Genomic DNA, 56,746 nt, shown 5'->3' with positions numbered 1-56,746 from the left:
CGCGGTGGTGACATGAACAAGATCACGCAGGTCGTCGAGACGCGTTTCCTGCCGGTCACCAACTTCGAGCGCACCACGCGGATCGCCGTGGGCAGCGCCTGGGGGCAGGCCTCGCCGGCCCAGCAACAGGAGCTCTACAAGCAATTTCGGCTCCTGATGACGCGCACCTACGCGGCCTCGCTCGCGCAGCTGGGCGGCCAGGACGCGAAGTTCACGTTCAAGGCCGGCGGCGAGAGCGGCAGCGACGCGCTGGTGCAGTCCACCGTGACCACGCCGGGCGACACGCAGTTGGTGGGCTACCGGCTCGGCAAGGACGGTGGCGGCTGGAAGATCTACGACATCGACATGTCGGGCGCGTGGCTGATCCAGGTCTACCAGGGGCAGTTCAAGGCCCAGCTCGCGCAGGGCGGCATCGACGGCCTGATCCAGTTCCTGCAGAAGCACAACGCGCGCGTGAACTGACGGCGCCGGGCCGGGCCGCTGATTGGCCCGGTCGGCCCGGTCGGTACGCCGGCCTTCGCCGCGAAAAAGGCCCGCTGGCCGCCCGATGCGATCCGCCGTTCGGGAATGCGCATTGCTCTGCGCCAGCGCGGTGCCGATCGCCGAATCCGGCGCCGCCGCGTCTCACGGCTGGCCGCCGTCGCGCTATGCTGGCGCGTTCCTGTCCCCGTCCCCGCGACCGAGCCCGTTCCGATGCCTGCAAGCCACGCCGCCGCCGACCTGATCGAGCGTTTCGCCCTCGAGGCCCATCCCGAGGGCGGCTATTTCCGCGAAACCTACCGCGCGCCGCTCGGCGTCGCGCGCGAGTTCGACGGCGCGCGGCGCAGCGCCTCGACCGCGATCTACTACCTGCTCTGCGACGGCGCCTTTTCCACCTGGCACCGGATCCGCTCCGACGAGGTCTGGCATTTCTACGCGGGCGATCCGCTCGAAGTCCACGTACTCGACGAGCACGACGGCCTGGTGATCCACCGGCTCGGCAATCCGCTCGTGCATGAGGCGGTGGTGCCGCAGGTCGTGGTGCCGGCCGGCCGCTGGTTCGGCGCGACCTGCGCGGATCCGGCCCGGTTCGCGTTCGTCGGCTGCACGGTGGCGCCGGGCTTCGAGTTCGCCGAATTCGAGTTGGCCGAACCGGGTGCGCTCACGCTGGCGTTTCCGCAATTCAGGCAGGCGATCGCGCGGCTCGCGCGATAGCGGCCGTGTGATGATCGCGTAGCGGCCGGCTCGAGGCACGAAGCGGAGCCACGCAAGCGCCGCGATGGATGCCTTGGCAGCGCCGCAATGGCTGCAACGGCCGCGATCGGGCCGGCTGCCGTCGCCCGGCCGTGCGGAAGATCGGAGCGCGATGTCCGGAGGCGCATCCGGCTATGTCTTTTTGATATCCGGACCGGCCCGTCGTCGGCCGGGATCCGCCGATGACGCCCGCCGCCGTCATGAACCAGGGCGGCCCGCCTCCTTCTCACCCCGCGTCCGCCCCTCAGCGCCGCCGGTGCTCCACCGCGAACTTGATCAGCTCGGCCTGCCCCTCGATGCCGAGCTTGCGCTTCAGGTTGAGCCGATGGGTCTCGACGGTACGCACCGAGAGCCCGTTCTGCAGCGCGATCTGCTTGCTCGACAGCCCCTCGGCAAGCGCATCGAGGATGTCGCGCTCGCGCGGCGTGAGCCGCTCGACCGGCCCCGCGCCGGCGCTCGCCTGGATCATCCGCGCGGCCAGTCCCTCGCTGAAGAAGGTCTGCCCGGCCAGCACCGCGACGATGCCGCGAATGATCTCGCTGGCAGGAGAATCCTTCAGCAGGTAGCCGCTCGCGCCGGCGCGCACGGCCTGCGTCACGTATTCGACGTTGTCGTGCATCGACAGCATCACCACCCGGATCGCCGGAAAGCGTTCGTGGAACACGGCGGCGAGTGCGATGCCGTTCATGCCCTGCATGCCGACGTCCATCAGCGCGAGGTCCGGTTCGAGCGTTTCGGCGAGCGCGAGCGCGTCGGCGGCGTTGCCGGCCTCGCCCGCCACCACGAAGCCGGGCACGGCCTCGAGGCGCATCTTGAGGCCGTCGCGCACCAGCGGATGGTCGTCCACCAGCAGCAGGCGGGCGGCCGGCTCGGGCTGGGCCGGTTGCAGCGGGGGCGGGCTGGCGCCGGGAGAGGCAAGGGTCATCGTCAGGTTCCTGTCTGGCGGCGGGCGGGCAGCGGCACGCGCACGGAGATCGCGGTGTGGCCCGCCTGCGAGCGGATCACCAGCGTGCCGCCGAGCGCGTCGATCCGTTCGCGCATGTTGCGCAAGCCCACGCCGCCGTGCGGATCGGCCTGGATGCGCTCGACGTCGAAGCCGCGACCGTTGTCGGAGACGGCGAGCGCCACGGTGTGCGTGGCGATCTCCAGCGAGACCGCGCCGCGCGTGGCCTGCGCGTGGCGGATCAGATTGGTCAGCGCTTCCTGCGCGATGCGGAACAGCGCGGTGTTGACGGCGGCCGGCAGCGCCCGCGAACCCGAGTGGACGATCTGCGTGTAGCCGAGCTCCACGCCGGTCTCGCTGCCCAGCTCGCGGATCAGCTGGTCGAGCGCGGCGGCGAGGCCGAGGTCGTCGAGCATCGCGGGGCGCAGCGCGTGCGAAATGCGGCGCACTTCGCGCAGCACGTCGCCGAGCCGCGCGACGCTCTTGGCCAGCACGCCCTCGGCCGCCGCGTCGCGCGCCGGGCTGCGCTCGAAGCGCTCGAGCGCCGATTCGAGCATCAATTTCACCGATACCATCATCTGGCTGATGCCGTCGTGCAGCTCGCGCGACAGGCGCGCGCGCTCGTCTTCCTGCGAGGCCACCACGCGCTGCGCGAGCGCCTTCAGGCGCGCGTCGGCGTGCCGCGATTCGCTGACGTTGAGTACCAGCGCGCACAGCGCGATCGCGGCGGCGCCGGCCAGTGCGATCGCAGCGAGCCCCTTCATGGTGCCGTCGATCTCGGCCGAGGCGCGCGCATCGATGCGCGCGAGCGCGCGATCGACGTCGTCGAGATAGATGCCGGTGCCGAGCATCCAGCCCCAGCGGTCGAGCCCGACCACGTAGCCGAGCTTCGGTTCGACCTTGCCGGTGGTGGGCCGCTGCCACAGATAGCGGACGTAGCCGTGGCCGTGCGCGGCGGCGGCGAGCAGGTGCTGCATGGTGGGCGCGCCCTGCGGGTCGCGCATCGCCCAGAAGTTGCGGCCCACGCGCTCCGGCTCGCGCGGATGCATCAGCGAGTCGCCTTGCATGTCGTAGACGAAGAAATAGCCGTCGGGGCCGAAGTCCATCTTGCGCAGGATTTCGAGCGCCTGCGCGCGGCGCGCGTCGTTGCCGGGCGCGCCGTCGCGCGACGCATCGTAGAGCGGCGCGATGGCGCTGGTGGCGAGCTCGACGTAGTGCTTGAGCTCGAGCTCCTTGCTCGACAGGTAGGCGGCCTCGACCGTCTCGTGCTGCGCGCGCGCGAGCGCGGTGGCCTGCTGGCGCACGCCGAAGCCGATACCGGCGATCGCGGCCAGGAACGGCACGATCGCGAGCAGGAATATCTTCGCCTTGAGTTTCATGGTCGATCGACGCAAACACGCGGCGGCGCACCCGCCGCGCGACAGGCGCCGGTGCGCCAGGGTCAGCTATTGTCCGCGATTTCGGGCCGCCGCGACGCACCGCGCGCGGGCCGGGCCGACCGCGCTGCAAGTTTGTGACATGGCCGCGCGCCTGACTGCCGGGGTGCAGCACGCGGTGCGGCGTGCGGTGCAGCGTATCGCCGTCCGGCCGCCCATCGGGCCGTCATTGCGGTGCGCGCGGCGCGCGGCGCCGGTCACAAGCGATTTCCCAATCGCCCGGCGGGTGAGTAAGATGGGGCCATTTTCTGGATGGAGTACCCGCAATGCTGACCGCCGTGCTGGAAGACGATGCCGACCAACGCGACCTGATCATGTTGTGGCTCGAACATGGCGGGCATCGCGTACAGGGTTTTGCAACGGGCGCCGCGTTTACCGAGGCGCTGAAGAACGAGCGATTCCAGTTGCTCGTGATCGACTGGATGCTGCCCGACACCACGGGCGACGCGATGATCCAGTGGGTGCGCGACCACGTGGGCTGGAACGTGCCCGTGATCGTGCTGACCGCGCGCGACGACGAGCAGACGGTGCTGACCGCGCTGCGTGCCGGCGCCGACGACTATCTGGTGAAGCCGGCCCGCGCGGCCGAGATGCTGGCGCGGATCGCGGCGGTGGCGCGCCGCTACGGGATCGGCGGCAAGGCGCCGCTCACGCTCGGCGCCTACGAGATCGACATCCAGCGCGTGCGGATCGCCGTGAACGGCAGCTCGGTCGACCTCACGCAGAAGGAGTTCGACCTCGCCGTCTACATGTTCCAGAGCCCGGGCCAGCTGCTGTCGCGCGACCATCTGCTGAACCGCGTCTGGGGCGTGCATGCCGACGTCGACACGCGCACCGTCGACACCCACGTGAGCCGGCTGCGCAAGAAGCTCCATCTCGACGGTTCCAACGGCTGGAAGGTCATTCCGATCTACGGGTACGGCTACCGCTGCGTGCGGCTCGACGCTCCCGAATAAGGCCCGAACAACGCGCGACGGGCGCCCCGGCGCGGCGAGAGCGGGCACCGCGCTCAGCGCCACGGCCCCGGCGGCGATTCGCGGCCGCCGTCGGTGGCGCGCCAGGCGTCGCCCACCTGCGCGCGGCGCGCGAGCGCATCGCGATGGCCGCTCGCCGCGTCGCCCTCGCCGGCGTCGTCCGGCTGCAGCGCATCGCCGCAGCGATAACCCCAACCCGCCAGCGTGAGCCAGGCCGCCTCGACGCGGCTCGCGATCCAGGCGCTGGTGGAGCCCTGGTGCTTGTGGTGGTACAGCAGGCGGCTGCGGATCTGCCAGCGCTCGCGCCGGGCCTCGTCGCGGGCCGCGTGGCCGATCCCGCCGCCCACGCCCGCCGTGCCGCCGCTCACGCAGCGCGCGCGCACGTCCGGCCAGTACATCACCTCGAACCCCGCCGCGCCGGCGCGCTGGCACAGGTCGATATCCTCGCAGTACATGAAGAAGCGCGTGTCGAAGCCGTTCAGGTAGCGGAACACGTCATGGCGCACCATCGCGAACGCATCGGACACCCAGTCGACGACGCGCGCCGGCCGGCGCGGCTGCAGATCCGGGTCGAACGGCGCGCGCCGTGCCGCCGCGCGCCCGAGCGGGCCGCGCCACGCGAACGCGTCGCCGAGCGCGCTCGGGAAGCGGTGCGAGGCGGGGAGCTCGTTGCCGGCCGCGTCCACCAGCCGGCCGCCGGCGATGCCCACGTGCGGATTGACGAGCATGCGCGCGGCGGCGCGCGCGATCATCGCCGGCTGCGCGTGCGTGTCCGGATGCATCAGCAGCAGCAACGCGCCGTGCGCTTCCTGCGCGGCGAGGTTGCAGGCCGCCGCGTAGCCGATGTTGACCGGCGAGCGGATCAGCCGCGCCCACGGATGATGGGCCTCGACGAGTTCGGGCGTGCCGTCGGTGGAGGCGTTGTCGACCACGATCACCTGCCAGTCGCGATAGCGCGCGGCCACGCTCAGCAGCGCGAGCTGGCGGTCGATATGCTCGACGCAGTCGTGCGCGACGATCAGGATCGAGAGCGCGCGCCGGGCCAGCACGTGTTCGTGCGGCGACGGACGCAGCGCGCGGCCCGCGCCGTGGCCGCCCTGGTGGTAGCCGCTCACGACAGGCCGGGCCGATCGCGCCCGGCCTGCCTCGTCATCGAACCCCCCCGGGCAGATGGCGAGGTGCGCGTCGCGGACGAGCGGCGGCGGCATGACGGCGGCGGTAAGCGAGTTGGCCATAAAGAATCGGCAGTTGTTGCAGGTGCGCGTGGAGCGCATAGAGCGTCGCGAGGCGCCAGTCGCCGGCGCTCGGCCGGGCGCGCCACGCCGTGTGCAGCAGCGCCGCGCCGAACAGCGCGACGAGGCCCCAGGCGGCGGCCGGCGCGAGCGCGAGCGTCACGGCGAGCAGCAGTGCCGCGACGCCGAGCGCGCTGCCGTAGGCGCGGTTGCGTTGCGGCGCGTAGCCGTGCGGGAACGCGGCGCGGCCCGCGCAGCGTGCGTCGGCGGCCGCGTAGGCCGTGCCGATCCGCACCGCGCGGCGCCAGTAGTCGCGAAAGCCGGTGAGCACGTCGTCGTGGCGCGTCATCGGGATTGCCGGTTCGTCCACCCACCAGCGGCGCGCGGCGAGACGCCGGCACAGGTCGGCCGCCTCGCCGTCGGCGAGGTTCGCGTCGAAGCCGCCGACTTCCTCGAGCGCGGCGCGGCGAAACAGGGCGTTGCCGGCGCGGTCGAGCGCGTCGCCGGACGGCATCAGCCCGTCCAGGTCCACCACGGCCGCATACGGCGATTGATGCGGCAGCGCCTCGCGGCACTGGCCGCGCACGGCCGCGCAGCCGGCCGCTTCGAGGCGGGCCAGCGCGCGCTTCGGAAACGCGCGGTCGAGCAGGGTGTCGGCGCCGAGGAACAGCACGGCGCCGGCGCCGCTCGCGCGCCAGCCGGCGTTGCGCAGCGCGGCGCGCGTGACGGCCGGGCCGGCGCAGGTGCGCGCCGGGATCGCCCGGATCGTCGTGCGCGGCTCGACCGCCACGACGCGCGCGCCGTGATGGACGGCGCGCATGGCATCGGCGCCGTGCGGGTCGTCGGTCGCGTACAGCAGCTCGACCGGCAGCTCGCGCCAGTCGGCGGCTCGCACGCTGCGCAGGCAGCGCGCCAGCGTGCCGTCCCGATCACGCCCCGTGACGACCACGGCGACCTGATGCGGGTTCAAAATTCGTCCTCCATCGGCGCGCGGAACGCGCTGCCGACCCAGCACGGCACGAACGCGCGGCGCAGCGGCACGACGGTGGACTGCATGCGCCACGCGCGAGCCCGGCGAAGCTGACGCGCGCGTCCCGACTGCGGACGAGCCGCGGCCTGCCGGCCGCCGGAGCGACGGCTGCAGCGTTGTTGTGCGTCCAAAGAGATTGCGATCATCGCGTGGGCCCTCCTGGGTGGATGGGCTCCATTGCAACGCGAATCGGAGCGGGAATCGTGACAGAACTGCAAACGTCGCCGCGTCGGCCAGGCCATTCCCTACGATTCTGAAAGTATGAGGAATGGCACGACCGGCGCGGGATTCGGCCGGGCGAGGGGAGCCGGCCGACCTGCGTCGGCGGGCTCGCGCGAGGCGCGTCGGAGGCGTGGCGGAAGGGCTCGCGGGGCGGCTTCGGGCGGCCTGCGGGACGCGCTGGGGCGACCGCGGAGCGACCTTGGAACGTGTGGCGCAGGCCGCCCGAACGGTCAGATCGCCGGTCCGGCCCGGGCCGCCGATGTGGCGCCGGGGCCACACCGGTCCGGAGCCGTTTCGGCGCGCCTGTGGCGGCGGGTCAGCATCGGCTCGTCGCCGCTTCGGCCTCCGGCCGCGCGACTCATCCGGCCAGCAGGCGGCGCCGCTTCACGAGCACGACGCGGTTGATGCCGTTCGCATGATCGTGGCTGACCTCGTCGCAGCTCTCGCGGATGATGAACAGGCCGAAGCCGCCTTCCGATTCGCCCGAGAAGTCCGGTGCGAGTTCGGCTGGCGGCGTGAACGGCCGCCCGTCGTAGACGAATTCGAGCATCGCGAAGCCGGCGCCGGTGGTGCCGACCACCTCGATCGGCCCGTCGCCGGGCCGCGAATCGTGCCGCACGATGTTGCTCGCGAGTTCGACCGCGGCCAGCGCCAGCGCGGCCGCGTCGTCATCGCCGAGCCCGGCCGCCGCGTGCGTCGTGACGAAGTTGCGCAGCAGCTGCAGCTGCGAGAGCGTGCGCGGCATGTCGAGCCGCGCGCGGCGCGCGTTCGGGCCGACGTCCGGCAGCTGCAGCACCAGCATCGTCATGTCGTCGGGGATCCGGGCGCTGTTGGTGAACGCCTCGACGGCCGCGCGCATGCCGCGCACGATCGTGCCGGGGCGGCGGTGCGAGGGCAGCAGCGCGCGCAGCGTCGCGGCCAGGCGGTCGAGCCCGAAGCGCTCGCCGGCACGATCGACCGCGTCGGTGAGGCCGTCCGAATAGAGCGCGAGCGTGTCGCCGGAGCCGAGTCGCACGGTGTCCTCGAACACCTCGGCCTCCTCGATCACGCCGAGCGGCGGGTGCTGGTTGCGCAGGAATTCGGGCGGCGCGTTGCCGCGAAACAGCATGGTTTCCTCGTGCCCGCAGCCCACCCAGGTGGCGGTGCCGCGCACGCGGTCGATGCGCAGGTAGCAGAGCGTGACGAAGCTGTCGAGCGCCTGCAGCCGCGCGTGCATCGCGCGCTGCGCATGCGCCACGATGCGCGCCGGCGAGGGCCGCCGCGTGATGCCTTGCGCGCCGCCGTGCGCGACCAGCTCGGCGATCGAGCGCGAGAACTGCATCTTCAGCGCGGCGCCGAGCAGCGCGGCCGGCACGCCCTTGCCCATCGCGTCGCCGACCAGCAGGTCGAAGCAGCCGTCGTCGAATTCGAACAGGTCGAAGAAGTCGCCGTTGATGCCGCGCGAGGCGACGTTGAAGCTCGCGACCAGGCAGTCGTGGACGGCCGGCGGCAGATCGCCGATCAGCAGGCCGCGCTGGATGCCGGCGCCGAGTTCGAGCTCGGCGCGATGCGCGTCCTTCAGCGCGCGTTCGCCGGCCACCTGCAGGCTGATGTCGGTCTGGATCAGGAACGCGTGCTTGGTGTCGTGCGACGTGTTCATGATCGGCACCAGCGTGGAGGCGGTCCAGAACAACGAGCCGTCGCGGCGCCGGTGGACCAGCTGGCCGCTCCACGGCGCGCCCTCGCGGATCAGCGCGGGCAGGCCGTCCACCGCGAGCCCGCCCGAGGCGTCGTCGGGGCGCAGCATCCGGTACGACTGGCCGACCAGCTCGTCGCTCTGGTAGCCGCTGACCGAGGCGAGCATGGTGTTGGCGTAGAGGATCGTGCCGTCCGGCGCGAGGATGCTGACGATCGCGTGCTCGTCGAGCGCGCTCTTCAGGCCGCGCAGGTCCGACGACGAATCGCGGTATTTCGCCAGCAGCTGCGCGCGTTCGTGCGCGGCGCGCTTGGCCTCGGAGAGGTCGCGCACGGTGCAGAAGTAGTAGAGCTCGCCGTCCACGTCCACCGGCGCGACCGAGATCTCGGCCGGGAACACGCGGCCGTTGGCGCGGCGCGCGTTCAGTTCGAGCCGGCGGCGCGGCGCGGCGAGCCGGTCGTCGTCGCCGGGCGCGCGGCCGGCGCGCATCAGCTCGTGGATCTCGTCGGGCAGCAGCGCCTCGCCGGGCTGGCCGATCAGGTTCTCGGCGCGGTAGCCGAAGATCCGTTCGGCCTCGCGGTTGAACTCGACCACGTGGCCGAGCGCGTCGAGCGTGACCATGCCGTCCATCGCGCTCGTCAGCACCGCGGTGTTGCGCGCCTCGCTGCTCGCGATCTCGCGCATCAACTGGCCGAGCGCGGCGATCGTCAGCGCGTTCTGGCGCAGGCTGCGCGCGGCCGCGGTGCAGAACACGCCCCACAGCACCAGCACCACGCCGGTGCCGAACGCGACCCAGCGCACGATCACGGTCCAGCCCGCGAGCGCGTCGGCCTCGGGAGTGGCCACGATCGTCACGAACGGCCAGCGGCGCGCGGTGCGCCAGGCGCCCACGCTCGCCGTGCCGCCGAACTCGAGCGCGTCGAAGGTGCCGGCGGCGCCGTGCGGCAGCAGTGTGCGGAACAGCGGATGCGAGGCGTAGGCGTCGGTCGCGGCGAGCGGCGCGCCGGTGGCCGCGATCGGCGTGCCGTCGAGCGCCACCAGCGCGGCCGAGCGCGGCGCGTCGGCCAGCAGCATCTGGAAGGTGGTCTTCAGGTAGTCGGGATTGAGCGCGACCACGATCCGGATCACGTCGCCATCGGGCGTCACGGCCGCGCGCGCGAGCGGCAGGAAGCGCAGCGGCAGCGCGCGGGCGGCGTTGGGGCGCGTGCCGCGCGCGAGCGCCGAATCGGCGAGGTCGCGCCCGGCGAGCGGATGGCCGATCGCGAGATCGCCGTCGGTGGACGGCACGCGCGGGCCGGGCAGCTGGCCCAGGTCGAGGCGGGTGCCGACGTTCGCCTCGTTCGAGCTCGCGAACACCAGCCCGGTGCTGTCGACCAGCGACAGGCTGCGCACCACCGGCGCGCCGGCGACGAAGCGCGCGAGCAGCGTGTTCGCGTAGTCGGCGTGGCGCAGGTCGCTGGTCTGCAGCGTGCTGTCGATCGCGCGCGCGATCGAGTTCGCGGTGCTGGCCGCGCGCGCGCTTTCGTCGTCGATGGCGCGCGCCAGCATGGTGGCGCTGGCGCGCTCGTCGTCGATCGCGCCGCGGTGCTCCCACCATGCGAAGGTGCCGGCCGCGCCGATCAGCAGCGCGCCGACGAAAGCCCCGCCGATCAGCACCGAGCGGCTGTTCAGCCAGGCGGGGAGCTGCGCGGTGTGATGCCCGATGATCGCTTCGATTCGTTTCACTGGAGCAGCATGACCTCGGTCAGGTGGTGACGGCGGGCCGCCGCGGCGAGCCGGCCGTCGCGCTGGATGCGCGCGACGAACGCGTCGACGGTGGCAAGCCACGCATCGTCGCCGGGACGGACCGCATACGCGTAAGGCATCGGATGAAACGGCTTCGGCGGCGCGACGATGCGCGCCCATTCGGCATTCTCCAGCAGGCGATACGCATACGGAAGGCCCGCGAGCAGCACGTCCAGGCGCCCCGCCTGCAGTTCGTCCTCGCGATTCTGCCGTGAGTCGAGCACCACCACGGTAGCGTGCTTCAGCGTATCGCGCAGCAGCGGCTCGATCTGCGAGCCGCGCTGCACGCCGATCCGCACGCCGGGCCGGTCGATGTCGTTCCAGTTCGACACCACCTCGCTGCCGCGCGAGGCGACGCCGACGATGCCGCTCATCAGGTACGGGCGGCTGAAGCGCAGCGTCGCGCGTCTTGCCTGGGTGGCGGCCACCGCGAGCATGGCGATGTCGCAGCGGTCCGCGAGCAGGTCGGTGGTGAAGGTGGCGAACGAGGTATCGACGGTGACGATCTGCGCGTCGAGGTCGGCGGCGAACGCCGCCGACAGGTCCACGTCGATGCCGCGCGCCTCGCCGGTGCGCGGGTCGCGATAGGTGATGCCGCCGTCATTGAGCGAGAGGCACACGCGCAGCGTGCGGGTGGCGTGGACGCGGTCGAGCACGCTGCCCGCGCGGGCAGCCTCGCAGCCGGCCGCCAGCAGCAGGCAGAGCAGCACGGCCGCGCGCGAGCGCGCGAACGGCGGCCCCAGGCCCGGCCCCGGCGCGCCCGACGGGAGGGCGGCCATCGGGCGCCGGCGGGCCAGCCGGTGCGTGAACCTGCGCGGATCGGGCCAGCGGACCATCGTGTCGTTCCTTGCGTGAGGCATGCGCGGCGGGCGTCGGCGCCGGCCGGGTTGCGGCACGGGCCGGGGCGAAAAGCATGGCGCGATCGTGACCCGGCCCGTCTCGCGCGGGCCGGGACTCAGGCGAAGGCGGCCAGGGCGTCCTCCTGGCTGCGGTGGACGCTGAACACGCGGTGCATGCGCATCAGCTCGAACAGCGCGTTGACGGGCTTGGTCATCGCGCAGAGCTTGAAGTCGCCGCCGCGCCGGTGCGTTTCGCGCAGGCAGGCGAGCAGCGCGCCGAGGCCCGAGCTGTCGACGAACGTGAGCGACGACATGTCGAACACGATGCGCGCTTCCTGGGCGAGCAGCGGCGCGATCGCGTCCTTGAACGCCTGCACGTTGCCGGCGTCGAGGTGGGCGTCCGTCGGGCGGACGAGCAGCGGGCCGGCGGGCGCGGGGGTGGTCAGCAGTTCCATGGGATGTCCTCAAAGGACGCGCGCGGCGAGGGGGTTGCCCCCTGGGCCGGCGGCGCGCCCGGTCAGCGGCGCGAGCCGGCTACTGGGCCGCAAGCGGCGGCTCGGGCCGGGCGCCCGAGGCCGCGGCGAGCGCCTCGTTGATGCCGCCGACGATCGCGGCGAACGGCGCGGCCAGGCCGCCCGGCTGCGCGCCGTCCGCGGTCACGCGGGCCTCCAGCACGCGCGATTCCTGGCCGAGCGTCTCGTAGCCGTAGGACAGCGCGGCGCCCGCCAGCCGGTGCAGCGCGATGGCCAGCACCGCGCGCGGCCGGTCAGCATCGGGCCTGCCCGCCAGCGCGTTCCATTCGGTCCAGGCGGCGTCGAGTTCGTCGCGCCGCGCGGCGAGCCCGGCGGTGAAACGCGCGCGCAGCACCGCGAGCTGGCGTTCGAAGTCAGGAGGAGAGTCCGGCGCGTTTATCACGGGCGTAGTCCCAGTAAATCTTCAGATGTTCGGGCAGCGTCATCGGATCGAACGGCTTGACGATCACCCCGGTGGCGCCGTGCTCGAGCAGCGCCTCGATCTCGTCGGGCAGCGCGCGCGCCGACATCAGCACGATCGGCGTGTCGCGCAGCGCCGGCTTCTCGCGCAGCGCGCGCATCGTGTCCGGGCCGCTCAGCGTCGGCATCATCACGTCGAGCAGGATCAGGTCCGGCGCGAACGCATCGGCCTCGGCCAGCGCGTCGGTGCCGTCGGGGCAGAGCCGGACGTCGTAGCCGCCGACGATGCCGAGGCTGAATTCGAGGATCGCCCGGATGTCCGGGTCATCCTCGGCGCACAGCACCCGGTGCAGCGTGGTGCTCATCGATGGGGTCCTCCGTCGGGATGGGCGATGCGCCGCGCGGCACGCAGCAACGCATCGTCGTCGGTGCCGCGCTTGGGCAGCCGGTCGGCCGCGATCGCCGTGGCGGCGGCCGAAACGTCGTCAGTGTAGAGCAGGATCGGCGCGGGGCCGGCGATTTCTCGCAGCCGGCGCGCCACCGCCTCGGGCGCGTCGCGCCCGCGCGACGGATCGGCCACCACCAGCGCCGGCGCGGTGATCGCGGCGGCGGCGAGCGCCTCGGGGTCGGCCGCGGCGAGCGTCGCGAATCGGGGCGCGAGCGCGGCGGCGATCCGCGCGCGCGCCGCCGCGTCGGGATCGATCACGAACGCGGTGGGCCGCGCGGGCGGCAGCACCGCGGCGGCGTCGCCGGTCGGTAGGTCGACGCGGAACTCGGCGCCGTGGCCCGGCGTGGACACCACCCCGACCATGCCGTGCATGCGCTCGACCAGCACCTGCGTGATGTGCAGGCCGAGCCCGGTGCCGGTGCCGACGCGGCGGTCGCGCTCGTCGGCCTGGGAGAATTTTTCGAAGATGCGTGCGCGGAACGCCTCGGGGATGCCGCCGCCGTGGTCGCGCACGGCGATGCGCGCGCGCACGCCGTCGCGCGTGCCGCGGATTTCCACGGCGCTGCCGGCCGGCGAGTTCTTGATCGCGTTCGACAGCAGGTTCGCCATCACCTGCAGGAAGCGGTCGGGATCGACCCATACCTCGCAGTCGAAGCGCGCGCCGACGCGCGTGAGGTGGACGCCCACGCGCCGCGCGTAGTCGAGGTTGGCCGCGAGCGCCTCGTCGACGAGCCCGTCGAGCGCGCAGGCGCGGCGCTGCAGCGTCATGCGGTCGGCTTCGAGCTTGGCGACGTCGAGCACGTCGTCGATCAGCCGGCCGAGCCGCTCGCCGTTGCGCCGCGCGATGTCGACCAGCTTCTGCGCGGGCGCCGGCAGCACGCCGGCCGCACCGCCCGCGAGCAGGTCCACGGCGCCCTTCACCGAGGTGAGCGGGGTGCGCAGCTCGTGGCTGACGGTGCTGAGGAAATCGTCCTTGAGGCGGTCGAGCCGGCGCTGCTCGGTGAGGTCGCGGATCACCAGCGACACGCGCGGGTGCGCGCTGGTGCGCCAGCGGCTGATGCGGATGTCGGCCGGGAAGGTGTCGCCCGACGGGCCGCGCACCAGCGCCTGGCAGGCGGCCGGCGGCGTGTCGGCGCGCAGCCGCTCGGCCAGCTCGGCGGGCAGCAGCGCGTCGAGCGGCGCGCCGTCGTCGGGCAGCGCGTCGAGCCCGAGCAGCGCATAGCCGGCCGCGTTCGCGTCGCAGATGCGCGTGCCGTCCTCGATCGTCAGCACCGCGTCGCCGACGTGGTCGAACAGTTCGCGATTGTGCGCCGCGAGATTGGCCACGCGCGACTGCAGGTCGAGCACGTGGCCGATGTTGCGGATCTTCGCGGCCAGCAGCGCGCCGTCCACGGGCTTGACGAGGTAGTCGTCGGCGCCTTCCTCCACCGCGCGCACGAAATGTTCGGCGCCGTGCAGCGAGGACATCACGACGATCGGCAGCCAGGCGCGCTCGTGGCTCGCGCGCAGGCGGCGCGTGGCCTCGAAGCCGTCCATGTCGGGCATCAGCAGGTCGAGCAGCACGAGATCGACGGCGGTGGTCTCGACCACGGCGAGCGCGGCGCGGCCGCTGTCGGCCTCGATCACGTGGTGGCCGGCGGCGCGGACCTGCGAGGCGGTTTCCGCGCGGCTCGCGCCGATGTCGTCGACGACGAGCACATGCAGCGGATTGTCGGGTGCGGTGAGCGTGATCGGATCGGTCATCGTGGCGGCGCATGCCGGCGCGCCTGGGCACGCGACACGCAGCGGGGAGTCGGGGCCAGCCGATTATGCCACCGGGCGGTGACGCATGGATGACCCCGGCGCGCGACGCGACGCGGCCGGGCGGCGGCGAGGTGGGCCGGCGACGGTGCTGGTGGATTTCAGGTTGGGTCGATTGATTAGGAATTCTGCATATTAGATCGGCATGGCGGACGACGATGGTTCATCGAAATGATATGGATGACGAACGAAGAGGCGAGCGAGGCCGACCGGCCGGAACGCCGGCCCACCACCCCGCGCCTTCATGCCGAAACGTCATGTCGAATCCTTGCCAACAGGAATAAACAAATTCCAAAGCAAGTCAGAACGGCAAGCCAATCGCTTTATTGACCGGAGCCCCATTGCACTGATGCAATGCAGCTCAAATTGGTGCATCGCACGATTATCGTGCATAACGTTTTCACCAAAAAATGGCTTGTAATGTAGTTTACAAATACGCCGGTGAATTTCGTAAACCCCTTGTAAATGCTGGCGGAGCGAGGAATCCGCTTGAAATTGGAATAACCCCTCGAAATTTAGTGTGAGCGCATCAAATAAAGTTTGACGGGTGTTTTTTTTCCTTGATATCTTCTGCACCCAAGTCACGCCGCAAACCGGTGGCGAGGTTCCGGCAGGTCGATCAGCGCCGGAACACCCGCCGCGACGACGATCCGTTCGACGCTCCGTCGAGACGTCGAAACCGGTGCGCGACGGACGAAAAAACATGGCGGTCTGGCAATTTGGTCATTCGGGCGGCGGGCAGCGGCGCTATCGATTCGGAATCCGAACGGAAACCGGGTTGGGTTCGCGCGGTACCGGCTCGTCCCGGTTACGAGACGTCGGCCGCCTCCGATCCGGAGGCGGCCGGTTACCGGGTGAATCCCGCCCGGGGGGATAGATTTGACAATGAAGATTGAAGAGGGCCTCGCCACGTCGAACAGCGGGCTGGCGCAACTCGGCCGTCCCCGCCAGTACGAGGCAACACGCAAGCAGCCGGTGCGCCGCTACGCCGGCATCGCGATCGTGCTGCTGCTGCATGTGGTGCTGATCTACGCGCTGCTCAACGGCCTCGCGACCAAGGTCGTGCAGGTGATCCAGCACCCCATCGAAACCCGCATCATCGAGCCGGTCAAGCCGCCGCCGCCGCCGCCGATGCCCACCGTCAAGCTGCCGCCGCCGAAGTTCGCGCCGCCGCCGCCGCCGTTCGTGCCGCCGCCCGAGGTGCCGGTGCAGGCGCCGCCGCAGACGCCGATCGTGCATCAGGCCGCGCCGGTGGTGTCCGCGCCCGTCACGGCGCCGCCGGTGGTCGCGCCGCCCGCGCCGGCCCCGAAGCCGGTGAGCCATGAAGTCGGCGTGGTGTGCCCGAATTCGGATCAGATCCGCGGCTCGATCCGCTATCCGAAGGAAGCGCAGGAAAACAACATCACGGGCGACGTGCTGATCGAATTCACCGTCGATGCGGACGGCAGGATCACCAACGAGCGCGTCGCGCAGTCGGCCGACTCGGATCTCGACCGCGCCGCGTTCAATGCGGTCAAGCAGTTCAAGTGCGTGGCGCAGGGGCAGCCGGTGCGCGTACAGGTTCCGTTCTCCTTCAATCTGAACTGAATTCCCTCAATCTGGATCGGGCGCCGGCAGTGCCGGCGCCAGGCGGCGAAGCACGACAGGTCTTCGTCAGTACAACGAAAGAATAGGAGTTGGGTATGGCCAAGCGTTCGATCGCCGCGCTCGCGGCAAGCATGATGATTTCCGCCACCGGCCTGGCCGTATCGGTGGCCCCGGTGGTGCTGCTCGCGCCGCAGAGCGCGTTCGCGCAGTCGAGCGACGCGGCCGCCGCATCGGCGCCCGCCGCCGTGCAGGCCGCGCCCGCCGCCACCGACGCGGTGCCGCCGCCGATGCCGGCCGCCACCGAGGCGGTCGCCAACCCCTACGGGCTCGGCGCGCTCTGGAAGGGCGGCGACTTCGTCGCGCGCTTCGTGCTGGTGCTGCTGGTGATCATGTCGATGGGCAGCTGGTACATCATGATCACCAAGTTCCTCGAGCAGGTGCGCGCGAACCGCCGCGCCAAGCATGCCGACGAACAGCTGTGGACCGCGCCGTCGCTGAGCGAGGGCGTCAAGCTGCTCGACGAGGCCTCGCCGTTCCGCTTCCTGACCGAAACCGCGATCGAGGCGGGCGAGCATCACCAGGAGGCGCTGCTGGAGGCGGTGGACCGCAACACCTGGATCGACGCGTCGGTCGAGCGCGGCATCACCAACGTCTCGAACCGCCTGCAGGACGGCCTCGCGTTCCTCGGCACGGTCGGTTCCACGGCGCCGTTCGTCGGCCTGTTCGGCACCGTCTGGGGCATCTATCACGCGCTGACCGCGATCGGCATCGCGGGCCAGGCCTCGATCGACAAGGTGGCCGGCCCGGTGGGCGAGGCGCTGATCATGACGGCCATCGGCCTGGCGGTGGCGGTGCCGGCGGTGCTCGGCTACAACTTCCTGGTCCGCCGCAACAAGACCGTGATGGAGCGCGTGCGCAACTTCGGCGCGCAACTGCACACCGTGGTGCTGGCGGGCGGCAAGCGCGCCCGCGTGGCCGGCGCGCCGGCCGCCACGCTCGGCCGCTGAGCGGAGGCACGCCATGGCCATGAGTGTCGGGCAGGAAGACGACGACGAGGTGATCTCCGCGATCAACACCACGCCGCTCGTCGACGTGATGCTGGTGCTGCTGATCATCTTCCTGATCACGATCCCGGTCGTCACGCACACGATTCCGCTGCAACTGCCGAAGGAGGCCGTGCAGCCGCTGCAGACCACGCCCAAGAGCATCGAACTCGCGGTGAACCGCGAGGGCCAGTACTTCTGGGGCGAGCAGCTGGTGGACGGGCCGACGCTGCTCGCCAAGCTGAAGGCGGTCTCGCAGATGACGCCGCAGCCGGACGTCCACGTGCGCGGCGACCAGGACACGCGCTATGAGTTCATCGGGCGCCTGATCACCGACTGCGAGCGGGCGGGCATCGTCAAGGTGTCCTTCATCACCGAGCCGCCGGCGCGCGGCGGTTAAGGCCAGGGAGACGACTATGGGTATGAACGTGTCCAAGCGCAGCGGCGGCGAGCCGGAGGTGATGGTCGACATCAACACCACGCCGCTGATCGACGTGATGCTGGTGCTGCTGATCATGCTGATCATCACCATCCCGATCCAGATGCACTCGGTGAAGATGGACCTGCCGGTGGGCAATCCGCCGCCGCCGCCCACGCCGCCGGAGATCGTGCAGATCGACATCGACTTCGACGGCACCACCACCTGGAACGGCGCGCCGGTGCCCGACCGTGCGGCGCTGGAGGCGAAGCTGCAGCAGGCCGCCGCCGAACCGGTGCAGCCCGAGATCCATCTGCGCCCGAACAAGCTGGTGCCGTACCGCGACGTGGCCGGCGTGCTGGCCGCCGCGCAGCGCGTGGGGGCGACCAAGATCGGCCTGATCGGCAACGAACAGTACATGCAGTAACGAACCGGGCACTTCGATGATCGACCAACGGATGACGCGCGCCGCGCTCGCGGCCGCGCTGGGGATGCTTGTTGCCTGCGCCGCGCCGCTCGCGCACGCCGCCGACACGCTGCGGCCCGAGGTGGCCAAGCCGCTCGCGGCCGCGCAGGACCTCTATCGCGCCCACAAGTACCGCGACGCGCTCGGCAAGATCGCGCTGGCGCAGGCGGTGCCGAACAAGACGCCCTACGAGGCGGTGACGGTGGACGAGATGCGCGGCGCCGCGGCGATCGCGGCCGGCGATTCGGGTACCGCGGAGCAGGCCTACGAGGCCGTGCTGGCCTCGGGCCACGCGAGTGCCGCCGACGAGCAGCGCACGGCCGCCACGCTGGCCGGGCTCTATTTCCAGCAGAAGAACTATCCGCTCGCGATCCGCACCGCGCAGCGCTACCAGAAGGCGGGCGGCAGCGATCCCGACATGCGCACGCTGCTGCTGCAGTCGTACTACCTGTCGAACGACTGCAAGCCGGTGGTGGCCACGTTGAAGCCCGCGCTCGACGCCGACACGCGCGCGGGCCGCGTGCCCGACGAGGCGTCGCTGCAGATGCTGGCCACCTGCGCGCAGCACGCCGGCGACGGCGCGACCTACCGCGCCGCGCTCGAATCGCTGGTGGTCCACCATCCGAATCCGGCTTACCAGACCCAGCTGTTCGACGCGATCCGCACGCGGCCCGGCTATCTGTCGTCGCTCGATCTCGACCTGTACCGGCTGCGGCGCGCCAGCGGCGGCCTGGCGAGCGCCGACGACTACATGGAGATGACCCAGCTCGCGATCGTGGCCGGCTCGACGGCCGAGGGCAAGCAGGTGGTGGACCAGGGTTTCGCCGCCGGCGTGCTCGGCCGCGACGCGCAGGCCGATCGCGAGAAGCGCCTGCAGGCGCTGGCCGCGAAGCGCGCGGGGGCGCCGCCCGATCCGGCCAATCCGGTCGATCCGGTCGACGCGGGGCTCAACCAGGTGTTCGCCGGCAAGGCCGCCGACGGCCTCGCGCAGATCCGCCAGGCGATCGCCAAGGGCGGCCTCGCGCATCCGGATCTCGCACAGCTGCGCCTCGGCGAGGCGTACTACGTGGCGGGCGACAAGTCCCACGCGGTGCAGGCCTGGCGCGCCGTCAACGGGAACGACGGGACGGCCGACCTCGCGCGGCTGTGGACCCTCGTCGCGGCGAAATGAACCTCGAACGGGACAGCGAACGACCATGGCCCCGTTCAGCGATGAACCGATGTCGGCCGCGGCCGCGATCGGCGCGCGGATCCGTGCGCTGCGCCAGCGGCTGAAGCTCACGCTCGACGAAGTCGCGGCGGCGGCGGGCATCTCGAAGCCGTTCCTGTCGCAGGTCGAGCGCGGCCGTGCCACGCCGTCGCTGACCTCGCTGGCCGGCATCGCCCGCGCGCTCGGCGTGACGATGCAGTACTTCGTCGAGGCGCCGAGCGAGGCGAAGGCGGTCAGGCGCGCGGACACGCTGCAGTTCTTCAGCTTCGCGGATTCGGCGAACTCGTTCGCGCGCATGACGAACCCGGGCAGCAGCCGCCAGCTCGACGCGGTGCTGGTGAAGCTGCCGGCCCGCGAGCCGGGCTCCGCGATGCCGTCGGACGCGGGCGAGCAGTTCCTGTACGTGGTGCGCGGCGAGATCGCGCTGACGCTGAACGGCCGCACGCTGACGCTGCAGCCCGGCGACACGGCGCACTACGAGGCGGCGCTCACGCATGCGTGGCGCAACGCGGCGGACGAGGAAGCGTGGGTGGTCTGGGTGGGCACGCCGAGACTGTTTTGAGGAAGGCAGGAGATGCGGCCGGCAGGGGTGGGTAGCCGGAGCGTGAAGCGGTAAAGCAGTAAACCAAAATTCCGGCGCGGCAAGGGTGAGCGACCGGAATGACTCGTTCGCATGACTAACAAAATGAAAGGTCGGGCGGATCCCGCGCGTACCGGTGCGAACGAGATGGCAGCAGGCAGCAGGGGCAGTACGCAATCGGCAAGACAAGGGTTTGACAACGGGTGCCGGGACGCGATGCCGCGCAGGCGGTAAACGGATTTCACGAGATTCCGGGCGCGCGACGGGTGGGGGTCTATTTGTTCAGCGAGAGGGGCAAGATGAAACAAAGAGTATTGGCGATGGCCGTCAGGCAGATCGTCTGGGCGGAAATCGCATTGGCGGCCACGCTGGCCGTGCCGGCGTTCGCGCAGAGCCAGCCGGCGGCCGGCCCGGCGTCGGTGGCCGACGCGGTGGCGAACGGCCCGGCCGTGACGGTGACGCAGGCGGACACGCCGTCGAGCGTGGGCACGGCGGGCACGGCCGCGGCGCCCGCCGCGGCTTCGGGCGCCGCAGCGACGGCCACGACGGCGACGCCGGACGGCAAGAAGGTGGCGCAGATCAAGCGCTTCGAGGTGACCGGGTCGCTGATCCGCAGCTCGGACAAGGTTGGCTTCAACCAGGTCCAGACGGTCACGCAGAAGGACATCATCAGCAGCGGCGCGGTGACCGCGGCCGACTTCCTGCGCAACACCACCGCCAACTCGGCCAATAGCTGGAGCGAAGGCCAGAGCAACAACTTCGCGGCCGGCGCGGCCGGCATCGCGCTGCGCGGCCTGCCCGAGAAATACACGCTGGTGCTGGTGGACGGCCAGCGCGTCGCGCCGTTCGCGTTCTTCTCGAACGCCGACGATTCGTTCTTCGACCTGAACACGATCCCGGTCAACGCGATCGACCGCATCGAAATCGTCAAGACCGGCGCCGTGTCGCAATACGGCTCGGACGCGATCGGCGGGGTGGTCAACATCATCACCAAGCACGACTTCCGCGGCCTGCAGCTCGACGGCAGCCTCGGCAGCGCGATCAACGCCGGCAACGGCGACGGCACCACCAAGTTCGGCGTGCTCGCCGGCTTCGGCGACCTGAACGCCGACCGCTTCAACATCACCGCCGCGGCCAGCTTCTACAAGTCCAACGGCTTCACGCTGGCCGACCGCGATTCCACCCGCAGCCAGGACTACACCGGCCTGCCGGGCGGCCTGTCGCTGCTCGGGCCGTCGTACTGGAACATGCCGGACGGCTCGACCCAGGCGCTGAACGGCTGCACGCCGCGTCCGGCCGCCACCAACTCGCTCACGCAGGGCCTGCCGGGCACCATCTGCGGCGTCAATACCGCGCAGAGCATGTCGATCCTGCCGATGACGGAGCGCCTGAACGCGAAGCTGCACGGCGACTTCAAGGTGGACGACAAGACCACCGCGTTCGCCGACTTCATGATCAGCAGCATCTCGTCGACCTCGAACCAGGGCACCCACACGGTGGGCAACCCGCAGGGGCCGGCGCTGGTCTGGGACCCGGCCACGCAGCAGCTCACGCCGTTCAACACGGTGGTGCCGACCAGCAACCCGTACAACACCACGGGTGCGCCCTCGGCGCTGACCTACACGTTCCCGGCCGCGATCGCCGAGAAGACCAACTCGACGTTCTGGCGCGCGTCCACCGGCGTCAAGGGCTCGTTCACGCTGCCGCACGGGTACGGCGGCGACTGGGACTGGTCGACCTCGCTGAGCCATTCGCAGAGCACGGTCAGCAACTCGTTCTCGAACGAGCTCAACGTCAGCCAGCTGACCAACATCTACCAGAACGGCGCGCTGAACTTCGCGAACCCGTCGTCCACGCCGGGCGCGTTCAACGGCCTGTACCAGGACGCCAGCACGTTCGGCATCTCGAAGCTCGATACGGTGGATGCGACGCTGTCCACGCCGAACCTGTTCCACCTGCCCACGGGTGACGTCGGCCTCGGCCTGGGCGCGCAGTTCACGCACCAGAGCGAGTTCCTCGCGCCGGGCTCGGGCTACGTGGACGGCGCCGTGATCTCGCCGAACCTGCAGTCGGTGAACGGCCAGCGCAACGTCGCGGCGGTCTACTACCAGGTCAACGTGCCGATCCTGCAGAACCTGACGTTCAGCCAGTCGGGTCGCTACGACCACTACTCGGACGTCGGCGGCGCGTTCTCGCCGCGCTTCGCGCTGCGCTACCAGCCGGCCCAGCAGCTCACGCTGTACACCTCGTACAGCCGCGGCTTCCGCGCGCCGACCTTCGTCGAGGACAGCTCCTCGCGCACCATCGGCAGCCAGATCGATCCGGCCACCGGCCTGAACTACACGTCGATCACGGTGGGCAACCCGAACATCGCGCCGGAGCACACCCGCAACCTGAACATCGGCTTCCAGCTCTCGCCGAGCCGCTACACCGATTTCAGCCTCGACTGGTACAAGATCCGCGTGGACAACGTGATCGGCCAGGGCAGCCCGTCGAGCGTGGTGACCGATCCGACCACGGGCGCGCTGATCTACAAGGTGATCCCGTACCAGAACCTCGGCTACCTCGACACCAACGGCTTCGAGTCGACGTTCCGCCAGGCGGTGCCGATCAAGGGCCTGGGCACGTTCACGCTGTCGGGTGACTGGGCCTACGTGAAGAACTTCAAGATCGGCTCGCCGGGTTCGGCACCGGTGGACGGCGCGGGCAACAACTACACGCTGACCCAGCCGTTCGGCGGCAGCTTCCCGCGCTGGCGCGGCAACACCACGCTGGACTGGAGCTACCACCGCTGGGATGCCGCGCTCACCTGGCAGTTCACCGGCCCGTATGCGCAGAACCTGTTCCCGGCGCCGGCGCCGGACAAGGTCGGCTCGTACAGCCAGTTCAACCTGATGGTGACCTACACGGGCTTCAAGAACTGGACGATCTACGGCGGCATCGACAACATCTTCAACCGCACGCCGCCGTATGACCCGATCTTCGCGAACGGCACGCTGAGCCAGACCGGTTACGATCAGTCGATCTACACCTACATCGGCCGCTTCGCCCAGATCGGCGCGACCTACAAGTTCTGATCTCGCGCCAGGCCGCCCGCCCGTGCGGGCGGCCATCGGGCCGCCGCGTTCGCCCCCGCTTTGGCGCGGGCCGGCGCGGCGGCCCGCTTCCCTCAACTCTTGACGACGGCATGCCGGCCGCCCGGCGGCGCGCCGTCAACCGCAGGATGACGATGAATTCTGTCTCGATGCGCCGGCCGCGGGCCGCGAGCCGTGCCCTGGCCGCCCGCCTTGCGCGCGCGGCCGCCTTCGCGTGCGTCGCGGCGGCGGCCTGTCTCGCGCAGCCGGGCGCCGCGCTCGCCGTGCCGGCGATCGCGCAGTACGACGCGCCGAAATATCCGCCGAACTTCACGCATTTCGATTACGCGGACCCGAATGCGCCCACCGACGGCGCGCTCCAGTTCAACAACTACAACGAGCTGCAGAGCTACGACTCGCTGAATCCGTTCCTGGTGCGCGGCGCGGCCGCGCCGGACATCCAGAACCTGATGTTCGACACGCTGATGCAGCGCAGCTGGGACGAGCTGGCCTCCGAATATCCGCTGATCGCCGACGACGTCGAGGTCGCGCCGGACCGCAGCTCGGCCACCTTCCACATCAATCCGGCCGCGCGCTTCTCGAACGGCGATCCGATCACGGCCGCCGACGTCAAGTATTCGTTCGACACGCTGACGAGCCCGCAGGCCTCGCCGCTGTTCAACGCGCAGTTCGAGGTGATCCGCCGCGCCACGGTGCTGGACCGCCTCACGGTGCGTTTCGACTTCAAGCGGCCCGAGCGCTCGGCGCCGCTGATCGCGGGCGACCTGCCGGTGTTCTCGCCGAAGTGGGGGCAGCGCGCCGACGGCACGCGCCCGCCGTTCGACCAGATCGTGGACGTGCCGCCGATCGCGAGCGGCGCCTACCGGATCGCCGAGCGCCGCAACGACAAGCAGATCGCCTACGAGCGCAACCCGCAGTACTGGGCCGCCGACCTGCCGACGCGGCGCGGCATGTTCCGCTTCCGGCGCGTCACGTTCAAGCTCTACGTGGACCAGTACACCATGCTGGAGGCCTTCAAGGCCGGCGACACCGACATGCGCATGGAATACAGCTCGACGCAGTGGGCGCGCCGCTATGTCGGCAAGAACTTCGACAACGGCATGCTGAAGAAGGGGCTGTTCCCGGACGGCCCGGCGCAGATGCAGGGCTTCATGATCAACCTGCGCAGGCCGATGTTCCAGGACGTGCGGGTGCGCCACGCGCTCGCGCTGGCGTTCGACTACGACTGGATGAACCGGATGATGTTCTACGGCCAGTACCGGCGCACCAACAGCTTCTGGGAAGCGAGCCCGTTCGCGGCCACCGGCACGCCGGACGAGAAGGAACTCGCGCTGCTCGAACCGTTCCGCAAGGACCTGCCGCCCGAGGTGTTCGGGCCGATGGTGAAGCAGCCCGACACGCTGCCGCCGAACTCGCTGCGCGACAACCTCAAGCAGGCGCGCGCGCTGCTGGAGGCGGCCGGCTGGCACTATCGCGACGGCGCGCTGCGCGACGCCAGCGGCACGCCGATGACGATCGAGATCATGGACGACCAGCCCGGCATGGACCGCCTGATCCTGCCGTACACGCAGGCGCTCGCGCTGCTCGGCATCCACGCCTGGCTGCACGAGATCGACAGCGCGCTCTACCAGAAGCGGCTCGACAACTTCGAGTACGACATGACGACCTATATCTACGCGCCGGTGACGATTCCCGGCGCGGAGCTGACGCGCCGCTTCGGCAGCGCGGCCGCCTCGCAGGTCGGCTCGGAGAACTATCCGGGCCTGAAGTCGAAGGCGGTGGATGCGCTGATCCGCGCCGTGCTCGCGGCCGACACGCTCGACCAGCTGGAGACGGCCACCCACGCGCTCGATCGCGTGCTGATCAACCTCTACATCCTGGTGCCGCAGTACTACCTGCCCAACGCACGGATCGCCTACAAGACCACCTATGGCCATCCGCAGGTGATCCCCGCTTCGTACAACTACGAGGACTGGATGATCGACTACTGGTACCACGAGCGTCCCGCCGCGGGCGCCGCCGGCAAGGAGTGACACGATGCTCGCCTACATACTCAGACGCCTGCTGTTGATGATCCCGACCATCCTCGGCGTGGTGACGATCACCTTCGTGGTCACCCAGTTCGTGCCGGGCGGCCCGGTCGAGCAGGTGCTCACGCAGCTGCGCCACGGCGGCGCGCACGGCGGCGAGAGCGGCAGCGGCGGGGGCGGCTATCACGGCAGCCAGGGCGTCGACCCGCAGCAGATCGAGCAGATCAAGAAGCAGTTCGGCTTCGACAAGCCGCCGCTCACGCGCTACCTGATGATGCTCGGCAGCTACGTGCGCTTCGACCTGGGCCAGTCGTACTACGCGCATCGCAGCGTGTGGTCGGTGATCCGCTCCAAGCTGCCGGTGTCGATCACGCTCGGGCTCTGGACCGTGCTGCTGACCTACCTGATCTCGGTGCCGCTCGGCATCGCCAAGGCGGTGCGCAACGGCTCGCGCTTCGACACCGTCACGAGCGTGATGGTGCTGGCCGGCTACGCGATCCCCGGCTTCGTGCTCGGCGTGCTGCTGCTGATGCTGTTCGGCGGCGGCACGTTCTGGCAGGTGTTCCCGATGCGCGGCATCACCTCCGACAACTTCGCCGACCTGTCGGCGCTCGGCAAGGTGCTGGACTACCTCTGGCACATCGTGCTGCCGGTCACGGCGGCCGTGGTCGGCAACTTCGCGATCGTCACGATCCTGACCAAGAACACGTTCCTGGAGGAGATCGGCCGGCAATACGTGCTGACCGCGCGCGCCAAGGGCGCGCCCGAGCGCGACGTGCTCTGGAAGCACGTGCTGCGCAACGCGGCGATCCCGCTCGTCACCGGCCTGCCCGCCGCGTTCGTGGGCGCGTTCCTGAACGGCAACCTGCTGATCGAGACGCTGTTCTCGCTCGACGGGATGGGCCAGCTCTCCTACGACTCGGTGATCCGCCGCGATTACCCGGTCGTGCTCGGCTCGCTGTTCCTGTTCACGCTGATCGGCCTCATCACCAAACTCATCGCTGACGTCTGCTATGTCCTCGTCGACCCCCGCATCCAATTCTCCCGCCTGGACCACTGATCCGGTGGCCGGCCTGCAGGCCTCGCCGTCGCCGTGGCGGCGCACCTGGCGGCGGTTTCGCGGCCAGCCGCTCGGCTACTGGAGCTTCGTGATCTTCACCACGCTGTTCGTGGTGAGCCTGTTCGCCGAGGTGCTCTCGAACGACCGGCCGCTGCTGGTGCGCTACGACGGGCACTACTACTTCCCGATCGTGAAGGACTACCCCGAGACGTTGTTCGGCGGCGATTTCCCGGCCAAGACCAACTACCTCGACCCGTACATCCGCGAACGCCTCGAGACGCACGGCAACTTCGCGGTCTATCCGCCGAGCCACTACCGCTACGACACGATCGACTACTTCGCCGCGCATCCGTATCCGGCGCCGCCCTCGGCCAGCAACTGGCTCGGCACCGACCAGTTCGGCCGCGACGTGCTCGCGCGACTGCTCTACGGGTTCCGGCTGTCGGTGCTGATGGCGTTCGCGCTGACGCTGTCGGGCGTGCTGATCGGGGTGCTGACGGGCGCGCTGCAGGGCTTCTACGGCGGGCGCACCGACCTGATCGGCCAGCGCCTGATCGAGATCTGGAGCGCGATGCCCGACCTCTACCTGCTGATCATCTTCGCCTCGATCTTCAACCCGTCGCTGTGGCTGCTGTTCCTGCTGCTGTCGATGTTCGGCTGGCTGGTGCTGTCCGACTACGTGCGCGCCGAGTTCCTGCGCAACCGCGCGCTCGACTACGTGAAGGCCGCGCGCACCATGGGCCTGACCAGCGGCCAGATCATCTGGCGCCACGTGCTGCCCAACAGCCTCACGCCCGTCATTACGTTCCTGCCGTTCCGCATGAGCGCGGCGATCCTCTCGCTGACCAGCCTCGACTTCCTCGGGCTCGGCGTGCCGCCGCCCACCCCGAGCCTCGGCGAGCTGCTGCAGGAGGGCAAGAGCAATCTCGACGCCTGGTGGATCTCGATCTCGGCGTTCGCCGCGCTGGTCATCACGCTGCTGCTGCTGACCTTCATGGGCGACGCGCTGCGCAACGCGCTCGACACGCGCACGCGCGGTTCGGCTTTCGGCGGAGGCAAGTGATGACGGCTCCGCTGTTGCAGATCGAGAACTTCTCGGCGAAGTTCGGCGGGCGTGCCGCCGTGCAGGATCTTTCGCTGTCCGTGGCGCGCGGCGAGCGCGTCGCGCTGGTGGGCGAATCGGGCTCGGGCAAGAGCGTGACGGCGCTGTCGATCCTGCGCCTGGTGCGCGAGGCCGAGCTGTCGGGGCGCATCCTGCTGGACGGCGACGACCTGCTCGCGAAGAGCGAGCAGCAGATGCGCGGGATCCGCGGCGCCGACATCGCGATGGTGTTCCAGGAGCCGATGACGGCGCTCAACCCGCTCTACACGGTCGGCAAGCAGATCGCCGAGAGCCTGCGCCTGCACGAGGGGCTGCGGCCCGGCGCGGCGCGCGCGCGGGGCATCGAGCTGCTGCGCCGCACCGGGATTCCCGAGCCGGAGCGGCGCATCGACAGCTTCCCGCACCAGCTCTCGGGCGGCCAGCGCCAGCGCGCGATGATCGCGATGGCGCTGGCCTGCCGGCCGCGCCTGCTGCTGGCCGACGAGCCGACCACCGCGCTCGACGTGACGGTGCGCCAGCAGATCGTCGATCTGCTGATCGAGCTGCAGGAACAGGAAGCCGCCGCGCGCGGCATGGCGGTGCTGCTGATCACGCACGACCTGAACCTGGTGCGCCGCTTCGCACAGCGCGTAGCGGTGATGGAGAAGGGCGTGCTGGTGGAGACCAACGCCACCGCCGAGCTGTTCGCGAACCCACGGCATCCGTACACGCAGCGCCTGCTCGACAGCGAGCCGGTGCGCGCGGTCGAGCCGGTGGCGCCCGACGCGCGGCCGATCCTCGACGTGCGCGAGGTGGCCGTCGATTACCGCATGGCCGGCAAGGGCCTCGCCTCGCTGTTCGGCAAGACCACCTTTCGCGCCGTCCACGAGGTGGGCTTCACGCTGCGGCGCGGCGAGACGGTCGGGATCGTCGGCGAATCGGGTTCGGGCAAGTCGACGCTGGCCTCGGCGGTGCTCGGCCTGCAGCGGCCGGCCGCCGGCGCGATCGAGATCGACGGGCTGCCGCTCGCCGAGGTGCGCGGCGCGCGCGGCAAGCGCGAGCTGTACGCGCGCATGCAGGTGGTGTTCCAGGATCCGTTCGGCTCGCTGTCGCCGCGCATGACCGTCGAGCAGATCGTGGGCGAGGGGCTCACGCTGCACCGGCCGGGGATGACGGTGCCGGCGCGGCGTGCGAGAATCGCCGCGCTGCTGGAGGAAGTCGGCCTGCCGCACGAGGCGATGCTGCGCTACCCGCACGAGTTCTCGGGCGGCCAGCGGCAGCGCATCGCGATCGCGCGCGCGCTCGCCGTCGAGCCCGAACTGCTGGTGCTCGACGAGCCCACCAGCGCGCTCGACGTGTCGATCCAGAAGCAGGTGCTGAACCTGCTCACCAACCTGCAGAAGAAATACCGGCTCAGCTATCTGTTCATCACCCACGATCTCGCGGTGATGCGCGCGATGGCGCACCGGGTGATCGTGATGAAGGGCGGCCGGGTGGTGGAGTCGGGCGACGCGCTCGACGTGCTGAACGCGCCGTCGCACGCCTATACCAGGGCGCTGCTCGCGTCGTCGCTGCTCGCGGCGCCGCGCGCGGCCGAGGAGAGCGCGAATGAGTGAAGCACGCTGGGCCGAGGCGGCCCGCAACCTGCGCGGCGACGCCGATTTCTGGTCGCTGCGCGTGGTCGACGAACGGACCGACGAACACGCGGTGCGCAACGACGTGGCCGAGCCGTTCAAGCGCAGCCGCGACCGCGGTGCGATGCTGACCGCCTGGTGCGGCGCGGGCGCCGGCTACGCGGCCACGCCCGACCTGTCGCCGGCCGGCCTGCAGGCCGCGCTTGACGTCGCGATCGCGCGCGCGCGGGCCAGCGCGGCCTGGTCGCTGATCGACCATCGCGGCGCCGCGCGCCCCACGCAGGACGGCAGCTTCGCCTCGCCCGGCGTCGACGCCGCGCGGCCCACGCGCGCCGAATGGATCGACCGGCTCGCGCACGAATGCGCCGCCGCCGCGCTCGACGCGCGCATCGTCGAGCGCACCGCCAGCGTGCTGCTGATCGACACCGACCAGTTCTACCTGACCAGCGACGGCGTGCGGATCGTGCAGCGCTTCGCGTTCGCCGCGCCCGAGCTGCAGGTGGTCGCGCATGCCGACGGCGACACCGAGATGCGCTCGCTCGGCGGCGGCAGCCTGCTCGCGCAGGGCGGCGCCGAGCTGCTGGCACGCGCCGGCTTCGACGGCGCTGGCGCGCGCGTGGCGGCCGAGGCGCTGCAACTGCTGGCCGCGCCGAACTGCCCGAGCGGCCCGCGCGACCTGCTGCTGATGCCCGACCAGATGATGCTGCAGATCCACGAATCGATCGGCCATCCGCTGGAACTCGACCGGATCCTCGGCGACGAGCGCAACTTCGCCGGCTCGAGCTTCGTGAAGCCCGACATGTTCGGCAGCTACCACTACGGCTCGCCGCTGCTCAACGTCACGTTCGCGCCCGAGGTGGCCGGCGAGGCCGCGTCGTATGGCTACGACGACGACGGCATGCGCGCCGAGCGCGCCTACCTGATCCGCGACGGCATCCTCGAACGCCCGCTCGGCGGGGCGCTGTCGCAGCGGCGCGCCGGGCTGCCCGGCGTCGCCAGCACGCGCGCCTCGAGCTGGAACCGCCCGCCGATCGACCGCATGGCGAATCTCAACATCGAGCCCGGCGACGCGTCGCTCGACGCGCTGATCGCCGGCACCGAACGCGGCATCCTGATGCGCACCAACACCTCCTGGTCGATCGACGATCATCGCAACAAATTCCAGTTCGGCTGCGAATACGGCCGGCTGATCGAGAACGGCCGGCTCACGCAGGTGGTGCGCAAGCCCAACTATCGCGGCATCTCGGCCGGCTTCTGGCGCAGCCTGCGCGCCGTGGGCGACGCGAGCACCTTCGGCGTCCACGGCACGCCTTATTGCGGCAAGGGCGAGCCGGCGCAGATCGTTCGCGTCGGGCATGCCTCGCCGGCCTGCGTGTTCGCCGACGTCGACGTGTTCGGAGGCGCCTGATGAGCGAATCGCTGATGAGCGCGGTGCGCGCCGCGAACCGCGCCGGCGCGATCGACTGGCACGCCCACTTCATGCGGCTCGCCGACGAGTCCGACGCGCAGCGCCTGCCCGGCGAGACGATCCTGCTCTGGTTCGCCGGCGAGCAGTCGGACTTCGTGCGCTTCAACGCGGCGCGCGTACGCCAGACCGGCCGCGTGCTGCAGGGCCGGCTGACGGTGCGGCTCGTGGCCGGCGCGCGGCAGGCCGCGCAGATGCAGACGCTGAGCGGCGACTGGGCCGCCGACCGCGCCGAACTGGCCGAGGCGCTGGCCGGGCTGCGCGAGGCCGTGCGCGACGCCGCCGACGATCCGCACCTGCTGTTCGATACCAGCAGCTGGGTCCACACCACCTGCCGCCAGGGGCGCCTGCCCGATGCCGAGGCGCTGGCCGTGCGCGTGGCCGAATGCGCGCGCGGGCTCGACTTCGTCGGCTTCCACGCGGGCGGCACGGTCGCGCTCGGCTTCGCGTCGTCCACCGGCAGCCGCGGCTGGCACGAGGTCGAGAACTTCAACTTCAGCTGGTCGCTGTACGACCCGAGCGGGCGCGCCATCAAGTCCGTCTACGCGGGCGACGACTGGCAGGACGATACGTTCGCCGCGAAGCTCGACGAGGCCGCCGCGCGGCTGCCGGTGCTCGGCCGCGCGCCGAAGGCGCTCGCGCCGGGCCGCTACCGCACCTGGTTCGAGCCGGCCGCGGTGCGCGAGATGGTGGACCTGGCCGGCTGGTCGGGCTTCTCGGCGCGCGCCCAGCGCAGCGCGCGCGGCGCGCTGCAGCGGCTCTACGACGGCGAGGCGGCGCTCGATCCGCGCGTGTCGATCAGCGAGGATCTCTCGCTCGGCGTGGCGCCCGCGTTCAGCGCCGACGGCTATCGGCGCGAGAGCGTGCCGCTGGTGGTCGAAGGGCGCGGCACCGCGCAGCTGGTCAGCGCGCGCACCGCGCGCGAGCACGGCCTGACGCCGAACGGCGCCGCCGCGCGCGAGGTGCCGGAGTCGCTCGCGATCGCGGGCGGCGACCTCGCCGATGCCGACGTGCTCGACGCGCTCGGCACCGGTCTCTACGTCGGCAATCTCTGGTACCTGAACTTCTCCGACCGCATCCATTGCCAGATGACCGGCATGACGCGCTTCGCGACGTTCTGGGTCGAGGACGGCCGGATCGTCGCGCCGGTCGAGGCGATGCGCTTCGACGACAGCTTCTATTCGCTGTTCGGCGGCGAGCTGGAGCGGCTCGGCGCCACGCCGCGCCTGCTGCTCGGCGAGGGCACCTACGACGAGCGCGAGACGGTCGGCGCGAGCGTGCCGGGCCTGCTCGCGCGCCACTTCGCGCTGACGCTGTGAGCGAGCGCGCGGCCAGCCTCGGCATCGCCGTCCACGACGCGCATGCCGGGCGCGGGATCGGCGCGCGGCTGATGCGCGAAAGGCCGGTTGCCGCCGCCGCCGCGCCGCCGCCGCTTGCGCCGGCCATGCGCCGGGGCTGATCGATGCCGTCGTTTTTCATCGACCGCCCGGTGTTCGCCTGGATCGTCGCGCTGGCGATCGTGGTGGCCGGCCTGCTCGCGATCCCGCAGCTGCCGGTCGCGCAGTATCCGCGCCTCGCGCCGCCGCGCGTGGTGGTGTCGGCGACCTATCCGGGCGCCGCGCCCGAGACCGTCGACGAGGACGTGGCCAGCATCATCGAGGAAAGCCTCGACGGCATCGACCGCCTGCAGTTCTACGAAACCACCAGCGACAGCCACGGCAACCTCGAGATCGACGTGACGTTCGATCCCGGCACCGACCCCGACATCGCCGTGGTGGAGGTGCAGAACCGCCTCAAGCAGGTGGAGGCGCGCCTGCCGCAGCAGGTGGTGCAGCAGGGCATCGACGTCTTCAAGTCGGCCAACACGTTCCTGATGCTCGTCACGCTGGCGTCCACCGAGGGCGGCCAGGATTCCACCACGCTCGGCGATTTCCTGACCCGCAACCTGCTGCGCGAGATCAAGCGCGTGCCGGGCGTGGGCGCCGCCACGCTGTGGGACGCCGACGTGGCGCTGCGGATCTGGCTCGATCCGATGAAGCTGCGCGAATTCGGGCTCGGCGCCGACGACGTGATCGCGGCGGTGACCGCGCAGAACGCCACCGTGACGGCCGGCGCGATCGGCGACACGCCGTTCGAGCCCGGCCAGCAGCTGACCGCGTCGGTGATCGTGAAGGGGCAGCTGGCCACGCCGGCCGAGTTCGGCCGGATCGTGCTGAAGGCGCAGCCCGACGGCTCGGCGGTGCGTCTGGCCGACGTCGCGCGCATCGAGATCGGCCGCGACGACTACTCGTACTGGTCGCGCCTGAACGGCAAGCCGGCCGCCGCGATCGGCATCCAGCTCGGCCCGCGCGGCAACGCGCTCGACACCTCGAACGCGATCCGCGCGCGGATCGCCGCGCTGCAGAAGCGCCTGCCGCCCGGCGCCGAGATCCGCGTGCCGTTCGACAGCGCGCATTTCGTCGGGCTCGCGATCGACGAGGTGGTGCTGACGCTCGTCGAGGCCGTGGTGCTGGTGTTCCTCGTGATGTGGGTGTTCCTGCGCGGGCTGCGCTACACGCTGGTGCCGGCCGTGGTGATCCCGGTCACGCTGATGGGCGCGTTCGTGGCGATGTGGGCATTCGGACTGTCGATCAACGTGTTCACGATGTTCGGGCTGGTGCTCGCGATCGGCATCCTGGTGGACGACGCGATCGTGGTGGTCGAGAGCGTCCACCGCATCATGGAGGACGAGGGGCTGCCGCCGCGCGAGGCCACGCGGCGCGCGATGCGGCGCATCGGCGGCGCGATCGTGGGCGTGACGGCGGTGCTGACCGCCGTGTTCGTGCCGATGGCGTTCTTCCCCGGCGGGGTGGGCGGCATCTACCGGCAGTTCTCGATCGCGATGATCGCGTCGATGGCGGTGTCGTCGTTCGTCGCGCTGTCGCTGACACCGGCGCTGTGCGCGAGCCTGCTCCAGCCGGTCGCGGCGGGCGGCCCGGCCGCGCGGCGGCGCGCGTTCGCGCTCGCCACGCGCGCGGCCGACGCGTTCTCGCGCGGCTTCGACCGGCTCGGCGCGCGCTACCGCCGGCTGGTGGCGTTCACGATCGACCGGCCGCGGCCGGTGCTGCTCGTCTACGCGGCGCTGGTCGCGCTCTGCGCGCTGATGGCCTGGATGATCCCGGGCGGCTTCCTGCCCGCCGAGGACACCGGGCAGCTGCAGGTGATGCTGCAGCTGCCGGCCGGCGCCACCCAGGCGCGCACGCTGGCCGTGGTCGAGCGCGTGGAGTCGATTCTCGCGCGCGAGCCGGCGGTGGCCAACGTGACGAGCGTGATCGGCTGGAGCTTCGCGAGCAGCGGCCAGAACGTGGCGATGGCGTTCGTCGAGCTGAAGGACTGGGCGCGCCGCGGCACCGGCGCGCTGGCGCTGCGCGACCGGCTCAACGATGCGTTCGCGAAGATCGTCGATGCCGACGTCGACGTGTCGCTGCCGCCGCCGGTGCCGGGCCTCGGCCACGGCGACGGCTTCACGCTGCGGCTCGAGGACCGCGGCGGGGTGGGACTCGACGCGCTGAAGGCGGCGCGCGCGCAGCTGGTGGCGGCGGCGCGCGCCGACTCGCGGCTCGCCGCGATCCGCACCGAGGACCAGCCCGACGGCCCGCGCGTGGAACTCGAGATCGACCGTGCCAAGGCCTATGCGCTCGGGGTGCCGTTCGAGCGGCTGTCGAGCCTGCTCGGCGGCACGTTCGGCTCGAACTACGTCAACGACTTTCCGGCCAACGGCCGGATGCGGCGCGTGATCGTCGAGGCCGACGCCGGCGCGCGCATGTCCGACGACGCGCTGATGGCGCTGATGGTGCCGAACCGCGGCGGCCAGATGGTGCCGCTCTCGGCGATCGCCACGCGGCGCTGGAGCGTGGGGCCGGTGGCGCTGTCGCGCTTCAACGGCTATCCGTCGCTCGACGTGACCGGCCGCAGCGCGCCGGGCATCAGTTCGGGCGCGGCGATGGCGGAGATGGAGCGGCTCGCCGCGGCGCTGCCGGCCGGCATCGATTTCGACTGGGTGGACGCGGCGCGCGAGCAGCGCGTGGCCGCGCGCCAGACGCCGCTCCTGATCGGCCTGTCGGTGCTGGCCGTGTTCATGGTGCTGGCCGCGCTCTACGAGAGCTGGATCGTGCCGTTCGCGGTGCTGACGATCCTGCCGCTCGGCGCGGCCGGCGCGCTGGCCGCGGCGCTCGCGCGCGACCTGCCGAACGACGTCTATTTCAAGGTCGGGCTGATCACCGTGATCGGCCTGGCGGCGAAGAACGCGATCCTGATCGTGCAGTTCGCGCGCGACGCGCACCGGCGCGGCACCGCGCTGCGCGAAGCGGTGCTCGACGCGGCCGCGCTGCGGTTCCGGCCGATCGTGATGACCTCGATGGCGTTCCTGCTCGGCGTGGTGCCGCTCGTGCTCGCGACCGGCGCCGGCGCCGAGAGCCGGCGCTCGATCGGCACCGGCGCGTTCGGCGGCGTGCTGGCGGCCACGCTGTTCGGGCTCGTGTTCGCGCCGCTGGCCTATCGGCTGGTGGCCGGGCTGGGTCGCGCGCATGGGACGGCGGAGACGGCCGACGTCGATCGCGGCGGCGGCGCGACGTCGGCCTGAGCGACGGGCGCCTGGCGCCCGCCACCCGCCCGCCCCCGTCGCGTGCCGGCCACCTCCACCGGCTTTGATACGATGCACGCTTTCGCCTCCTCGGGTGTTTCGCGTGAATCGTCGTTTCGTGTCCCGTCTGCTTGCCCGTGCCGCCGCGTGGCGGGCCGCCGTCCAGCCTGTCGTGGCCGCCGCCCTTGCGCGCGCGCGGCCGCCCGTGGCGCGCTCGCTCGCCGCGCTGTGGGCGCGGATCCGGCGCCCGACGCGCCGCGGCGTGCTGATCGCGTGCGCCGTGCCGCCGGCGCTGCTGGTGCTCTACGTGCTGGTCCTGATCCCGTTCACGCCGAGCATCGGCGACATCCGCAAGGCGCGCGTGGACGCGCCGGCGCAGGTGATGTCGGCCGACGGCAAGCTGCTCGCCGAATTCAAGCCGTCGAACCGCGAATGGGTCGCGCTGGCCGATATCTCGCCGCACATGGTGGACGCGCTGATCGCCACCGAGGATCACCGCTTCTACCAGCATCACGGCCTCGACTGGCGGCGCACCGCCGGCGCCGCGCTGCACACGTTCTCGGGCGACCGGCAGGGCGGCTCCACCATCACCCAGCAGCTCGCGCGCAACCTCTATCCCGACCAGATCGGTCGCGCGCCCACGCTCACGCGCAAGCTCAAGGAGGCGATCACGGCGCTGAAGATCGAGGCCGTCTACAACAAGCAGCAGATCCTCGAGACCTACCTGAACACGGTGCCGTTCCTCTACAACGCCTACGGCGTGGAGATGGCCGCGCGCACCTATTTCGACAAGTCGGCCGACCAGCTCGACGTGCTCGATGCCGCCACGCTGGTGGGCATGCTCAAGGGCAACAGCTACTACAACCCGGTGATCAATCCCGAGCGCGCGCTGCAGCGGCGCAACACCGTGCTCGGGCAGATGGTGAAGTACGGCAAGCTCTCGCCCGCGCAGTTCGCGGTGCTGCAGAAGAAGCCGCTGCGCATCGACTTCGAGCGCCAGAAGGAGCCGCCCGGCCCGGCGCCGCATTTCGCGCAGCAGCTGAAGAAATGGCTGATCGGCTGGGCCGACCGCAACGACTACAACGTCTATTCGGACGGCCTCGTGGTGCGCACCACGATCGACTCGCGGCTGCAGGCGATGGCCACCCAGGCGCTGAAGCTGCAGGCCAACCAGCTGCAGGGCATCGCCAACGGCGCCTGGAACGCCGGCAGCGGCTGCGCGCCGGGCAACGCGTTGTTCAGGACCTTCATGCGCGAATCGCCCGAATACAAGACCGCGCGCGACGGCGGCGCCGACGACGACGCGGCGCTCAAGACGCTCGGCCGCGATCGCGAGTTCCTGCGCAACCTCTGCAAGGCCAAGGCGGACCTGCAGGCCGGCTTCGTCGCGATCGATCCGCGCGACGGCGCGATCCGCGCCTGGGTGGGCAGCCGCGACTTCGCCACCGAGCCGTTCGACCACGTGCAGCAGGCGCGCCGCCAGCCGGGCTCGACCTTCAAGCCGTTCGTCTACGGCGCCGCGTTCGCGGACGGCGCGAAGCCCACCGACACGTTCATCGACCAGCCGGTCGAGATTCCGCTGAAGGGCGGCGAGATCTGGCGCCCCGACGACGTCGAGCCGCCCACCGGCAAGCCGATGACGCTGGCCGACGCGCTCGCTTACTCGCGCAACCGCATCACCGCGCAGCTGATGCAGCAGGTCGGGCCGGCCAAGGTCGCGCGGCTCGCGCGCGAGATGGGCGTGCGCGACAGCACGCTGGAGGCGGTGCCGTCGCTCGCGCTCGGCACCAGCCCGGTCACGTTGAAGGAGATGGTGTCGGGCTACGCGACCATCGCGAACCTCGGCAGCTACGTCGAACCGCGCATGGTCACGCGCATCGAGGACCGCGACGGCCAGGTGCTGGCCGAATTCGCGCCGGCGCCGCCCGAGCGCACGCTCGCGCCCGACGCGGCGCGCACGCTGGTGGAAACCATGCGCGGCGTGATCAATCGCGGCACCGGCGCGGCGATCCGCTCGCGCTTCGGGATCCGCGCCGACGTGGCCGGCAAGACCGGCACCACACAGGGCAACACCGACGGCTGGTTCATCCTGATCCAGCCGCAGCTGGTGGCGGGCGCCTGGGTGGGCTTCGACGACGGACGCGTGACGCTCGGCGACACCTGGGGGCAGGGCGCGCGCAGCGCGTTGCCGATGGTCGGCGATTTCTACCAGCGTGCGTTCCGGGCCAAACTGATCGACGCACATGCGAAGTTCGACACCGAAACGCCGCCGGGCTTCTTCGACACGCTGCGCGGCAAGCTCGACGACTGGATCGCCTACCTGTTCCCGGCCAGATCCGCGAAGCCGGCCGCGCCGGCCGCCCCGCGCGGACCGGCGCCGGCACCCGCGCCGGCACCGGACGCAGCGCAGGCGGCCAGCGCCGCGAGCGCGGCCAGTGCGGCGAGCGCCGCCGCGCCGGCCGAGGCGGCGTCCGATCCGCTCGGTGCGTTCCTGAACGGCGCGTCCGGCGCGGCGGGGGCCACGAGTGCCACCGGGACTTCGGACACGCGGCGGGCGCCGTCGGCGTCGGGCGTCGATACCTTCAGCGCGTCGGCGCCGCCGCTGCTGCCGGCGGCGCCGGCGAACGGCGGGCATGGCGTCGACGGCAAGGTTGGAACCAGCGGCAGCGACGGCGGCACGGGCAACGGTTTCCCGACCGAAGCGCCGTCCGAATCGCCGACGCCGACACCCGATACGCCGTCCGCGGGCGGTCGCTCCCAGTAGCACGCGCCGGCATCGCCCCATGCCCGTGCGCGTGCGGGGCGATGCTCAGAGCCCGTGATCGCGGCCGATCAGCTCGGCCGCGCGCTCGCCGATCACCACGCTCGGCGCCATCGTGTTGCCGGTCGTGATGCGCGGCAGCACCGACGCGTCGGCGATCCGCAGATGCTCGATGCCATGCACGCGCAGCCTCGCATCGACCACCGACATCTCGTCGCTGCCCATCCGCGCCGTGCAGCTCTGGTGCCAGTAGGTGACGGCCGCGTCGCGCAGGAACGCGTCGATGGTCGCGGCGTCGCCGCCGCCGGGCAGCACCTCGCGCTTGACGAGCGGCGCGAGCGCGGCGGCGGCGCCGATCTCGCGCATCAGCCGCACGCCGGCGCGCGCGGCCTCGAGGTCGGCCGGATGCGAGAGCGCGTTGTGCTCGATGCGCGGCGGCGCCAACGGGTCCGCCGAGGCGAGGCTCACGCGGCCGCGGCTCAACGGCTGCGCGAGCCCCGTGAACATGGTCCAGCCGTGCTCGGGGATGCCGCGCGCGGCCGTCTCGGCGCTCGGCACCGGAAACTCGGCCTGGCAGAGCAGCAGGTCGGGCGTCTCGCGTGCCGCGTCGCTCTTGCCGTAGATCGCGACGGCATTGCCGGTGCCCTGCGGCACGATCGGCTCGCGATATTCCCAGATGCAGCCGAACGAGACGTGGTCCTGCAGGTTCGCGCCCACTCCGGGAAGGTGCCGCGCCACGGGGATCGACAGCGCCCGCAGCGCCGGTGTATCGCCGATGCCCGACAGCATCAGCAGCTTCGGCGTTTGCAGCGCGCCGGCCGAGAGCACCACCTCGTCGGACGCGAACACGCGCTCCAGGCGGCCGTCGCGCAGCATCTCCACGCCGGTCGCGCGGCGTCCCTCCAGCAGCACGCGCGTGACCACCGTGCCGGTCAGCACGGTCAGGTTCGGCCGGTCGAGCAGCGGGTGGACGTAGCCGCGAAACACCGAATGGCGCCGGCCCGCGTGCGTGGCGGTCTCGGTCAGCGCCGCGCCGCAGTCGCGCTCCATCATCACGCCGTTGCCGCTGGCGTAGCGCGGGATGCCGGCCGCCGCCGCGGCGTCCAGCGTGGCGAGCGCGAGCGGATGGCCGGCCGGGTTCGGTTCGACGTGTAGCGGCCCGGCCGTGCCGCGATACGCGGGATCGGGCGCGCCGTGCCAGTGCTCGACGCGGCGGTAGATCTCGCGCACCGCGTCGTAGCCCCAGCCCACGTCGCCGGTTTGCGCCGCGACGTGATCCCAGTCCGCGCGATGCCCGCGCGCCCACAGCATCACGTTGATGCTCGAGCCGCCGCCGAGCACCTTGCCCATCGACATCGGCAGCCGGCGCGCATGCAGGTGCGGGTTCGGTTCGGCCGTGAAGCGCCAGTCGCGCTCGCTACCGAGGTTGAGCGGCCAGCGGCCGGGCTCCTGCACGTCGGGTACCGCGTCGCTGCCGCCGGCCTCGATCAGCAGCACGCTGACGGCCGAGTTCGCGGCCAGGCGCCCGGCCACCACCGAGCCGGCGCTGCCGCTGCCGCAGACGACGAAGTCGTAGTGGCGCCTGAGGTTGCGGGCCAGCGCCGCCTGATTCGCGGCGGCCCGGGCGGCGAAATCGCCGTCGATCGACATGGTCATCTCCTGATTGGCACGGCCCGCGGAGCGCCGGCGGCCGTAAGTACACGATCGACGCGATAGTATCAAATCTATCAAATTTTCCACAATCAGCAATTCACATCGAGGCGATCGAAGTTCGCGCCGACGCGGGCGGGCGGTGTCGCCGGGTGCGGGTTCAAACGAAGACCGGCGCGTTTTTCAGGGCAGGCACGGGACGGCGAACCGGGGTGCGACACCGTCGATTGAAAAATATGCAGGGCGATTGCAACGCGGCACGCCGACGCCGCCGCGTGCGCGCCGGGCGGACGGCCGCGATCCCGCGCGGGCGGGGCCGGGCGGGCCCACTTGGCCGGCTGGTACGCGATATGCAGCACAGCGGGATCGCTCGACGGCAACGTGTCGATGCGAGAGGGTGGCGCGTCCGGCGCGGGCGTGCCGCGGGTCCGAACCCAACCAAGGGAGAACGACGATGAACGATGCAGCGAAGCGCTGGCCGGAACCGGACGACCAGGACCCGGCCAAGTCGCGCGGCGGCACCATTCCTGCCGAGCCGCGTCCGGTCGACGACCGGCATCTGCCCGACCTGCCCGATCCGTCCGAAGTCGGCGAGGACGGTTAGCGGGCCGCCGTCGGTCTCCGGAGCGGGCTGCGGACCGGCGCGGGAGCGCCGCATGACATAATCGCGCGATCCGCAGGGGGCACCATGACCGACGACATTCTGACGACCGCCGAGGCCGCGAAGCTGCTCGGCGTCTCGATCCGCACCGTGCAATTGTGGGTCGAGGGCGGCACGCTCGCGTCGTGGAAGACGCCGGGCGGGCACCGCCGCGTTCGCCGCGCGTCGGTGGAGGCGGCGATCCGCCGGCAGGCGTCGAGCCGCGGCTCGGCGCTGGTGGTGGTGATCGCGGCGCGGCCCGAACTCGACGCCTGCGTGGCCGCGCTCGCGCCGATGCCCGAATGCGTGGTCGACGCCTATCACGATCCGCTCGCCGCGATGCGCGCGATCGGCGCGCGGCCGCCGTTCGCGATCGTCGTCGCGGCCGAGTCGCTGGGCCTCGACGAGGCCGCGGTGCTGCACGGTCTGCTCGCCGACGCGCGGCTCGCGCACACCACGATGATTTCGATCCACCGGCCGTCGCGCGGCAAGGCGGCGCCCGGCGCCGTGCCCGCCGCGCGCGTGCGGCGGCTGACGCTCGCCACGGCGGCGCAGGACCTGCCCGCCTGCCTGCGCGAACGGTTCGAACAGGCGGCGCTGCCTGCACCGGCCCTGCCGGCCTACTCGTTTCCGGTACCGGTCAACGAGGCCGAGCGGCTTGCGGCCGTTGAGCGGAGCGGGCTCGCCGGCTCGCCGCCCGACGAGGCGTTCGATCGCCTGACGCGGATCGCGAGCCAGGCGGCGGCCACGCCGTTCGCGCTCGTCACGCTGCTCACGCGCGACGAGCAGGTGTTCAAGTCGCGCGTCGGGCTGCCGTTCGCGTCCACGCCGCGCGACTGGGCGTTCTGCAACTACACGATCCTGCAGCGCGGCGTGTTCGCCGTCTCCGACCTGTCGAAGGACGCGCGCTTCGCCGCCAACCCCGGCGTGGCGGCGCCGTCGCGGCTGCGCTTCTACGCCGGCGCGCCGATCTTCGACGCGCGCGGCTTCGCGCTCGGCTCGCTCTGCGTGATGGACACCAAGCCGCGCCGGCTCAGCGCGATGCAGCAGGCGGTGCTGTTCGACCTGGCCGCCGCCGCCACCGACGCGGTCGCCGCGAGCGCGCGGCGCGACGCGGTGGACGACTGACGGCGCCTGCCGCGCGCATCTCGCGCATCCGGTACCCGCCCGCGCGTTTCCGCGCGACACCTTCTCACGATTTCCCGGCCGCCCTCATAGCAGCGGCGGCGCGCGGCGTGCGCAGCGTCTGCGCCGCGACCACGCCGGCCAGCGCGATGCCGCCGCCGATCAGGTGATAGGCGTGCAGCGATTCGCCGAGCCAGCCGATCGCGAGCAGCGCGGTCGCCACCGGCAGCAGGTTCATGAACATCGCGCAGCGGTTCGGTCCGAGCCGGCGCACGCCTTCGAGCCAGAGCGCGGGCAGCGCCACCGAGGCGAACAGGCCCGCGTAGAGGATCAGCGGCACGCTGGCGCGGGTCGGCACTGCCGCGCCGGCCGGCAGCCGCAGCAGCATCGGCACCATGCAGGCCAGCGCGGCGAGCGCCTGCACGTAGGTGGACTGCCAGACCGGCAGGTCCACGCGCCAGCGCTTCACCAGCACGCCGTACAGCGCGTAGGCGGCGGCCGCGCCGAGCATCAGCAGGTCGCCCGGCTGCACGCCGTGCTCGAGCAGCGCGGCCGGCTGCCCGCGCGTGATCAGCACCGCCACGCCCGCCAGCGACACCAGCCCGCCCGCCACCATGCCCGGCGAGGGCGGCTCGCCGAGCAGCACCGAGCTGGCCGCCAGCGTCAGCAGCGGCACCAGCGCCGTGATGATCGCCATGTTGGTGGCGCTGGTGGTCTTCGCGGCCTCATACGAGAGGCTCTGGAACAGCGCCATGGCGAGCGCGCCGAGCACGCAGAGTTTCGGCAGCTGCGCGCCGAGCGCCGCGCGGTTGCTCCACGCGGGCCGCAGCGTGAAGGTGCTCATCAGCGCGATCGCGACCACCAGCCGGTAGAACGTGATCGCGGACGGATCGATGGTATGCGCGGACAGCTTCGAGACGGCGACGTTGCCGGCCCACAGCACGATCGCGCCGAGCGGCAGGAGGAAGGCGGGTGGTTTCATCATCGGGAATCCAGGGGAGCGCAGAGGGGACGAACGCCATCGTGGCGCCCGCGCCGCCGCCTGTCTCGCGCCGCCGTGGCAGTTCCTGTCGCGAAACGGACTGTGCCGCGCGGCGCGTGCCGGCCGCTGCCGCCGCGCCGCGGCCGGGCCCCGTTCATACCCGGATAGTTTTTCTATCCGGCCTCGCCAGTTCTTCTCGTTCGACGCCGCGGCGGCCGGCGACGATAGTTGAGCCAACGGGACGCCACACACGGCACCCGCCGACATCCCCTCTCAACGCACTCGAAGGAGCAACATCATGAAGCTGGCAAACAAGGTGGCAGTGGTCACGGGCGGTACCTCGGGCATCGGCCTGGAAGCGGCGAAGCTGTTTCGCGACGAAGGCGCGAAGGTGGTGGTGGTGGGCAGCAACGCGGCGCGCCTGAAGGACGCCGAGCGCGAACTCGGCGATCAGGTCACGGCGCTGCAGGCCGACCTGCGCGACCCGGCGCAGATCGACCGCGCGATCGCCGAGGTGGTCGAGACGCACGGCCGGATCGACGTGGTGTTCGCCAACGCGGGCGCCGGCAAGGCCGCGCCGCTCGCGGACGTGACCGCCGAGCAGATCGAGGAGCAGTTCGCGCTGAACGTGACGGGCCTGTTCTTCACGATCCAGAAGGCGGCGCCGCACCTGGTGGACGGCGGCAGCATCGTGGTGACCACCTCGTTCCTGAACGAGGTCGGCACGCCGGGGCTGTCGATCCTGTCGGCGACCAAGGCCGCCGTGCGTTCGCTGGTGCGCTCGCTCGGCGCCGAACTCGCGCCGCGCGGCATCCGCGTGAACGCGGTCAGCCCCGGCCCGATCGCCACGCCGTTCGCGAGCAAGATGGGCATCCCCGACGCGGACCTGCAGAAGTCGGGCGAGGCGCTCGCGGCGGCCGTGCCGCTCAAGCGGATCGGCGCGGCGGTGGAAGTCGAAGGCGGCGCTGTTCCTCGCGAGCGACGACGCGTCATACGTGACGGGCGCCGAACTCGTGGTGGACGGCGGTCTTTCGCAGATCTGATCCAACGCCGGTGGTTATCGCGCGATAGTCCACGCAATGATTCGGATGCCTGATGGTTTCAGGCTGGTGAATCCGAAGCGGCAACGAAGCCGGCCCCGGTTCCATCAGGACCAGGGCCGGCTTCATGTCGTGCGCGGCGCCGTTTCAGGCCTTCTGCCGCGCGCGATAGGCGGCCACCTTCATGCGGTTGCCGCACATCGCCATGCTGCACCAGCGCCGCCGGTGCGATTTCGTGCGGTCATGGAACATCAGCGTGCAGTCCTCGCATTCGCACTTGCGCACCAGCGTGAAATCGACGTCGGCGAGCAGCCGCGCGAGCGCCTCGGCCACCGGCAGCAGCGTGGCGGCCGGGTGCAGGGCGGTCTGCCGCGACACGATCTCGGGCTGCCCGCCCTTCTTCCATTGCAGTTCCAGATGCCGGCTGCCGAACCCGAGTACGTGGTTCAGCGCGGCCGGATCGCCCCATTTGCCGGCCTGGCGCTTCTCGACCAGCTGCCGCGCGGCCGTGCGCAGCTCGAGCGCGGCGGCCAGCAGGCCCGGCGGCGCGGCTTCGCGATGGTCGTCGGGCAGCGCGCCGGCCTGGCGCAGCCACTCGATCACGCTCGCGTCGCTGGTGAGGTGGTCGCAGCGCCCGTCGCCGACGCCATAGGCGGTGTTGATGAAATCGAGCGCGAGGTTGTCGCCGACGAACAGCACCGGCTGCGCGCCCGTCGAGGTTTCGGTGCTCATCCTGCCCTCCCGGGAAAGTCGATGGACGGATTGTAACTCATAAAATTTCTGTTGACAGGTTACTGCATGGATAAGTAACCTTCAAAAACGTTGTTGATGGTTACAAGAAAACCACGACACCTGTCCACGACATTTCCGTGTCGATTCATTACCGAGAACTGGAGGTTTGCCATGAAGATCAACAAGCTGCTGATGGGCGCGCTGATGACGGTCGGCGTCGTGGGCGGCATCGCGGGCGGCGACGCCGAGGCGGCCGCCTCGCACGTCGCGCCGGCCGCCGCCGTGCCGGTGGTCAGCCATCACTTCGTACAGGTGGACGACGTGAAGGTGTTCTACCGCGAGGCCGGCAACCCGTCGGCGCCCACCGTGCTGCTGCTGCATGGCTTCCCGACCTCGTCGTTCATGTACCGCGACCTGATTCCGCGCCTGGCCGACCGCTACCACGTGATCGCGCCGGACCTGCCCGGCTTCGGCTTCACGCAGAGCCCGGACCGCGGCCAGTACGCCTACACGTTCGACCACCTCGCCAGCACCATCGACCACTTCACCGAAACGCTGCACCTCGACAAGTACGCGCTGCAGGTGTTCGACTACGGCGCGCCGGTCGGCTGGCGCCTCGCGGTCGCGCATCCGGAGCGCGTGACGGCGATCATTTCGCAGAACGGCAACGCCTATGTGGAAGGCCTGAGCGAAGGCTGGAACCCGATCCAGAAGTACTGGAAGGATCCTTCCGAGGAAAACCGCAACGCGCTGCGCGAGTTCCTGAAGCCCGAGGCGATCAAGTGGCAGTACACGCATGGCGTGAAGGATCCGGACGCGGTCGCGCCCGAGGCCTACACGCTCGACGCCGCGTTCGTCGCGCGCCCCGGCAACGACGAGATCCAGCTCGACCTGTTCCGCGACTACGCGAGCAATGTCGCGCGCTATCCGGAGTTCCAGGCCTACTTCCGGAAGTACCATCCGCCGATCCTCGCGGTATGGGGCAAGAACGATCCGTTCTTCCTGCCGCCGGGCGCGGAGGCGTTCAAGCGCGACGTGCCGAACGCGGAAGTGCGTTTCTTCGACACCGGCCACTTCGCGCTCGAAACGCACGTCGCCGAGATCGCGCCGGTGATCCACCAGTTCCTCGATCGCAACGTGCCGCGTCGTTGAACCCTGGCCACCGCCGCTGCATGCCTGGCGCGCGCTTGATGTGCGCTTGATGTGCGCTTGATGTGCGCTTGATGCGGGCGCCGGCGGCGGCGAACCGCGCGCGCGCGCCGGCGGGCAGCTCCACGGGCCGCCCGCCGCGCGGTTGACCGGCTGCGGGGCCGCTGGGACAATCCGCTCGACGCCCGAGCGTTCCCCCAGCCTTTCGTCGAGCCCCGATCATGCGCGCACCGAACAACCTGAACGCCCTTCGCGCCTTCGATGCGGTGGCGCGGCACCTGAGCTATCCGGCCGCCGCGGCCGAGCTGAACGTCACGCCGGCCGCCGTCGGGCAACTGATTCGCGGGCTCGAGAGCTACCTCGACGTCGAGCTGTTCCATCGCGCGAGTTCGGGGCCGTCGCGCCTGACGCTGACCGACGCCGCGCGCGTCGCGCTGCCCGAGCTGCAGGCGGGCTTCGACCTGCTGTCCACGGCGGTCGAGCGGCTGCGCGCGAGCAAGTCGCGGATCGTGTTCACGGTCACGGTGCCGCCCGCGTTCGCCGACAAGTGGCTGCTCTGGCGCGTCGAGTCGTTCCAGACGCAGCATCCGTATTACGACCTGCGCATCGACACGAGCCGCGAGCTGGTCGACTTCACCACGAAGCGGATCGACGCCGGCATCCGCTACGGTCGCGGTGCGTGGCCCGAGATGGTGTCGACCTACCTGTTGCGCGACGATTTCTTTCCGGTCTGCAGCCCCGCGCTGATGCAGGGCGAGCATCCGCTGACGAGCCCGGCCGAGCTGCGCCATCACCGGCTGCTGCACGACATTTCGATGAGCGACTTCGGCGTGTTCCCGACCTGGCGCTCGTGGCTGGGCAAGGCCGGCCACCTGAAGGACGTCGATTGCGATCCGGCCGCCGCGTACCAGACCGCGATCTCGGGCAACGGTGTCGCGCTCGGGCGCACCACGCTGGTCGAACGCGACATCGCCGAAGGGCGCCTCGTGCGCCCGTTCGAACTCGCGCAGACCTGCGAACTGGCTTATTACCTCGTCTATCGCAAGGAGCGCGAGAACGAGGCGCCGGTGGTGGCGTTCCGCGAATGGCTGCTGGGGCAGGTGGGCGCGTGAGGCCGGGCGCCTCGGCGGGCCGTTTTCCTAGGGATTGGTCCAGTTCTCGAGCTTGATGCCCGGATAGCCGGCGAAATCGCGCTCGTTGTGGGTAACCAGAATGACGTCGAGTGCCATCGCGTGCGCGGCGATCAACTTGTCGAGCGCGTCCTTCTTGCGCTCGCGCGTGGCTTCGCGCACCGGCCCGTATGCCACCGCTGCGGCGGCATCGAACGGGGCCACGGGGATATCCTCGATCAGCGCGATGAGATTGCGGCGTTCACGAGCGCGGTTTGCTGAAACTGTCACGCCATACTCGAGTTCAGCGTAAGTGATCGCGGACATCACCACATCCCCGACATAGCACTGCGCAAATCGCTGCGCGACTGCTTCCGGCTGGTGCTTCATCAAGTAGATGCACATGTTCGTGTCGAGCATGAAACGTGGCATCACAATCCCTCGCGCTCGGCCTGCTCCTGCTCCCCGCGCACTTCCGCCATGAAATCCGGCCCGAATTTAGCGAACTTTTTGAGCACGCCGGCGAGTGGTCGCCTCGCCGGACGAATGCGAATTTCGTCGCCAATGCGCTCGATTTCGACTTCGACGTCGTTACGGTCATACGCGAGGTCGGCCGGGATGCGAACGGCTTGCGAGTTGCCATTCTTGAAAACGCGGGTGGTGTGCATTTTCGGCTCCTTTGGGATGTACGCCGGATGTACTATAGGTCATGCCTCGTTTCATGTAAATACACGTATGTACATGTGAGGAAGACTCCCACCGCGACTCGTTGCGACCATACCGGCTTGAAGGTTCGGATTTGCCCGCCCTGATTTCAGGAAAGGCAACGCGCAGTCGCGCCTTTACTTCCGCGTCTTCGTCTTCGGCGCGTGCTTCGGCCAGTACGGGAATTCGTCCTCGTGGACTTCGAAATCGAGTTCCATCACGCGCCGCTGCAAATGTTCCTGCGCGTCGGCCACGGCCTGGTTGTAGATTGACGGGCCGATCTCCTCGAGGAAGAACGCGAGCAGCGCGCCGGCCGTGACGTTGCCGATCGGCTCGTCCATGTGCTGTTCGAAGTAGCGTTGCAGCGACGCGATGGCTTCGTCGCGTGTCGGTTTCGTCAGTTCGATGCTCATGCCGCTTGCCTCGCGCGAAGGGGGAGAGCGCGGATCTTAGCGCATCGCGCGGCCCGCGAACCCTGCGCCCGGTGGACGCCAGGGCATATTCAACGCCCCGCCGCGGCCTCGTCCGCCACGATACCCAATTCACGCGCACCGGCATCGAGCGCCTGGCCCACCTCAGTACGCGCGAGTTCGACGAAGCGCTTGATGCGCGCATCGACGAACTGGCGCGACGAGTAGACCGCGTAAACGTTGCGCTCGTGCGTATGAAACCCGGGCAGCACGCGCACGAGCCGCCCCGCGCGCAGTTCGTCGAGCGCCGCGAAGCCGGCGAGCAGCCCGATGCCGGCGCCCTCGCGCAGCGCGGTGGCCATCGCCTCCATGTCGTTGACGGCGAGATACGGGCCGGCGGGCCGGAACGTCGTCTCGCCGTCGGGGCCGTGCAGCTGCCAGACGTCGGGCGCGTAGTCGACGGTGGCCAGCAGCACGCAGCGGTGATCGGCCAGATCCTCGGGCCGCGCCGGCGCCGGATGCGCGGCCAGATAGGCTGGCGAGGCCGCCAGCACGCAATGGCTGCTGCCGAGGCGCTGGCCGACGTAGGCCGAATCGGGCAGCGCGCGGGCGATCACGATCGATACGTCGAGCTGCTCCTCGAGCAGGTTCGGCATGCGCTGCGACAGGCGCAGGTCGACGCTGACCTGCGGGAACGCGGCGCGGTAGGCGAGCACGGCGCGCGTGACGAGCCCGCGCCCGAGCCCCGGCACGCTGTGGACGCGCAGCAGGCCGCGCGGTTCGAGCAGCGCGTCGCGCGCCTCGGCCTCGGCATGGTCGAGATCGGCGAGAATCGCGGCGCAGCGCTCGTAGAAGCGCCGGCCCGCGTCGGTGACGGTCAGGCGCCGCGTCGAGCGGTGCAGCAGCCGCGTGTTCAGCGTTTCCTCCAGCGTGGAAACGGCGCGCGAGATGTTGCCGACGGTCGAGTCGAGATGATTCGCGACCGCCGTGAAGCTGCCCATCTCGACCACCTTCGCGAACACCGACATGTTGTGGAACTTGTCCATCCGTGCTCCCTGATTGCGGCTGGCCCGGGCCGGCCGCGGCCCGATGACGAGCGTGCATGATGAATTCGACGCGCCGTTCCGGCAAGCCGTTTCGGCGTTCCGATTCTGCTGTGGCGGACAAGATTGTTTCCCTCGCGCGCGGCTAACCCGGCGCGCCGGCCGTCCCTAGACTGCACGGCATGGTTCGACGCCTCGCACCGCCCGATCCGGCGAGGCGGCTCCAACCTTCCCGAAGCCGCCGGCGGCCCGATGCCTCGCGTGCCGGCTTCGCCATGAATCGATTCGGATTACTGATTGGAGAAGCGCATGACGCATCCTGTTTCCCGCCCCGACGCGGCGACCGAAGCCGCCCCCGCTCCCGCCTACGACGCGCTGCACCTGTTCATCGACGGCGAATGGCTGCCGGCCGGCGCGCGCGCCACGGCGCCCGTGATCAATCCCGCCAGCGGCCGCGAGCTGGGCCGCGTGCCGCTCGCCACGGCGGCCGACCTCGACCGCGCGCTCGATGCCACGGCGCGGGCCTTCGCCGGATGGCGCCGCACGGTGCCGGCCGAGCGCGCCCGCGTGCTGAAGGGCGCGGCGGCGCTGATCCGCCAGCGCGCCGGGCGGATCGCCACGCTGCTGACGCTGGAGGAAGGCAAGCCGCTTGCCGAGAGCCGTGACGAGGTGCTGCGCGCGGCCGAGTATTTCGAATGGTTCGCGGAAGAGGCGCGCCGCATCGACGGCCGCGTGGTGCCGTCGAACCGCCCCGGCGTGCAGCAGCTCGTCAGGCGCCTGCCGATCGGCCCGGTGGCCGCGTTCACGCCCTGGAACTTCCCGGCCATCACGCCGGCGCGCAAGCTGTCGGCCGCGCTGGCCGCCGGCTGCAGCGTGGTCCTCAAGCCCGGCGAGGAAAGCCCGGCCACGGCGCTCGCGCTGGCCCGCGCGCTCGACGACGCGGGCCTGCCCAAGGGCGTGCTGCAGGTGGTGTTCGGCGTGCCCGACGAGGTCTCGCGCCGGCTGATCGCCTCGCCCGCGATCCGCAAGGTGGCGTTCACCGGCTCGGCGCCGGTCGGGCGCCTGCTCTCGGCGCGCGCGGCCGAGGGCGTCAAGCCGGTCACGCTCGAACTGGGCGGCCACGGCCCGGTGCTCGTGTTCGACGACGCCGATCTCGCGCACGCGGCCAGCGGCGGCGCGGCGAACCGCTTTCGCGGCACCGGGCAGGTCTGCATTTCGGCGACGCGCTTCCTGATCCAGCGGCGCGCCTACGACGCGTTCGTCGAGCAGTTCGTGGCCGCCACGCGCGCGCTGGTGGTGGGCGACGGCCTGCGGCCCGGCACCCAGGTGGGGCCGCTCGCCAACGCGCGGCAGCTGGCCAAGGTCGAGGCGCTGGTGGCCGACGCGGTGGCGCGCGGCGCGCGCGTGCTGACGGGCGGGCGGCGCATCGCGGGCGACGGCTTCTTCTTCGAGCCGACCGTGCTGGCCGAGGTGCCGGCCGACGCGCGCGTGATGCACGAGGAGCCGTTCGGCCCGATCGCCGTGCTGATGCGCTTCGACACGCTGGAGGACGGCCTCGCCGAGGCGAACCGGCTGCCCTACGGGCTGGCCGCCTATGCGTTCACGAGCAGCGCGCGCACCGCGCTCGCGGTCGGCGACGGGCTCGAGGCCGGCATGGTCGGCATCAACCAGTACCGGATCGTCGCGACCGAGCTGCCGTTCGGCGGCATCAAGGAGAGCGGCCACGGCTCGGAGGGCGGCGCCGAAGGCATCGCGCCGTATCTGGTCAATCAGTTCATCAGCCAGGCATGAAGCCGGCCCGCGAATGTCATCCGAGTCGCATCCCCATCCCCATCCATATCGAGGCAACCCCATCATGAAAGCCATCGTCTTTCCCAGCTTCGGCGATGCCGACGTGCTCGAACTCGCCGAGCTGCCCGCGCCCGAGACGCGCCCCACGGACCTGCTGGTGCGGGTCCACGCGGCCGGCGTGAACCGCGCCGATCTCACCCACCGGCGTGGCGGCTACGGCCGGCCCGATTTCGGCGACTCGACGCTGATGGGCCTCGAGATCGCCGGCGAGGTGATCGAGACGGGCCGCGACACGGCCGGCTTCGCGGTGGGCGACCGCGTGATGGGCGTGGTGGGCGGCGGCGCCTATGCCGAGGTCGCGCGCATCGATTACCGGATGGCGATGCCGGTGCCGGCCGCGCTCGACTACATCCACGCGGCGGCGATCCCCGAGGTGTTCGTCACCGCGCACGAGGCGCTGCTGCATCTGGGCCGCCTGCGGCGCGGCGACAGCGTGCTGATCCACGCGGCGGCGGGCGGGGTCGGCTCGGCGGCCGTGCAGCTCGCCTACGCGACCGGCGCGAAGGTGTTCGCGACCGCCGACGCCGGCAAGCGCGAGCGCGTCGAGCAGCTCGGCGCCGATCTCGCGATCGACTACCGCGCGCACGATTTCGCTGAGGTGGTCGCGCGCGAGACGGGCGGGCGCGGCGTGGACGTGGTGATCGATTTCATCGGCGCGCCGTACTTCGCGCGCAATCTCGCCTCGCTCGCCGACGGTGGCCGGCTCGTGCAGGTCGGCATCCTCGGCGGCGGCGCGGAGGTGGGCGTCGCGCTGGAGACGATCCTGTACCGGCACCTGCAGATCCTCGGCACCGTGATGAAGTCGCGCCCGCAGGCCGAGAAGCACGCGATGGTGCGGCGCTTCCGCGAGCACTGGCTCGCGCGCTTCTCGGGCGGCGCGAGCCTCGAGCCGGTGGTGGACAGCACGTTCCCGCTGGCACGCGCGGCCGACGCGCATCGCCGGATGGAGTCGGCCTCGAACGTCGGCAAGATCATCCTGACGATGGAATGAGCAAGGCGAGGCGGCGAGCATGCCGCGCCGGCAAGCGGCTGACTGCGGCCTGACGGCGGTCTTGCGGCGGCTTGACGGCAGGCTTGCGGTGCCCGCTCGCGGCGCGGCGGGGGGCGCGCCTGGCCGCCCGCCCAGGCCCGTCCGGCGGGCCTCGGGGCGCCTCGATTCACCATCCCGGACAAAGTGGTACGATGGCACCGGACCTGTTCGATAGCGAACGCGATCGCACGGCAGCCGCCGCGGACGCGTTGTCTGTTCCCGGTTCCGTTCTTGTCCGGCCCGGTGCCGGACGGCCCGCACCCCCGTATCGCCCCAATGGAGAATCGCCATGTCCAAGTGGATCAAGCCTGCCTACACCGACCTGCGTCTCGGTTTCGAAATCACGATGTACATCTCGAATCGTTGATTCGCGCCTCCTGCAAGGCCGTATGACCAGCCTCGGTTCGCCGGGGCTGTTTTTCTTGTGAGCCGGCCGCGCGGCCTTCGCGGCGCGCTCTCGCGGCCCCCGGCGGCCCTTCACGACATCACGCATGCACATACAGATCCTGGGCTCCGCGGCGGGCGGCGGCTTTCCGCAATGGAACTGCAACTGCGCGAACTGCGCGGGCTTCCGTAGCGGCGCCATCGAGGCGCGCGCACGCACCCAGTCGTCGCTCGCGATCTCCGACGACGGCGTCTCGTGGGTGCTCTGCAACGCCTCGCCCGACATCCGCGCGCAGCTCCAGCAGTTCGCGCCGCTGCAGCCGGGCCGCGCGCTGCGCGACACCGGCATCGCCGCGATCGTGCTGATGGACAGCCAGATCGATCACACCACGGGCCTGCTGAGCCTGCGCGAGGGCTGCCCGCTCGACGTCTGGTGTACCGACATGGTCCACGAGGATCTCAGCACCGGCTTTCCGCTGTTCACGATGCTCGGCCACTGGAACGGCGGCCTGCGCTGGAACCCGATCGCGCCCGGCCGCGACTTCACGATCGCCGCGTGCCCGGCGCTGCGCTTCTCGCCGTTCGTGCTGCAGAGCGCGGCGCCGCCGTACTCGCCGCACCGCCACGATCCGCATCCGGGCGACAACATCGGCCTGGTGGTGGAGGACCTGCGCAGCGGCGGCAAGCTGTTCTACGCGCCGGGGCTCGGCGCCGTGGACGATGCGCTCGCCGCGCGCATGGCGGTGGCCGACTGCCTGCTGGTGGACGGCACGCTCTGGCACGACGACGAGATGCGCCGCCGCGGCGTGGGCACGCGCACCGGCCGCGAGATGGGCCACCTCGCGCAGAGCGGTCCCGGCGGCATGCTGGAGGTGCTCGAACGCTTCCCGGCGCAGCGCAAGATCCTCACCCACATCAACAACACGAACCCGATCCTCGACGAACGCTCGCCGGAACGCGCCGAACTCGCGCGCCGGCAGGTGGAGGTCGCGTTCGACGGCATGCGGATCGAACTCTGATCCGCGGGCGGCCCGCGCCGAGCGCTGGCCGCCCGCCCGCCATCCGTCGTCCGCCACCACCGACTTCACTGGAAACGAAACCGACATGAGCCAGACCGCCCAACCCGCCCTCGACCCCGAGCAGTTCGAGCAGGCGCTGCGCGCCAAGGGCGCCTTCTATCACATCCATCACCCGTTCCACGTGGCGATGTACGAAGGGCGCGCGACGCGCGAGCAGATCCAGGGCTGGGTCGCGAACCGCTTCTACTATCAGGTCAACATCCCGCTGAAGGACGCGGCGATCCTCGCCAACTGTCCCGACCGCGAGGTGCGCCGCGAATGGATCCAGCGCCTGATCGACCACGACGGCGCGCCCGGCGAGGACGGCGGCATCGAGGCCTGGCTGCGGCTCGGCGAGGCCGTGGGGCTCGATCCGGACCAGTTGCGCTCGCAGGAGCTGGTGCTGCCGGGCGTGCGTTTTGCTGTCGACGCCTACGTGAACTTCGCGCGCCGCGCGAGCTGGCAGGAGGCGGCCAGCAGCTCGCTGACCGAGCTGTTCGCGCCGCAGATCCACCAGTCGCGGCTCGACACCTGGCCGCGCCATTACCCGTGGATCGATCCGCGCGGCTACGAATACTTCCGCTCGCGGCTCGGCCAGGCGCGCCGCGACGTCGAGCACGGCCTGCGGATCACGCTCGCGCACTACACGACGTTCGAGGCCCAGCAGCGTATGCTGGAGATCCTGCAGTTCAAGCTCGACATCCTCTGGAGCATGCTCGACGCGATGTCGATGGCCTACGAACTGGATCGTCCTCCGTATCACACCGTGACCGCCGAGCGGGTCTGGCACAAGGGAATCAAGGGAATCGCGTGATGAGCTTCGATCGACAACAGACGCCGAGGTGGCGTCGCGGCTACCGCTTCCAGTTCGAACCGGCGCAGGACGCGCACGTGCTGCTCTATCCCGAGGGCATGATCAAGCTCAACGAGAGCGCGGCGCTGATCGGCGCGCTGATCGACGGCGAGCGCAGCGTCGCGGCGATCATCGCCGAGCTCGACGTGCAGTTCCCGGGCGTGCCGGAGCTCGGCGACGACGTCGAGCAGTTCATGCTCGTCGCGCACGAGAAGCACTGGATCGAGCTGGGCTGAGCCGATGCCCGACGCCCTCGCCACCCAGGCCCGCGCCGTCGCGAGCGAGGCCCCGGCCGCGCCCGTGGGGCTGCCGCTCTGGCTGCTCGCCGAACTCACCTATCGCTGCCCGCTGCAGTGCCCGTACTGCTCGAATCCGCTCGATTTCGCACGCCAGGGCCAGGAGCTGAGTACGGCCGACTGGGTGCGCGTGATGGGCGAGGCGCGCGCGCTGGGCGCCGCGCAGATCGGCTTCTCGGGCGGCGAGCCGCTGGTGCGCGAGGACCTGCCCGAACTCGTGGCCGAGGCGCGCCGGCTCGGCTTCTACACGAACCTGATCACCTCGGGCATCGGGCTGACCGAGGCGAAGCTCGACGCGTTCGAGCGCGCCGGGCTCGATCACATTCAGATCAGCTTCCAGTCGAGCGACGAGCAGGTCAACAACATGCTGGCCGGCTCCGACAAGGCATTCGCGCAGAAGCTCGCGATGGCGCGCGCGGTCAAGGCGCGCGGCTATCCGATGGTGCTGAACTTCGTCACGCATCGCCACAACATCGACCATATCGACCGCATCATCGAGCTGTGCATCGCGCTCGAGGCCGATTTCGTCGAGCTGGCTACCTGCCAGTTCTACGGCTGGGCGTTCCTGAACCGCGAGGCGCTGCTGCCCACCCGCGAGCAGCTCGCGCGCGCCGAGCGCATCACCAACGAATACCGCGAGCAGCTCGCCGCCGCGAACCATCCGTGCAAGCTGATCTTCGTCACGCCCGACTACTACGAGGAGCGGCCGAAGGCCTGCATGAGCGGCTGGGGCAGCATCTTCCTGACCGTCACGCCGGACGGCACCGCGCTGCCGTGCCATGGCGCGCGGCAGCTGCCGATCGCGTTTCCGAACGTGCGCGAGCATGACCTGCGCCACATCTGGTACGACTCGTTCGGCTTCAACCGCTTTCGCGGCGACGGCTGGATGCCCGAGCCGTGCCGCTCGTGCGACGAGAAGCCGAAGGACTTCGGCGGCTGCCGCTGCCAGGCCTACATGCTGACCGGCGACGCGGCGAACGCCGATCCGGTGTGCAGCAAGTCGCCCTATCACCCGGTGATCCTGCGCGCGCGCGACGAAGCCGTGCAGGCCCCGCCCGCCCCCTCCACCACTCATCCGCTGATCTTCCGCAATGCCAGGGAATCCCGCCGACTCAACCCGTGATGTCCATGACCACGGCGCGCCGCTCACGGCCGAAGCCGCCGTCGCCGCCGGGCGCGACTTCGTCGAACTGACCGCCGGCCCGTCCGGCGTGTACTGGACCGAATACGATCCAGCCGACGCGATGTGCCGGATCTGGCGCGCGCGCCACGGCTCGATCGAGCGCGTGAGCCCGGACGGCTTCAGCGCGCGCGGACGCGTCTACGAATACGGCGGCGGCGCGTTCTGCGTGGCCGGCGACGTGGTCGCGTTCGTCAACGAGAGCGACCAGCGCATCTACCGCTTCTCGCCCGACAGCCTCGCCGCGCCCGAGCCGCTGACCGCCGAGGGCTTGCGCTACGGCGACCTGCGCGCCTCGCGCGGGCGGATTCTGGCTGTCGAGCAGGACGGCGAGACGCACCGGCTCGTGTCGGTCGGCCTGCACGACGGCACGCGCGAGCTGCTGGCCGAGGGCGCCGATTTCTACGCGTCGCCGGTGCAGAGCGCCGACGGCGCGCGGCTCGCCTGGATCGAGTGGCAGCATCCGCACCAGCCGTGGACGGCCACCCAGCTCGTGCTGCGCGAGACCGGGCCGGACGGGCGACCCGGCGCGCCGCGCGTGGTGGCCGGCGCGGCGCACGACGAGGCGCTGCAGCAGCCGGCCTTCGATCGCGACGGGCGGCTCGTCTGGCTCGGCGATCGCGGCGATTTCTGGCAGCCGTGGCGGCTCGACGGCGAGCGCTTCGTGGCGCTGCCGGCCGCGGCCGGCGATCATGCGGCCGCGCCGTGGCAGCTCGGCGCCTGCAGCTGGCTGCCGCTCGACGACGGTGCCGTGTTCGCCAGCTGGTTCGACGAGGGCTGGGGCCGGCTCGGCGTCTACGCGGCCGACGGCACGCTCACGCCGCTCGCGCCCGACTACAACCTGTTCCACCATCTCGCCGCCGACGCCACGCACCTGTACTGCGTGGCCGCCTCGCCGACCTGCCCGGCCGCGATCCTCGCGATCGACCGACGCGACCATCGCGTCAGCGTGCTGCGCGAGGTGGCCGCGTCGATCCCGGCCGCGCGCATCACGCAGCCGCGCGCGCTGCGCTTCCCGAGCGGCGACGGCGACGCCTACGGCTACCTTTACCTGCCCGACGCGGCGGCCGGTACCGGTGCCGGCGAGCCGCCGCCCGTGATCGTGTTCGCGCACGGCGGGCCGACGGCGGCGCTGTATCCGGTGTTCAGCCCGCGCCACGAGTACTGGGTGCAGCGCGGCTTCGCGATCGTGCTGCTCAACTATCGCGGCAGCACCGGCTACGGCCGCGCGTTCCGGCAGGCGCTGCACCTGACCTGGGGCATCGCCGACGTCGACGACGCCTGCGCCGTGATCGCTCATCTGGCCGGGCAGGGCCTCGTCGATGCGCGGCGCGCGTTCATTCGCGGCGGCAGCGCGGGCGGCTACACGGTGCTCTGCGCGCTGGCGTTCCGCGACGTGTTCCGCGGCGGCGCGAGCCTCTACGGCGTCAGCGATCCGCTGCAGCTCGACGTCCACACCCACAAGTTCGAGGCGCGCTACCTGCGCTGGCTGATCGGCGATCCGGTGGCCGACCGCGAGCGCTATCTGGCGCGCACGCCGCTCGTGCATGCCGATGCGATCCGTGCGCCGGTGATCTTCTTCCAGGGCGAACTCGACGCGGTGGTGACGCCGGACCAGACGCGCACGATGGTTGCCGCGCTCGAGGCGAACGGCGTGCCGAACGAGGTCCACTACTACGCCGACGAGCGGCACGGCTTCCGCAAGGCCGCGAACCAGGCGCATGCGCTCGATGCCGAGCACGCGTTCTACCTGCGCATCCTGGACGGCGGGATCTGACGAAGGGGAACGGCGGCGCGTGGCGCGCCGCCATGAAAAAAGGCTGCCCGAGGGCTAATGCCGTTCAGTTAAGCAACTGAACGGCATTTTTGTTTTGGGGAAGGAGTGGTTGTAAACGCTGCGCTGAAGTGT

Annotated in this window: 50 protein-coding genes (1 of these 50 cut by a window edge); 32 read left to right on the top strand and 18 right to left on the bottom strand. The window is 70.9% G+C overall.

Features of this window, described 5'->3' with window-relative positions; all coding sequences use genetic code 11:
- Positions 1-462 carry the 3' portion of an MlaC/ttg2D family ABC transporter substrate-binding protein gene (locus BpN12_RS14465; RefSeq protein ID WP_246793244.1) on the top strand. The gene continues 135 nt to the left of window position 1, outside the view, so the window shows 462 of its 597 coding nt (coding positions 136-597); its start codon lies off the left edge, out of view; the stop codon is at positions 460-462.
- A 231-nt stretch (positions 463-693) separates the two neighbouring features.
- Positions 694-1,194 (top strand): cupin domain-containing protein, encoded by a 501-nt coding sequence (locus BpN12_RS14460; RefSeq protein ID WP_246793243.1) that lies wholly within the window; start codon positions 694-696, stop codon positions 1,192-1,194.
- Between the two features lie 283 nt (positions 1,195-1,477).
- On the opposite strand, the gene BpN12_RS14455 is transcribed toward BpN12_RS14460, so the two are convergent.
- Together BpN12_RS14455 and BpN12_RS14450 are read right to left on the bottom strand one after the other, a co-directional pair.
- Positions 1,478-2,158, bottom strand: a complete 681-nt coding sequence (locus tag BpN12_RS14455; RefSeq protein ID WP_042629172.1) for a response regulator — start codon at positions 2,156-2,158, stop codon at positions 1,478-1,480.
- A gap of 2 nt (positions 2,159-2,160) precedes the next feature.
- Positions 2,161-3,555: a cache domain-containing protein gene (locus BpN12_RS14450; RefSeq protein WP_246793242.1), complete on the bottom strand. Its 1,395-nt coding sequence runs from the start codon at positions 3,553-3,555 to the stop codon at positions 2,161-2,163.
- A gap of 323 nt (positions 3,556-3,878) precedes the next feature.
- On the opposite strand from BpN12_RS14450, the gene BpN12_RS14445 reads away from it, so the two are divergent.
- Complete coding sequence (locus tag BpN12_RS14445; protein WP_246793241.1) at positions 3,879-4,568, top strand: response regulator transcription factor; 690 nt, start codon at positions 3,879-3,881, stop codon at positions 4,566-4,568.
- A 53-nt stretch (positions 4,569-4,621) separates the two neighbouring features.
- Here BpN12_RS14445 and BpN12_RS14440 read toward each other — a convergent pair whose 3' ends face one another.
- The 9 genes from BpN12_RS14440 to BpN12_RS14400 all read right to left on the bottom strand — a co-directional run bounded on the left by BpN12_RS14440 (position 4,622) and on the right by BpN12_RS14400 (position 15,254).
- The gene (locus BpN12_RS14440) at positions 4,622-5,701 is read right to left on the bottom strand and encodes a glycosyltransferase family 2 protein (RefSeq protein WP_246793240.1); all 1,080 of its coding nucleotides are present in this window, start codon (positions 5,699-5,701) and stop codon (positions 4,622-4,624) included.
- Between the two features lie 34 nt (positions 5,702-5,735).
- Entirely contained in the window at positions 5,736-6,788 is a 1,053-nt protein-coding gene (locus BpN12_RS14435; protein ID WP_246793239.1) for a glycosyltransferase family 2 protein, read from the bottom strand.
- Positions 6,789-7,428: 640 nt separating this feature from the next.
- Complete coding sequence (locus BpN12_RS14430) at positions 7,429-10,470, bottom strand: SpoIIE family protein phosphatase (RefSeq protein ID WP_246793238.1); 3,042 nt, start codon at positions 10,468-10,470, stop codon at positions 7,429-7,431.
- Positions 10,467-11,366 carry an ABC transporter substrate-binding protein gene (locus BpN12_RS14425; protein WP_246793237.1) on the bottom strand — a complete coding sequence of 300 codons (900 nt, stop codon included), beginning with the start codon at positions 11,364-11,366 and terminating at the stop codon, positions 10,467-10,469. Before BpN12_RS14425 ends, BpN12_RS14430 begins: the two co-directional genes overlap by 4 nt.
- Positions 11,367-11,485: 119 nt before the next feature.
- Positions 11,486-11,824, bottom strand: coding sequence for an STAS domain-containing protein (locus tag BpN12_RS14420; protein ID WP_042629166.1), 339 nt, complete (start codon positions 11,822-11,824; stop codon positions 11,486-11,488).
- 79 nt (positions 11,825-11,903) lie between these two features.
- Complete coding sequence (locus BpN12_RS14415) at positions 11,904-12,284, bottom strand: chemotaxis protein (RefSeq protein WP_246793236.1); 381 nt, start codon at positions 12,282-12,284, stop codon at positions 11,904-11,906.
- Positions 12,256-12,666: a response regulator gene (locus BpN12_RS14410; RefSeq protein WP_042629164.1), complete on the bottom strand. Its 411-nt coding sequence runs from the start codon at positions 12,664-12,666 to the stop codon at positions 12,256-12,258. Before BpN12_RS14410 ends, BpN12_RS14415 begins: the two co-directional genes overlap by 29 nt.
- A complete protein-coding gene (locus BpN12_RS14405; RefSeq protein ID WP_246793235.1) occupies positions 12,663-14,492 on the bottom strand; it encodes an ATP-binding protein in 1,830 nt (609 codons plus the stop codon). Before BpN12_RS14405 ends, BpN12_RS14410 begins: the two co-directional genes overlap by 4 nt.
- 312 nt (positions 14,493-14,804) lie before the next feature.
- Positions 14,805-15,254, bottom strand: a complete 450-nt coding sequence (locus BpN12_RS14400; protein ID WP_246793234.1) for a hypothetical protein — start codon at positions 15,252-15,254, stop codon at positions 14,805-14,807.
- Between the two features lie 180 nt (positions 15,255-15,434).
- Between BpN12_RS14400 and BpN12_RS14395 the strand changes: the two genes are divergently transcribed.
- The 16 genes from BpN12_RS14395 to BpN12_RS14320 all read left to right on the top strand — a co-directional run bounded on the left by BpN12_RS14395 (position 15,435) and on the right by BpN12_RS14320 (position 37,603).
- Positions 15,435-16,136, top strand: coding sequence for an energy transducer TonB (locus tag BpN12_RS14395; RefSeq protein WP_246793233.1), 702 nt, complete (start codon positions 15,435-15,437; stop codon positions 16,134-16,136).
- Between the two features lie 95 nt (positions 16,137-16,231).
- Positions 16,232-17,143: a MotA/TolQ/ExbB proton channel family protein gene (locus tag BpN12_RS14390; protein ID WP_246793232.1), complete on the top strand. Its 912-nt coding sequence runs from the start codon at positions 16,232-16,234 to the stop codon at positions 17,141-17,143.
- Positions 17,144-17,156: 13 nt separating this feature from the next.
- Entirely contained in the window at positions 17,157-17,579 is a 423-nt protein-coding gene (locus BpN12_RS14385) for an ExbD/TolR family protein (protein WP_042629160.1), read from the top strand.
- A 16-nt stretch (positions 17,580-17,595) separates the two neighbouring features.
- On the top strand, positions 17,596-18,024 hold the full coding sequence (locus tag BpN12_RS14380; protein WP_246793231.1) for an ExbD/TolR family protein: 429 nt from the start codon (positions 17,596-17,598) through the stop codon (positions 18,022-18,024).
- 16 nt (positions 18,025-18,040) lie between these two features.
- Complete coding sequence (locus tag BpN12_RS14375) at positions 18,041-19,234, top strand: tetratricopeptide repeat protein (protein ID WP_246793230.1); 1,194 nt, start codon at positions 18,041-18,043, stop codon at positions 19,232-19,234.
- A 25-nt stretch (positions 19,235-19,259) separates the two neighbouring features.
- Positions 19,260-19,835, top strand: a complete 576-nt coding sequence (locus BpN12_RS14370; protein WP_246793229.1) for a helix-turn-helix domain-containing protein — start codon at positions 19,260-19,262, stop codon at positions 19,833-19,835.
- Between the two features lie 317 nt (positions 19,836-20,152).
- Positions 20,153-22,930, top strand: a complete 2,778-nt coding sequence (locus BpN12_RS14365; protein ID WP_246793228.1) for a TonB-dependent receptor — start codon at positions 20,153-20,155, stop codon at positions 22,928-22,930.
- A gap of 152 nt (positions 22,931-23,082) precedes the next feature.
- A complete protein-coding gene (locus tag BpN12_RS14360) occupies positions 23,083-24,981 on the top strand; it encodes an extracellular solute-binding protein (protein WP_425306272.1) in 1,899 nt (632 codons plus the stop codon).
- 4 nt (positions 24,982-24,985) lie between these two features.
- Positions 24,986-26,038, top strand: a complete 1,053-nt coding sequence (locus tag BpN12_RS14355) for a microcin C ABC transporter permease YejB (protein WP_246793227.1) — start codon at positions 24,986-24,988, stop codon at positions 26,036-26,038.
- Complete coding sequence (locus tag BpN12_RS14350) at positions 25,992-27,101, top strand: ABC transporter permease (RefSeq protein ID WP_246793226.1); 1,110 nt, start codon at positions 25,992-25,994, stop codon at positions 27,099-27,101. Before BpN12_RS14355 ends, BpN12_RS14350 begins: the two co-directional genes overlap by 47 nt.
- Complete coding sequence (locus BpN12_RS14345) at positions 27,101-28,735, top strand: ABC transporter ATP-binding protein (protein WP_246793225.1); 1,635 nt, start codon at positions 27,101-27,103, stop codon at positions 28,733-28,735. Before BpN12_RS14350 ends, BpN12_RS14345 begins: the two co-directional genes overlap by 1 nt.
- Complete coding sequence (locus BpN12_RS14340) at positions 28,728-30,161, top strand: TldD/PmbA family protein (protein ID WP_246793224.1); 1,434 nt, start codon at positions 28,728-28,730, stop codon at positions 30,159-30,161. The genes BpN12_RS14345 and BpN12_RS14340 overlap by 8 nt, the downstream gene beginning before the upstream one ends.
- Entirely contained in the window at positions 30,161-31,537 is a 1,377-nt protein-coding gene (locus tag BpN12_RS14335; protein ID WP_246793223.1) for a metallopeptidase TldD-related protein, read from the top strand. Before BpN12_RS14340 ends, BpN12_RS14335 begins: the two co-directional genes overlap by 1 nt.
- Complete coding sequence (locus BpN12_RS14330) at positions 31,534-31,677, top strand: hypothetical protein (RefSeq protein WP_246793222.1); 144 nt, start codon at positions 31,534-31,536, stop codon at positions 31,675-31,677. Before BpN12_RS14335 ends, BpN12_RS14330 begins: the two co-directional genes overlap by 4 nt.
- A 3-nt stretch (positions 31,678-31,680) precedes the next feature.
- Complete coding sequence (locus BpN12_RS14325; RefSeq protein WP_246793221.1) at positions 31,681-34,839, top strand: multidrug efflux RND transporter permease subunit; 3,159 nt, start codon at positions 31,681-31,683, stop codon at positions 34,837-34,839.
- A 103-nt stretch (positions 34,840-34,942) separates the two neighbouring features.
- Complete coding sequence (locus BpN12_RS14320; protein WP_246793220.1) at positions 34,943-37,603, top strand: penicillin-binding protein 1A; 2,661 nt, start codon at positions 34,943-34,945, stop codon at positions 37,601-37,603.
- A gap of 45 nt (positions 37,604-37,648) precedes the next feature.
- On the opposite strand, the gene BpN12_RS14315 is transcribed toward BpN12_RS14320, so the two are convergent.
- Entirely contained in the window at positions 37,649-39,250 is a 1,602-nt protein-coding gene (locus tag BpN12_RS14315; protein ID WP_246793219.1) for a GMC family oxidoreductase, read from the bottom strand.
- Between the two features lie 454 nt (positions 39,251-39,704).
- On the opposite strand from BpN12_RS14315, the gene BpN12_RS14310 reads away from it, so the two are divergent.
- Positions 39,705-39,854, top strand: a complete 150-nt coding sequence (locus tag BpN12_RS14310; protein WP_017433441.1) for a hypothetical protein — start codon at positions 39,705-39,707, stop codon at positions 39,852-39,854.
- An 84-nt stretch (positions 39,855-39,938) separates the two neighbouring features.
- Positions 39,939-41,018: a helix-turn-helix domain-containing protein gene (locus BpN12_RS14305; protein ID WP_246793218.1), complete on the top strand. Its 1,080-nt coding sequence runs from the start codon at positions 39,939-39,941 to the stop codon at positions 41,016-41,018.
- Between the two features lie 64 nt (positions 41,019-41,082).
- On the opposite strand, the gene BpN12_RS14300 is transcribed toward BpN12_RS14305, so the two are convergent.
- On the bottom strand, positions 41,083-41,997 hold the full coding sequence (locus BpN12_RS14300; RefSeq protein ID WP_425306316.1) for a DMT family transporter: 915 nt from the start codon (positions 41,995-41,997) through the stop codon (positions 41,083-41,085).
- Positions 41,998-42,295: 298 nt separating this feature from the next.
- Between BpN12_RS14300 and BpN12_RS14295 the strand changes: the two genes are divergently transcribed.
- Positions 42,296-43,093 carry an SDR family NAD(P)-dependent oxidoreductase gene (locus tag BpN12_RS14295; RefSeq protein ID WP_425306271.1) on the top strand — a complete coding sequence of 266 codons (798 nt, stop codon included), beginning with the start codon at positions 42,296-42,298 and terminating at the stop codon, positions 43,091-43,093.
- Positions 43,094-43,184: 91 nt separating this feature from the next.
- Here BpN12_RS14295 and BpN12_RS14285 read toward each other — a convergent pair whose 3' ends face one another.
- A complete protein-coding gene (locus BpN12_RS14285; RefSeq protein ID WP_246793216.1) occupies positions 43,185-43,769 on the bottom strand; it encodes a CGNR zinc finger domain-containing protein in 585 nt (194 codons plus the stop codon).
- Between the two features lie 171 nt (positions 43,770-43,940).
- Here BpN12_RS14285 and BpN12_RS14280 point away from each other — a divergent pair, with 171 nt between their 5' ends.
- Both BpN12_RS14280 and BpN12_RS14275 read left to right on the top strand, forming a co-directional pair.
- The gene (locus BpN12_RS14280; protein ID WP_246793215.1) at positions 43,941-44,921 is read left to right on the top strand and encodes an alpha/beta fold hydrolase; all 981 of its coding nucleotides are present in this window, start codon (positions 43,941-43,943) and stop codon (positions 44,919-44,921) included.
- A 218-nt stretch (positions 44,922-45,139) separates the two neighbouring features.
- Positions 45,140-46,030, top strand: coding sequence for a LysR substrate-binding domain-containing protein (locus BpN12_RS14275; protein ID WP_246793214.1), 891 nt, complete (start codon positions 45,140-45,142; stop codon positions 46,028-46,030).
- Positions 46,031-46,057: 27 nt separating this feature from the next.
- Here BpN12_RS14275 and BpN12_RS14270 read toward each other — a convergent pair whose 3' ends face one another.
- The 4 genes from BpN12_RS14270 to BpN12_RS14255 form a co-directional block, all read right to left on the bottom strand.
- Complete coding sequence (locus BpN12_RS14270) at positions 46,058-46,459, bottom strand: type II toxin-antitoxin system VapC family toxin (RefSeq protein WP_246793213.1); 402 nt, start codon at positions 46,457-46,459, stop codon at positions 46,058-46,060.
- On the bottom strand, positions 46,459-46,695 hold the full coding sequence (gene vapB / locus BpN12_RS14265; RefSeq protein ID WP_246793212.1) for a type II toxin-antitoxin system VapB family antitoxin: 237 nt from the start codon (positions 46,693-46,695) through the stop codon (positions 46,459-46,461). The genes BpN12_RS14270 and vapB overlap by 1 nt, the downstream gene beginning before the upstream one ends.
- A 174-nt stretch (positions 46,696-46,869) precedes the next feature.
- Complete coding sequence (locus BpN12_RS14260) at positions 46,870-47,145, bottom strand: DUF2164 domain-containing protein (protein ID WP_246793211.1); 276 nt, start codon at positions 47,143-47,145, stop codon at positions 46,870-46,872.
- Between the two features lie 89 nt (positions 47,146-47,234).
- Positions 47,235-48,188, bottom strand: coding sequence for a LysR family transcriptional regulator (locus BpN12_RS14255; protein WP_246793210.1), 954 nt, complete (start codon positions 48,186-48,188; stop codon positions 47,235-47,237).
- A 306-nt stretch (positions 48,189-48,494) separates the two neighbouring features.
- Here BpN12_RS14255 and BpN12_RS14250 point away from each other — a divergent pair, with 306 nt between their 5' ends.
- The 8 genes from BpN12_RS14250 (at position 48,495) to BpN12_RS14220 (ending at position 56,614) form a co-directional block, all read left to right on the top strand.
- Positions 48,495-49,976 carry an NAD-dependent succinate-semialdehyde dehydrogenase gene (locus BpN12_RS14250; protein ID WP_246793209.1) on the top strand — a complete coding sequence of 494 codons (1,482 nt, stop codon included), beginning with the start codon at positions 48,495-48,497 and terminating at the stop codon, positions 49,974-49,976.
- Between the two features lie 64 nt (positions 49,977-50,040).
- The gene (locus tag BpN12_RS14245; RefSeq protein WP_246793208.1) at positions 50,041-51,027 is read left to right on the top strand and encodes an NAD(P)H-quinone oxidoreductase; all 987 of its coding nucleotides are present in this window, start codon (positions 50,041-50,043) and stop codon (positions 51,025-51,027) included.
- A 328-nt stretch (positions 51,028-51,355) separates the two neighbouring features.
- On the top strand, positions 51,356-51,433 hold the full coding sequence (gene pqqA, locus BpN12_RS33395) for a pyrroloquinoline quinone precursor peptide PqqA (RefSeq protein ID WP_013691668.1): 78 nt from the start codon (positions 51,356-51,358) through the stop codon (positions 51,431-51,433).
- Positions 51,434-51,557: 124 nt separating this feature from the next.
- Positions 51,558-52,469 carry a pyrroloquinoline quinone biosynthesis protein PqqB gene (gene pqqB / locus BpN12_RS14240; RefSeq protein WP_246793207.1) on the top strand — a complete coding sequence of 304 codons (912 nt, stop codon included), beginning with the start codon at positions 51,558-51,560 and terminating at the stop codon, positions 52,467-52,469.
- Between the two features lie 85 nt (positions 52,470-52,554).
- Complete coding sequence (gene pqqC, locus BpN12_RS14235) at positions 52,555-53,322, top strand: pyrroloquinoline-quinone synthase PqqC (protein WP_246793206.1); 768 nt, start codon at positions 52,555-52,557, stop codon at positions 53,320-53,322.
- Positions 53,322-53,597: a pyrroloquinoline quinone biosynthesis peptide chaperone PqqD gene (gene pqqD, locus BpN12_RS14230; RefSeq protein ID WP_246793205.1), complete on the top strand. Its 276-nt coding sequence runs from the start codon at positions 53,322-53,324 to the stop codon at positions 53,595-53,597. The genes pqqC and pqqD overlap by 1 nt, the downstream gene beginning before the upstream one ends.
- Positions 53,598-53,601: 4 nt before the next feature.
- The gene (pqqE, locus tag BpN12_RS14225) at positions 53,602-54,780 is read left to right on the top strand and encodes a pyrroloquinoline quinone biosynthesis protein PqqE (protein WP_246793204.1); all 1,179 of its coding nucleotides are present in this window, start codon (positions 53,602-53,604) and stop codon (positions 54,778-54,780) included.
- Positions 54,749-56,614, top strand: coding sequence for an alpha/beta hydrolase family protein (locus BpN12_RS14220; protein WP_246793203.1), 1,866 nt, complete (start codon positions 54,749-54,751; stop codon positions 56,612-56,614). The genes pqqE and BpN12_RS14220 overlap by 32 nt, the downstream gene beginning before the upstream one ends.
- Positions 56,615-56,746: the final 132 nt, after the last annotated feature.

It is taken from the genome of Burkholderia perseverans (assembly GCF_022870505.1).
In the GTDB taxonomy this organism is placed as follows: domain Bacteria; phylum Pseudomonadota; class Gammaproteobacteria; order Burkholderiales; family Burkholderiaceae; genus Burkholderia; species Burkholderia plantarii.
This window is presented reverse-complemented; position numbering and strand designations above follow the sequence as displayed.

What these genes read in the sequence shown, in the direction of transcription:
- BpN12_RS14275 (WP_246793214.1), top strand. Translation starts at nt 45,140, where the DNA reads ATGCGCGCACCGAACAACCTGAACGCCCTTCGCGCCTTCGATGCGGTG.
- BpN12_RS14380 (WP_246793231.1), top strand. Translation starts at nt 17,596, where the DNA reads ATGGGTATGAACGTGTCCAAGCGCAGCGGCGGCGAGCCGGAGGTGATG.
- BpN12_RS14280 (WP_246793215.1), top strand. Translation starts at nt 43,941, where the DNA reads ATGAAGATCAACAAGCTGCTGATGGGCGCGCTGATGACGGTCGGCGTC.
- BpN12_RS14405 (WP_246793235.1), bottom strand. Translation starts at nt 14,492, where the DNA reads ATGACCGATCCGATCACGCTCACCGCACCCGACAATCCGCTGCATGTG.
- BpN12_RS14250 (WP_246793209.1), top strand. Translation starts at nt 48,495, where the DNA reads ATGACGCATCCTGTTTCCCGCCCCGACGCGGCGACCGAAGCCGCCCCC.
- pqqB (WP_246793207.1), top strand. Translation starts at nt 51,558, where the DNA reads ATGCACATACAGATCCTGGGCTCCGCGGCGGGCGGCGGCTTTCCGCAA.
- BpN12_RS14425 (WP_246793237.1), bottom strand. Translation starts at nt 11,366, where the DNA reads ATGGTCCGCTGGCCCGATCCGCGCAGGTTCACGCACCGGCTGGCCCGC.
- BpN12_RS14445 (WP_246793241.1), top strand. Translation starts at nt 3,879, where the DNA reads ATGCTGACCGCCGTGCTGGAAGACGATGCCGACCAACGCGACCTGATC.
- BpN12_RS14245 (WP_246793208.1), top strand. Translation starts at nt 50,041, where the DNA reads ATGAAAGCCATCGTCTTTCCCAGCTTCGGCGATGCCGACGTGCTCGAA.
- BpN12_RS14305 (WP_246793218.1), top strand. Translation starts at nt 39,939, where the DNA reads ATGACCGACGACATTCTGACGACCGCCGAGGCCGCGAAGCTGCTCGGC.
- BpN12_RS14350 (WP_246793226.1), top strand. Translation starts at nt 25,992, where the DNA reads ATGTCCTCGTCGACCCCCGCATCCAATTCTCCCGCCTGGACCACTGAT.
- BpN12_RS14455 (WP_042629172.1), bottom strand. Translation starts at nt 2,158, where the DNA reads ATGACCCTTGCCTCTCCCGGCGCCAGCCCGCCCCCGCTGCAACCGGCC.
- pqqE (WP_246793204.1), top strand. Translation starts at nt 53,602, where the DNA reads ATGCCCGACGCCCTCGCCACCCAGGCCCGCGCCGTCGCGAGCGAGGCC.
- BpN12_RS14315 (WP_246793219.1), bottom strand. Translation starts at nt 39,250, where the DNA reads ATGTCGATCGACGGCGATTTCGCCGCCCGGGCCGCCGCGAATCAGGCG.
- BpN12_RS14365 (WP_246793228.1), top strand. Translation starts at nt 20,153, where the DNA reads ATGAAACAAAGAGTATTGGCGATGGCCGTCAGGCAGATCGTCTGGGCG.
- BpN12_RS14360 (WP_425306272.1), top strand. Translation starts at nt 23,083, where the DNA reads ATGAATTCTGTCTCGATGCGCCGGCCGCGGGCCGCGAGCCGTGCCCTG.
- BpN12_RS14450 (WP_246793242.1), bottom strand. Translation starts at nt 3,555, where the DNA reads ATGAAACTCAAGGCGAAGATATTCCTGCTCGCGATCGTGCCGTTCCTG.
- BpN12_RS14270 (WP_246793213.1), bottom strand. Translation starts at nt 46,459, where the DNA reads ATGCCACGTTTCATGCTCGACACGAACATGTGCATCTACTTGATGAAG.
- BpN12_RS14285 (WP_246793216.1), bottom strand. Translation starts at nt 43,769, where the DNA reads ATGAGCACCGAAACCTCGACGGGCGCGCAGCCGGTGCTGTTCGTCGGC.
- BpN12_RS14220 (WP_246793203.1), top strand. Translation starts at nt 54,749, where the DNA reads ATGCCAGGGAATCCCGCCGACTCAACCCGTGATGTCCATGACCACGGC.
- BpN12_RS14300 (WP_425306316.1), bottom strand. Translation starts at nt 41,997, where the DNA reads ATGAAACCACCCGCCTTCCTCCTGCCGCTCGGCGCGATCGTGCTGTGG.
- pqqA (WP_013691668.1), top strand. Translation starts at nt 51,356, where the DNA reads ATGTCCAAGTGGATCAAGCCTGCCTACACCGACCTGCGTCTCGGTTTC.
- BpN12_RS14260 (WP_246793211.1), bottom strand. Translation starts at nt 47,145, where the DNA reads ATGAGCATCGAACTGACGAAACCGACACGCGACGAAGCCATCGCGTCG.
- BpN12_RS14345 (WP_246793225.1), top strand. Translation starts at nt 27,101, where the DNA reads ATGACGGCTCCGCTGTTGCAGATCGAGAACTTCTCGGCGAAGTTCGGC.
- BpN12_RS14410 (WP_042629164.1), bottom strand. Translation starts at nt 12,666, where the DNA reads ATGAGCACCACGCTGCACCGGGTGCTGTGCGCCGAGGATGACCCGGAC.
- BpN12_RS14370 (WP_246793229.1), top strand. Translation starts at nt 19,260, where the DNA reads ATGGCCCCGTTCAGCGATGAACCGATGTCGGCCGCGGCCGCGATCGGC.
- BpN12_RS14295 (WP_425306271.1), top strand. Translation starts at nt 42,296, where the DNA reads ATGAAGCTGGCAAACAAGGTGGCAGTGGTCACGGGCGGTACCTCGGGC.
- BpN12_RS14335 (WP_246793223.1), top strand. Translation starts at nt 30,161, where the DNA reads ATGAGCGAATCGCTGATGAGCGCGGTGCGCGCCGCGAACCGCGCCGGC.
- BpN12_RS14460 (WP_246793243.1), top strand. Translation starts at nt 694, where the DNA reads ATGCCTGCAAGCCACGCCGCCGCCGACCTGATCGAGCGTTTCGCCCTC.
- BpN12_RS14390 (WP_246793232.1), top strand. Translation starts at nt 16,232, where the DNA reads ATGGCCAAGCGTTCGATCGCCGCGCTCGCGGCAAGCATGATGATTTCC.
- BpN12_RS14385 (WP_042629160.1), top strand. Translation starts at nt 17,157, where the DNA reads ATGGCCATGAGTGTCGGGCAGGAAGACGACGACGAGGTGATCTCCGCG.
- BpN12_RS14355 (WP_246793227.1), top strand. Translation starts at nt 24,986, where the DNA reads ATGCTCGCCTACATACTCAGACGCCTGCTGTTGATGATCCCGACCATC.
- BpN12_RS14255 (WP_246793210.1), bottom strand. Translation starts at nt 48,188, where the DNA reads ATGGACAAGTTCCACAACATGTCGGTGTTCGCGAAGGTGGTCGAGATG.
- BpN12_RS14395 (WP_246793233.1), top strand. Translation starts at nt 15,435, where the DNA reads ATGAAGATTGAAGAGGGCCTCGCCACGTCGAACAGCGGGCTGGCGCAA.
- BpN12_RS14420 (WP_042629166.1), bottom strand. Translation starts at nt 11,824, where the DNA reads ATGGAACTGCTGACCACCCCCGCGCCCGCCGGCCCGCTGCTCGTCCGC.
- BpN12_RS14325 (WP_246793221.1), top strand. Translation starts at nt 31,681, where the DNA reads ATGCCGTCGTTTTTCATCGACCGCCCGGTGTTCGCCTGGATCGTCGCG.
- BpN12_RS14400 (WP_246793234.1), bottom strand. Translation starts at nt 15,254, where the DNA reads ATGTTTTTTCGTCCGTCGCGCACCGGTTTCGACGTCTCGACGGAGCGT.
- pqqD (WP_246793205.1), top strand. Translation starts at nt 53,322, where the DNA reads ATGAGCTTCGATCGACAACAGACGCCGAGGTGGCGTCGCGGCTACCGC.
- pqqC (WP_246793206.1), top strand. Translation starts at nt 52,555, where the DNA reads ATGAGCCAGACCGCCCAACCCGCCCTCGACCCCGAGCAGTTCGAGCAG.
- BpN12_RS14340 (WP_246793224.1), top strand. Translation starts at nt 28,728, where the DNA reads ATGAGTGAAGCACGCTGGGCCGAGGCGGCCCGCAACCTGCGCGGCGAC.
- vapB (WP_246793212.1), bottom strand. Translation starts at nt 46,695, where the DNA reads ATGCACACCACCCGCGTTTTCAAGAATGGCAACTCGCAAGCCGTTCGC.
- BpN12_RS14310 (WP_017433441.1), top strand. Translation starts at nt 39,705, where the DNA reads ATGAACGATGCAGCGAAGCGCTGGCCGGAACCGGACGACCAGGACCCG.
- BpN12_RS14375 (WP_246793230.1), top strand. Translation starts at nt 18,041, where the DNA reads ATGATCGACCAACGGATGACGCGCGCCGCGCTCGCGGCCGCGCTGGGG.